Here is a 57,671-nt window from a genome sequence, read left to right as displayed (position 1 = left end):
ACTTCCTGCTCGAAGGGAATCAGGGTAATGATTACCGCAGACGCTAATCCAAGTAAATCTGCACCATCAATATTAGTTTGAATATCGCTAAAAGGTCGCCCCACATCAGTGGGAATCAGATTAAATACCTGCTCCGCCATAGGTGTAAAGCGTCTGATGTGCAAATCACCAGATAGCATCAAAATCGCGATATTTACGCTACTTAGCAGGTTTTGCATATCGTTATTGGACTGCTGTAGCTGGAGATTGCGACTGCGTAGTTCGTCATTGACAGTGCTTAGCTCTTCATTTGTTGCTTGGACTTCTTCTTTGGCGGTTTCTAGTTCTTCATTGGCACTCTGTAATTCTTCATTACTAGACAAAAACTCTTCACTGGCGACTCTTAGTTCTTGATTAGTGGATTCATGGGTTTCGACAATTGTTCGCAAATATTTTTTTGTGCTTTCTAATTCATTTGTGAGTCGTACCACAGCTAATTCTGCTTCGGTCTGCCGCACTTTGCGCGACTTGGCTTGAGGTATTAGTGCTAAAGCTGCTGCGGAAGGTTTGGGTCGGCTCTCAAATAGCACCAAAAAATAGCGATCGCTATTGATTTTTAATGGAATCACATCCAGCTTGACTAGCACTCCCTGAGACATCTCGATCCCATCTTTGGTAAACGGGAGATCGTGTTGCTTGGCATTGTGAATCGCCGATCGCAGTTCTAGCCTTAATTCTGTCCGCGCCATTTTTAGTAAATTGAGACTTGCCTTGCCTGATGGCTGTTCCAAGTAAGGACTAGTCTGCCCACGAAACTGTAAAATTTCTAGCTCTTCATTAATTGTCACGCCCACAGGTGTATAGCGACTCAACACCACCCGATCAGCGAGTTGTTCTAGATCGCTATCCGTCGCCGACTCACTAAGTTTAGAAATATTTACAGGTAAAGTTTCATAGGTGCTTTTAACAAAATTAAAATTCATCCGTGCAGGCGTAATTTTACGTTTATAAATGCGTTGTTTTTTATCGATGATCGCAAATAAATCCGTAGCATTACCGATGCCTTCAGAACTTCCTAACATCAGAAATCCATCGGGGTTAAGTGCATAGTGAAAAACTGGCATAATCTTTTTCTGAAGCACAGGTTCCAGATAGATCAGCATATTCCGACAACTGATCAGATCTAGCCGTGAGAATGGCGGATCGCTAGTCAAGTTTTGCCGCGCAAATACACAGCAATCCCTTACCAAACGCCCAATCTGATAACCGCCTTCTACGGGTATAAAAAAGCGACTCAGCCGTTCTGGAGAGACTTCTTTCAACAAATTCTCTTCGTAAAATCCGATCCTTGCCTTGCTAATGACTACTTCACTAATATCCGTTGCAAAAATTTTAATTTGATGTCGGATTGGGCGATCGTCAAAGAATTCCATTAGACAGATCGCGATTGAATAAACTTCCTCACCCGTGGAGCAACCTGCAACCCAGATCCGAATCGGTACATCGGATGGCTTGTTTTGGCAAATCACAGGAAATGCTAACTCCTTCAACGCGACAAAGGAGTCGGGTTCTCGAAAGAAACTGGTAACATTTATTAAGATATCGTGGTATAAACTCTCAACTTCGTTGGGATTCTCTTGTAAATATGTGCTGTAAACCTCCATATTTTTTAGACTGATCAGTCCCATCCGTCGCGCTATTCTGCGCTCTATAGTACCTTTTTTGTAATTGCTAAAATCTATACCCATTGCATTGTGTAGAAGCGCAAAAATCTTCGACAAAGCCTCTGAATTCTCAGTAAATGCTGGTGCAGAACTATCATCAAACTCTTCGTTCTCTTTTATATTGAGTTCAAAATCACTCTCGCGATTGCCTTGGCTGATGTTGACCAATTCTGCCGCAATCTCGGCAGGTGATAACACAAAATCAACATAGCCCGAAGCGATCGCAATCATCGGCATGGTTTGAAATTCAGCAGATTCTAAATCTTGAGCAAAGGTAATCCCACCCACCGACTTGATCGCACCTAGCCCCGCCGTTCCATCTTCATTACTTCCCGACAGGACGATCGCGATCGACTGACTACCGCGATCAGCAGCTAGGGAGCTAAAGAATCCATCGATCGCCATGTACTTCCCTCTGACCTGACGACGTGGCTCACACTTTAGTAAGCCCTGATCGAGGGTCATCAAAGTATTGGGGGGAATCACATAGACATTATTTGGGACAATCCTCATGCCTTCCTGCGCTTGATTGACAGGCATCCGCGTCGTTTTTTGCAGAATTTCGCTTAACCGACTGTCATGATCGGGCGCTAAATGTTGGATGAGAACAAAGCCCATACCAATATCGTCTGGTAAATTCCTTAATAATTGCGTAAATGCTTGTAATCCACCTGCGGACGCACCAATAGCGGCGATCGCGAAACATTCCTGAGAATTTTGTTGCGATTCTTGCGATAAATCCGAAGAGTTAGTGGTTCTCAGGTTTCGTTCGGAATCGGGCATTACAACAACCTTTATTTCATGTAATTGTTATATTACTTTACCATTGAGGTCTCAGCAATTACGCAAGAGGTTTTGTTCGCTTCACCTTTGATAGCAAAGCACAACAAATGGCTCCGCCATTTGTTGTCAACAATTCTCATTATGAAACCAATTTTGGAGTTTCTAGCGCCTTCGGCGCTGGAAACTCCAAAATTAGTTTTTTGAAAGCGTTGTAAAGCAGCGCTTTCAAAAATTTTCTTGGTTTGGGTTTGAGCGCAAAGTGCTGTAAGGGACTTACACAAAATAGCTGAACCCAAAAACAATGTGGCGGGCTAAGCCCGCCACATTGTTTTTGGGTTTTATAGGGATCATTTTTTCCTTGGAGTTCCCTAAATAGTCTCTAAGAAACCATTTAAGAATTGTCTAGATCCCCCCAGCCCCCCCTTAAAAAAGGGGGGAGAATTAAATTCTTCCCCCTTTTTAAGGGGGATTGAAGGGGATCTCTTAGAGCTTTTGACTGTAGAAAGTAATTCTTAAATGGTTTCTAAGACTCAGTAATTTGTTGACGCGATCGCACTAGCATTCCATGCTTAGGTGCAAAAATCATCGCCACTAGAAATAGCAAGGTTTGCAAAACTACAATACAACCACCCGTAGAACCATCAATGTGATAGCTAATATAGGTTCCCATCACACTAGAAAACATCCCCGAAGCCATGGCAATCAGCATCATATGGTCAAAGCGATCGCTTAATAGATAGGCCGTGGCTCCGGGGGTAATCAGCATCGCCACCACTAAAATAATCCCCACGGTCTGAAGTCCCGCAACCGCAGTTAGAGAAAGCAAAGACAATAAAATGTAGTACAGGAATGTTGTATTTAAACCAATCGATCGCGCATGGGTAGCATCAAAACAAAATAGAACTAAATCTTTGCGTAATAGCGCTAGGGTTACTAAGGTGATAACGCTAATAATCACAGTCTGGACAATATCACTGTCCGAAATTCCAAGGACATTGCCAAAGAGAATATGCCCTAAATCGACAGAACTTTTAATTTTGGAAATCATCACAATCCCAAAGGCAAATAGTCCTGTAAACACCAATCCAATCACCGTATCTTCCTTAATGCGCGTATTGGACTTAATAAATCCGATCGCCATGACCGAACCCACACCAAACACAAAGGCTCCGATCGCAAAGGGAATATTGACCACATAGGCAAGTACCACCCCCGGTAATACTGCATGGGAAACTGCATCCCCCATTAGCGCCCAGCCCTTGAGGATCATGAAGCAAGATAGCGCCGAGCAGACAATCCCGACCAAGGCACTAACCCAAATCGCTTTGACCATAAACCCGTACTGCAAGGGCGCTGTAAACCAATTCACTAATTCCATTACTTTTATTCCTAAAAATTCTCAAGACTAAAAATGGCTACGCCATTTTTAGTCTTGCTGCAACTGACTTTTTGAACGGGATAAATCGATCGCCGAACCGCCAAAAGTACGCGAAAGATTTTCTTCGGTAAATACTTCTGAAGTCTCACCATAGGCAAGAATTGTGCGATTGATTAGCACCACTTGATCGCAAAATGTCGTAATCGAATCTAAGTCATGGGTAGAGATGAGAATCGTATAACCTGCATTACGCAGTTCCATTAACAGATTAATCATCATCTTCTCAGTCTTGACATCAACCCCTGCAAATGGCTCATCTAGTAGTAAAACATTAGCCTGTTGAGATAAGGCTCTGGCAAAAAATGTCCGTTTCTTTTGACCACCTGATAGCTCTCCAATTTGGCGATCGCGCATTTCCCACATTTCCACACGCTCTAAGCTATCACGCACTGCATGTTTATCTAGCGATCGGGGAATCCGCAGGAAATTCATATAGCCATAGCGTCCCATCATCACCACATCATGCACACTCACAGGAAAGTTCCAATCTACTTCTTCCGTTTGTGGTACATAGGCAACGAGATTATTTTTCTGGACAAGGCGGATTGGTAATCCATTAATTAAAACTCTCCCGCTCACAGGCTTCACAAAGCCCATTACCGCCTTAAATAGTGTGGATTTGCCTGCGCCATTCATTCCGACTAAGCCACAGATTGTTCCTGCTTTGAGTTGGAGTGAGGCTTTATGTAAAGCGACCTTGCCATGGTAGGCAACAGTTATATTCTCAATGTCAATGCTAGGTGTATTCATAATTGTTCTCCATTTATCTTGATTTAGAGAGTGTTTGGTGCGAAGCCCCAAACACTCTACTGTAAGCCTTTGATTAAAGTATTGATGTTATATTCCAGTAGCTTGAGATAGGTCGGAGTCAGTCCATCGGGAGGCGAAAGAGAATCTACATAAAAGACACCGCCATACTTTGCGCCAGTTTCTTTCACCACCTGTTGCATCGCCTTATCACTGACGGTACTCTCACAAAATACGGTCGGGATTTTATTAGCTTTCACTACTTCAATCACTTTTTCGATTTGTTTAGGAGTAGCTTGCTGTTCCGCATTCACTGACCAAATGTAAACTTCCTTTAATCCATAATCGCGAGCAATATAAGAAAATGCACCTTCACAACTGACGATGTAGCGCTTGTCAGGGGGGATTACAGCGATCGCTTGTTTTAATTTTGCATCAAGGGCTTGAATTTGCTGACTATAGGCTTGAGCATTTGCGTCATAGGTGGCGGCATTTGCAGGATCGATTTTTACTAAAGCCTTGCGAATATTTTCAACATAGATCAATGCGTTTTGAGGCGACATCCAAGCATGGGGATTGGGTTTACCTTGATAGGCATCTTCGCTAATATCGATCGGTTGAATGCCTTCACTCAAGGTCAAGCGATCGACTTTAGGAAAGCTGTTATAAAAGCGCTCAGCCCAACGTTCTAGGTTCAAGCCATTATCTAAAATCAAATCGGCTGATTGTCCGCGTCGCAGGTCACTTGGAGTTGGCTCATAACCATGAATTTCAGCCCCCGCCTTGGTAATTGACTCGACGATCGCTTTATCTCCTGCCACATTTTGCGCCATGTCAGCCAGCACGGTAAACGTAGTCAGAATCACTTTTTGATCTTTTTTGTCTTTACTCTCTAATGCACTGGTGGAATTAGGGATGGGGCTAGCTGGATTGGATGTCGGCGGCAAGCTGCATCCACTTAGCCCTATGGCAAACATAAGACCAGTCAGAATAGCTTGCTGACTTTTTCGAGAGGTAAAAATTTTATGACTAATGAGTTGAGAAGTCTTCATGATTACTTTCATAATCGTTTCATTTTCTAGAATATAGCACATGCAAGCAAAAAATGAATCGATTATGAAAAAGCCGCAAATGGCTATAGCAATCCTAAATAGGTTGAGAGAGTGCGCCCCTTCGGGGCGCACTCTCTCAACCCTCAAAATCATACAACTCATTTAGGAGCGCTATATATCGAACTTACGTTAAAAAAATATCTGAATAGCTGGATAAAAGCGATAAAATTAGGAATGCATTTATTACAATTAATGAAGCTGCAATCTATGCCTTATGTTGCAATTGGTTATCTAATAGCTTTGTTCTTAGGATACTTAGTTGGAGGCTATCTACTTGCTGCTTACAATGTTAACCTGATCATCTTGATCGGAAATTATCTAATTACTTTGAGATTAGCTCAAACAGGAAGTGACTCAATTAGTCTGGCGATCGCATGGCTTTCTATGTGGATCTGGGGGGCGGTATTTGTATGGGCAAAACCATTTAGATTAGAAGAAACCAATCCTCAAACCATAGCCTTATTATTGTTGTCTTGCTGGATACTCGCTACTGGTATAATTTTTTTATTAGCATTTGCTAAAGAAAGGATGTATAAGTTAAGGCTCAACAAACGCCAATCTATTTATGGATTAACAATACTTACATGGGGGGCAATAACACTTGGCTGGCAAATATATCAATGGGCAAATAATTAGCACTTCCAGAACAACAAAATGAATCAATTTCATAAAAATTATGCTGAGAGAGATGCTGATTACTACATGCATCAAGTCCCTGTACAAATTTTAAAAAAATTAGATGCCGATGAAAGAGAGAATCTAAAATCAGTTATTCACACAGCCATCCCTCGCCCCTCTCCAAAGTTGATCGATCTTAGGTTTGCGATCGACCTTATTTTCACTCGTTACTTTGTGGTGCTAATGATTGGCAAGGACATGCGTAAACAGCAAAGACCACATCAAGTTAACGGCTTTGCCAAAGTTGCTAATGTAATTACAGCAGTTTTATTAATTATTGCGATGAGTCTACTTATTAGCTCTGTCACAATTTTAATTCTTTATCTCATTAAGTCAGCTTTAGGAATAGACTTTTTCCCAGGACATATTACTAATGTTTTATTCAAGAATTAACAGTTTTCCAGTTTAGTGCCACATATCTTACAAAATTGTGCGTCAGCATCATGTAAAGATAATCCACAACCTGAGCAGACAAAATCCTTAGTCCTATCATTGATGCGATCGCCTTGATTAGCAGTCTGGACTAAACGCTTAAATAATTCTCCCAACTGCACAGGAATTAGCGCAATGCCAGTGAGTACCATTAACACCGTAGTCAGTTTGCCTGCGTCAGACTTGGGCATGACATCGCTATAGCCAACGGTAGTCATGGTGAAAATAGAAAAATAAAAAGCATCAAGAAAATTATGAAACTTGGGATTGCTGGGATGTTCGATTTGATAAACCAAACCTGAGAAGACAAACACGATCGCAAATAATGTGAAAAGTATCCTAAATAAGATGGCTATATCTTCATTCTTGTTCTCAAATAAAGACCTTGACTCTACTAACCGAATCAAGCGCAAAATCCGAAACCAGCGCAATAAACGAATAAAGGCTACATCACTCGCCCCAAAAAAGAATGGCAAAATTGCAACTAGGTCGATAATTGCATAGAGACTAAATAGATGTTTGAACTTCTGTTCAGCTACGCAAAGCCGCAGAAAATACTCTATTACGAATACACCAAGGATAATGTCATCTAATAAATTGAGTCGGGAACGGGTAATCTCCGATATTTCGTAGGTTTGGGCGACAAAACTTATCGCAGAGGCAAACACAAGGAGTGCGATCGCGATGTTGATTAGTTTGCCAATTGGTGTAGCAAGGTCATCAAGATAAAAGTTAATCTTCTGGATAATTTTTTGTCTTAACATAACGAATTAAATAATACCAAATTGCAGCTTTTCAAAAACAAAGCCCGAAAATTAAAGGTCTTGCATAGCAGAACCTTTAATTTTCGGGCTTTGCGACAAGCTATAATCAAACATCTCCAGCCACAGATTTATTTAGGAAACCATGCTACTACAGGGACAAAAAATTACGCTCACCATCGACGATCTCGCTGATAGCGGCGATGGGGTGGGACGTTATGAAAATATCGCGATTTTTGTCCCCAATAGTGTTCCTGGCGATCGCATTACTGCAAAATTAGAATTTGTAAAAAAGAACTTTGCTCATGGGAGTATTGAGAAAATTCTTGCGCCCTCAAGCGATCGCGTCCGTCCGAGTTGCATCGTTGCCGATAAATGTGGTGGTTGTCAATGGCAAGCAGTTAGCTATCCTGCTCAATTAAGAACCAAACAAAATATTGTCCAGCAAGCTTTACAGAGAATCGGTGGATTTAATCCCGAAGTTCTCGAAGAACTGATCTCGCCTATTGTCGGCGCAGCCGATAGTTTGCATTATCGCAACAAAGTTACTTATCCCCTCGCTACTGGTCGAGATGGCAATCTAAAAGCAGGTTACTATCAAAAGGGAAGCCACAAAATTGTCAATCTCAATCAATGTCCTGCCCAAGATGAAAGGCTTGATCCGATGCTTGCCGAATTGAAAATGGATATTCACAATCAATGTTGGGAAATCTATGATGAGAAAACTCACACAGGACTGCTCCGCCATTTAGGACTTCGCATTGGCAGATCCACAGGTGAGATTCTGATTACTCTAGTAACAAGAGATTGGGATGTTCCGAACTTGGGAGTATTTGCTCAAACATGGCTAGAACGCTATGACAAAGTAGTTGGCGTAATTCTCAATTGCAATCCCGATAAAACCAATGCCATTTTTGGCAAAGAAAGCCGTTGCATTGCAGGCAAAGATTATCTATTGGAGAAGTTTGCAGGTTTAACCTTCCGTTTGCGTGGTGATACTTTCTTTCAAGTCTATACCGAGCAAGCCGAAAGGATGCTAAAAATTATTGAAGCAGAACTTAATCTCGAAGGAACCGAAATTCTCTTAGATGCCTATGCAGGTATTGGCACGATCGCTTTGCCATTAGCTGAACAAGTCAAACAGGCGATCGCGATCGAAATTCAGCCTCAGGCAACGGCTCAAGGCAAACTCAATGCTGAACTCAATGGTATTGACAATGTGGTTTTCCATACTGGCAAAGTCGAAGAATTAATCAGTACGCTCAATCTCCAACCCGATATCGTCATCCTCGATCCTCCCCGCAAAGGTTGTGAACCTGAAGTAATTACCTTTTTACGCGAAAATCCCCCCGATCGCCTTGTCTATGTCAGTTGCAATCCCGCTACTCAAGCTAGAGATTTAAAATTATTGTGTGAAGGCGATCGCTACCAACTCACCCGCATTCAACCCATCGATTTCTTCCCACAAACATCTCACGTTGAGGCGATCGCCTTTCTCAAAAAATCGTAAGCGCGATATCTGACAGACTATATAATCACATCTAAATGAGTAGAAATTTATCAACTTGAGGCTAAACAAAAGGGATAAAGAATGTTAATTAACTTGAACTTAAAAGGAATTGGTTCTGTAAGCGGCAATCTTGACATTGACTTTGGAGAGCGCCTCAACATTCTTACGGGTGACAATGGCTTAGGTAAAAGTTTTTTACTTGATGTAATCTGGTTTGCCTTGACAGATAATTGGGTTGGCTTGCCCGCACTACCAAATTTCGACCAAAAAGATCCTCCATATATTCACTTTCAAGCTAGTAATGGAGAAAAAGGTGAGAGTGTCTTTTTATTTGACAAACAAAAATGGCAAGATTTTCAGCGTCCACAAGAAGATGAGATCGTTATCTACAGCCGTATTAATGGAGGATTTTCGATATTCGATCCACTTAGAAAATTTAATTCTAAGGAAGTTTATAACTTTACATCACAACAAGTTTTAAACGGATTAATACTTAATGATGGCTCCATACCTTGTATGGGACTAATTCATGATCTTGACTATTGGCAGCTAAAGCGATCAGAAACACCTTATCAAATTATCCAAAGTGTAATTCAACATTTGTCACATCCTGATGAACCAATGCAAGTTGGAGCATCGATAAGACTTTCAGTAGATGATAGCCGTCAAATTCCCACCCTCTGCTTACCCTATGGTAATGTTCCAGTTACTCAAGTTTCTTCAGGTATTCAAAGAATTCTAAGTTTGGCATATATGCTTGTCTGGGCTTGGGATGGACATATTCAAGTTGCAAAACTCAAAAGAACTGAGCCACTCAATAAAATTGTTTTTCTAATTGATGAGCTGGAATCGCATTTACATCCCAAATGGCAAAGAACTATTCTTCCCGCTATTCTTCAAGTTTGCAAATTATTAAATCCAGAAATCGAAGTGCAAGTTGTTACAACGACACATTCACCGATGGTATTAGCATCTGCCGAACCCTATTTTGATGAGGAAACAGACAAATTATTTCTTTTTGACTTAAATGGAAGTGAGGTAACTCTAAATGAAGTTCCTTGGGTAAAGCAGGGTGATGTCGTGGGATGGCTGACTTCAGAAATTTTTGACCTGAAACAAGCGAGATCGCGTGAAGCAGAGGCAGCAATTGGTGCGGCTCAAGCATGGGCTACTGAAGATCATGATTATGTATATCCTGATAATTTACAAACACTTGCCCAAATTCAAGCAGAACTTGAACGAGTTATTCCTGGACACGATCCTTTCTGGATTGGCTGGACTGTCAAAAATGAGGCAAGGCAGCAATGATTCATTTTGATTGTGTACCAGAGCCTCCAGATTTTGATCGAGAAGTCAGACAAAAAGGCGAAGACTGGCTAGCAAAAAATCCTGACAAGAAAAGACCAAGAGATTTATGGTCACCTTTTAGAAAACATCTTGCCGATGGATTTCAAAATCTTTGTGGATATTCAGTAATGTTTGAGCCAATTGGCACAGTAGATCATTACATTAGTTGCCATCAAGAGCGAACAAAAGCATATGACTGGTCTAATTATCGTTTTGCCTCGGCTTGGATCAATAGCTCTAAGAGGGCAGACGATCAAATTTTAGATCCATTTGAGGTTGGAGACGAATGGTTTGAAGTAGAATTACTCACGTTTAGCTTAGTGCCTCAGATTGAGAAAATCCCTAGTTCTGAAATAGAAAAAGTCAAACAAACTCAGCGAAAATTAAATAATGAGGTAATTGTACGACAGCGCAGGGAATGGTATCGAACCTATGCTGATGGAGAGATCAGTCTTGATGGACTAGAGAAAAAAGCTCCGCTTGTTGCCCGTGCGATCCGAAAACGGCTTATCGAACTCACGTAATGTTATGTTAGAAAATCTGTCTTTATACTTGTTGTAATGTCTAAAAACTATAAGATTACCCTTCTCCCTGGTGATGGGATTGGTCCCGAAATTATGAAAGTAGCGGTGGCGGTGCTACAGGCGATCGCCCCAAAATTTGATATTACCTTTGCTTTTGAAACGGCTCTAGTTGGTGGTGCAGCGATCGATGCGACGGGGCATCCTCTGCCTGAAGAAACTTTGCAGCTTTGCAAGAATAGTGATGCCGTATTACTGGCGGCTGTTGGCGGTGAAAAGTGGGACACGATGCCCTCAAATTTACGTCCTGAGCAAGCATTGCTAGGCTTACGTGGTGGTATGGGCTTATTTGCAAATTTACGTCCTGCTCAGATTTTGCCGCAATTAATTGATGCATCGACCTTGAAGCGTGAAGTTGTAGAAGGAGTAGACATTTTAGTAGTACGAGAACTGACGGGCGGAATTTATTTTGGTAAGCCCAAGGGTATCGTCACCGATGAAAATGGTGTGCGGCGTGGCTTTAATACGATGGTGTACACCGAGCCAGAAATTGATCGCATTGCCAGAGTTGGTTTTGAAGCGGCTCAAAAACGTCGTGGCTCGGTTTGCTCCGTTGATAAGTCCAATGTCTTGGAAGTGTCACAACTATGGCGCGATCGCGTGACGAGTATTGCTAGCGAATATCCTGATGTGAAACTGTCCCATATGTACGTGGATAATGCCGCCATGCAAATTATTCGCAATCCTAAACAGTTTGATGTGATTCTCACCAGTAATCTCTTTGGCGACATTCTCTCCGATGCGGCGGCAATGTTAACAGGAAGTATTGGCATGTTGCCATCGGCTAGCCTCGGTGAAGCAGGCAACGCGGGGGTATTTGAACCCGTGCATGGTTCGGCTCCTGATATTGCTGGTAAGGATTTGGCTAATCCTCTCGCTCAAGTCTTGAGTGCCGCGATGATGTTGCGCTATGCCTTTAATGAAGGGGATGCGGCTGAGGCGATCGAAGTAGCAGTAAATAAAGTTCTCGATTCGGGCAAGCGGACTGGGGACATCATGGCGGATGGATGCGAAAAATTGGGATGCATAGCCATGGGAGAAGCCTTACTAGCTGCACTCTAAAAAGAGGCGGATAGTAAAGCCGTCTCTTTTTGGGCAATCTGATACAAATAACTCTTGGTTCTACTCCTCAGAAGCGGTTACACTCTAAATACAGCAGGCTATATAAATTGCTGCAAAGTAATCATTCACAGTGCATTTTGTTGTGGGCGCGAAGCGCCCACAACAAAATAATTACCTAAAATCTAAATATTTCAGCCAAGTTTTGCCCCTATGTCCAATCGTCTCGCACAATCGCAAAGTCTCTATCTTCGTAAACACGCTGATAACCCGATCGATTGGTATCCTTGGGGTGATGAAGCTTTAGAAAAAGCAAGAAACGAAAACAAGCCGATATTTCTGTCGATCGGTTACTCCAGTTGCCATTGGTGTACGGTGATGGAGCATGAAGCGTTCTCGGATACGTTAATTGCAGACTATATGAACGATCGCTTTGTGGCGATTAAAGTGGATCGCGAAGAACGACCAGACTTAGACAGCATCTATATGCAAGCCGTGCAGATCATGGGCGAAAGTGGCGGCTGGCCTTTAAATTTATTTCTTGCTCCTGATGATTTAGTTCCTTTTTATGGCGGGACATATTTTCCGATCGAGCCACGCTATGGAAGACCAGGATTCTTGCGAGTACTCCAATCAATTCTGGAAATCTATCACGATCGCAATCAAGATATTCAAGATTACAAAGATCAGATTATTCGGAATCTGCACCAAGTTAATAAACTCATCCCTGTACCAATTATTAGTGATGAAGTATTAGCTAATGGAATCGCTAAATGTGCTGAAGTCGTCACTAATCGTGATTATGGAACTTGTTTCCCGATGATTCCCTATGCCAATTTTTTGCTGAGGGCTAGTCGCTTTGAAGATAACAGTACAGAACTCAAAAATAAAGCTCAAGAGCGTGGTTTGGCTCTGGCTTTGGGCGGTATTTTTGATCACGTTGCAGGGGGATGGCATCGCTACACTGTGGATCATACTTGGACAGTCCCACACTTTGAGAAGATGCTCTATGACAATGGCTTGATCATGGAATATCTAGCTAATCTCTGGTTGTCGGGCTTGCATGAACCTGCGATCGCTCGTAGTTGTGAACTAACGGCTACATGGCTCCAGCGCGAAATGTTAGCAGAAGAAGGTTGCTTCTATGCTTCTCAGGATGCGGATAGTGAAGGAAGGGAAGGGAAGTTTTGGGTGTGGAGCTATGCCGAACTGAAAAAGATTTTTAGTCCAACGGAACTTGACTTATTAATCCAAGAGTTCACGATTTCCATAGCTGGCAACTTTGAAGAAACTAATGTCTTGCAACGTAAACAGGCGGGGGAACTATCCCCAGAGATAGAAGCTTGTTTAACAAAGCTATTTCGTCGTCGTTATGGCGAACATTCGCGTCCCACCGATGCTTTCCCTGTAGCCCGCAGTCAAGATGATATTCGGGAAATTGATTGGGAAGGGCGTGTTCCACCTGTAACTGACACTAAGGCGATTACGGCTTGGAATGCTCTGATGATTTCAGGTTTAGCCAATGCCTATCGAGCATTTCAGCAGCCAATTTATAAACAACTTGCAGTTAATGCTGCTAAGTTTATTCTGGAAAATCAATGGATTGAAGGCAGGTTGCAACGGATTAATTATGAAGGACAAGCGTCAGTAGCAGCGCAATCTGAAGACTATGCTTTATTAATTAAGGCGCTTCTCGATCTGCATCAAGCGATTCCTGAAGAGGCGAATTTTTATCTGCAACAGGCGATCGCTATCCAAGCTGAATTTGATCGCGATTTCTGGGATGCTCTATCAGGTGGCTATTTCAACACTACCAGCGAGTCTAGTCAACATTTACTATTGCGAGAGCGCAATTATCAAGATAATGCTACGCCTTCTGCCAATGGAGTGGCGATCGCTAATTTAGTGCGTTTGGCAAGTGTAACTGAGAAATTAGAATATCTAGATCGCGCCGAGTTAGCTCTCAAACGCTTTGGGCATGTGATTAGCAATAGTCCCGTCGCCTGCCCTAGTCTATTGGTTGCCTTTGACTTGTTCCGAAACCATACGCTGGTTCGCACGAATCCCGATCACTATGCCTATCTCAATCGTCAATATTTACCTGTAGTCATGCTACGAGTCGATAAACAGTTACCAAATCCTGAGGCGATCGCGATGGTTTGTCAGGGTTTTGCTTGTCTAGAGCCTGCAATGAGTATAGAAATATGCGATCGGCAGTTATTACGAAGTACAACTAGGGTCAAATAAAAAGAAAAGCGGCTCCTTGAACCGCTTTTCTTTTTAGAAACCATTTAAGAATTGTCTAGATCCCCCCCATCCCCCCTTAAAAAGGGGGGAGAATTTGAATTCTTCCCCCTTTTTAAGGCGGATTGAGGGGGATCTCTTAGAACTTTTGACCGCAGAAAGTAATTCTTAAATTGTTTCTTAAGCTAACTCTGCATTAGCTGGTGGTTCTTCAGTCTTGCCAAAGGCAATTCTTAAAAATGGAGGTGCAAGGAAGGTGGTCAAAATCACCATAATGATAATCGCCACTTCGAGAGGCTTGTCGATCGCACCGCTAGCAGTGCCAATGCCAGCAAATACGAGACCGACTTCACCACGGGGAACCATGCCAATCCCGATCGCTAAGCGATTGATATTGGGTATTCCGAAAACTACCCAACCTGTGATGACTTTGCCGATGATGGCGACGGCAAGCAGAAATACAGCAATTAATAATCCGCTCCGATTTTCGGGAATCATCGGATTGAGGACACTGAGATCGGCTCTCGCACCGACAGTTACAAAGAACACGGGTACGAGTAAATCGGCAACAGGTTTAATCAGTTCATCTAATTCATTGCGAGCATCAGTTTCATCAAGCACTAACCCTGCGGCAAAGGCTCCTAAGATCGCTTCTAAATGGATCGCATTGCCGATAAAGGCCATTGCATAGGCAAATATAAAAGCAGGAATGACGATATTGCCGCGAGTTTTGAGCTTGGAAACCAAAGCCACAAAACTTTTGTTAAAAAAGCCACCTAAGAGTATGGAACCAAATAAGAAGGCGATCGCGCTAACTAATAGAATTGCAACGTTAGTAATATCTACTTCACCTGTTTTTGCCAAACTGGCGACCACGGCAAGAACGATGATCCCTAATACGTCATCAATGACTGCTGCACCAACGATGATTTGTCCTTCCTTGGATTTTAGCTGACCAATTTCTGCCAAGACCTTAGAAGTAATCCCAATACTGGTTGCTGTGAGTGCTGCTCCTGCAAAAATGGCAGGAATCGCCGCCACATGAAAGAAATACATCAGTCCAATAGTTCCAGCCGCAAAGGGAGCCGTTACACCGATAAAGGCTACTACAAAAGCTTGGATACCAACTTCCTTAAGTTGGCGAATATCTGACTCTAAACCAATCTCAAATAGCAGGACAATTACGCCCAATTCAGCTATTACCGAGATTACTTCACTTTGCTGGGCAAATACGCTGTTAACTGCTTCGGGTGACAGTTGATTCAACATCTGCAACAAGGACATGACTACAGAGTCGGATGCTGTAAAACCACCCTCAGGAAAAATCACTAAGCGCAAGGCGGATACACCAACAATTACACCCGCAACTAATTCTCCTAAAACGGGAGGTAGGTCTAGCCGTCTAGCAATTTCACTGCCAACTTTGCTAGATAGGTAAATAATCACAAAGGTGAGCAATACCCCTGAAAGAATAATTGGCGCATTTTCTGACTCGGCGGTGGCCAGTAGAGGCTGAGGTATCTGTAATCCAGATAAATGATTGGCGATCGCATTGATCGAAAACATAGGCTATTTTCCTTTATGTTAGGGGTGATCCAAGAAACCCAAGTTTCACATTATTACGGTTTCGGTTATCTGTCTCTAGTGCTATCAGCTACAGTTTTTGAGAATGTAAGGCTGTAGATGTAGGATGCGTTAGTGCAACGTAACGCATCAATAAGGCATCAATTAGTTATCAATGATGGGTTACGCGATCGCTAACCCATCCTACTAATTTCTACGAATTTCCTATTAGACCGCCTTGCTATTTACTAAATCAACGGCTTTTTGTAAGGCTTCAGTGCGATCGCTCTGGACGTGATCGACCGAAATCAACTCAAAAATACCAAGTTTGTCTAAACGCTTCGACACCTTTGGGCTAGCTCCGACCACATAGACCTCCAAGCCCTTGTCATGGGCATCACGAATTGCATTTTCGATCGCTAGGGAAGCCGTCACACCCATTGAAGGCACATCGGTTAGATCCATTACCAAGACATCGGCTTCGCGCATAGCGTTATGTTCACGGGAGATCGCCTTCGATAGACCAAAAATCATCGAACCACTGAGATAAAACAGCAATACACGACCGTTGGCTTGGTCTAGTAAATCCTTTTGTTCTCTGGTCAAACGTGCGTCATCATCGGTATCGGAAATCAACTTCACTTCCTTGGATTGCAATTCGCTCAAGCGTTCAATCGTGAGGATATTCGCGATAAATACACCAATACCAACGGCGACAATCAAATCCACAAATACAGTTAGCAATAACACGCCATACATGATCAAAGAGCCTTTGACCGAAATTTTGTGCGATCGCTTCAAGAAGCTCCAATCAAGAATATCCAGACCAACCTTGAGCGCAATACCAGCGAGAACCGCCATCGGAATTGGTTCCGTATATTTTGCCGCGCCCAAGACTACTACTAACAACACCAATGCACGGGTCAAGCCAGACAGTGCCGAAGTGGCTCCAGTTTGAATATTTACCACTGTTCCCATGGTTGCACCAGCCCCCGGAAGCCCGCCGCAAATACCTGAAACGATATTAGCGATACCTTGACCGATTAATTCTTTATCAGATTTATGCTCAGTGCGAGTGATGCTATCAGCCACAACTGCTGTAAGCAGAGTATCAATACATCCGAGAATCCCTAGCATGAAGCCATCAACTAACATGATCGTAACTTCATCAGCACCAAATACTGGTAAACGGAACTGGGGTAAACCTACGGGAATTGGACCAACATCACTAATGCGACGAATACCTTCGACACCATTAAATACAGTTACCGAGATGACCGTACCGACAATTAGAGCAATTAATTGCGGTGGAACTACTTTCTTAATTTGTTTAGGAGTTAAGAAAATAATGGCGAGGGTAACAACACTCAGAATTACTTCAGGTAGATTATCGGGAGCGGTCGCTTTAGATAGCAAATCGGGAATCAATAAGAAAGTCCCTAAAACACCACCTTTGGGGGGAGTCTGACCTACAAATGGGGCGATTTGTAAAATCACCAAAATTACGCCAATCCCTGACATAAAGCCAGAAATAACGCTGTAGGGCATCAGGGTGATGTATTTACCAAGTTTGAAATAGCCAAATACGATTTGGCATAGTCCCGCGATCATCACTACGGTAAAAGCCATCGCCAATCCGTTTTCAGGACTCTTGGCAACCAAGCTCGCCACAATAGTAGTCATGACTACGGTCATCGGACCAGTTGGCTCAGAAATCAAGGTGGGTGTACCACCAAACAACGCCGCAAAGAATCCTACACAAACTGCACCATACAACCCTGCGATCGGTCCAGCACCAGAAGCGACACCGAAGGCAAGCGCTAGGGGTAAAGAGACGATCGCGGCAGTTAAACCGCCAAACATATCGCCACGAAGATTATCAAAACGAATCTTATTAGTTATCGCCATTATTGTTCAAATCAACCTGAATCATTAGTGAGTTTTAAAGAGTGATTAAAGTTTTTTTTAGCTCTATGATCAACATTACATGATGAAATACATTGACACAAATCAATTATTAATAGCTATATCATAGATATTCCTCTATGATATAGCTATTCTGTAAGTAGAAAATATGCTTGCTTGTGTCAATTAGTTACACTATTCACTCCAAATTAGGCGATCGCATTATTTTGATGTCAATCAAAAAGCGATCGAGAAATATTCACAGACATCAGATTCAGGATATAAACAGTTAAACTGCAATAACATGACGTGAGTTCGATATAGCCATTTGCGTCGTGCTTCGCACGCCGCAAATGGCTATATCGAACTCAAAGGAATCCGTAAATTAAGTTCCATTTAATCGTTGGAAGGTTTACTGCGCGGCATACCGCACAGTAAACCTTCATTCACGTTCATTAGGATTATGGGTTTTACGTTCCAATATTTCCTTGAGAACTAGAGTAACAACTGCTAACAGAGCGAGCAGAACTGCCGCCGAATAAGCAACTTCATTCTCATAGTTCTTGTAGGCTTCTTCAACAAAAAGAGGCAAGCTTTGGGTTTTTGACGCAATATTGCCAGACACGACTGAAACCGCACCAAACTCACCCATAGCCCTCGCATTAGTCAATACTAAGCCATAGAGTAAACCCCATCGGATATTGGGAACAACAACTTTCCAGAAAATCTGCCAGTCACCAGCCCCATTAGGCAAGAGGACGCTCTGCACCAGTTTCTATAGGCAAATCCGACTGACTGTATTCAGTCCAAGAACCTTCATATACTCTGACCTTGGGATAGCCCAGCAGATGCTTTAAGACTACATACTGCAAAGATGCTTCGCGACCTGTGGTGCAAGTGACAATAATATCCTTAGACTTATCAATCTTTTTATCATCAAGAATCTTTTGGATTTCGGCTAGAGGCTTGAGCTTGTGAGGATTTTGAGGATCGGTGAAGGTCGGCCAAGGGATATTTCTCGCTCCAGGGATGTGACCATTGCGAACAAAGAGATCAACTTTGCCAGCAAAGGCATTAGCGGGACGAGGATCGATAAATCTTACGTCTTTCTTATCAAGCAAGTCTTTTACTTGAGCAAGGGTGACGCGGATATTCCTTTGATCATTGACACTAAGTTTGCCTGTTTTATATTTAGGAAACTCTTTGGTGACAGGTTCTTTCGCATCTTTGTAGCCATTAAAGCCGCCATCTAATACTGCAACCTGTCCTTTAAAACCAATGCGCTCTAAGGCATAGGCAATTTGGCTAGAACCGAGGATATTATTACCTTCGGAGTAAACCAAGACTTTGCTTTTGTCATTAACTCCAGCCTTGGCAAGTAAATCACCAAGCTTGTCAGAGTCTAAAAGCTGCACTGGTAAGCCATCCTTGGGAACACGGACAAGGTTATCGGCAAAGTTAACGGCATTAGGAAGATGTTCTTTGAAATAGTCAAGGGGATTCCACCGCACATCTAAAATCCGTAGGTTGGGATCATTAGCATTGGCTTTTACCCAGCTTGGGGGAACGAAGGAAATCTTGGTTGCGGAACTTTGGGCGAGGAGGGGAGAGCTAGAGAAGAAGGCGATCGCCACGACTACAGACATGACTGCGGCAGCGATAAAGGCGAGAGGTTTAAACTTAAATCTGAGCGACTTTGCTCTAGAATTTCTGCGGGTAATAGTCATGGGATTTATATTTTATAGAGGGAAAAGCTTGTCTAACTTTAATCTACTACATTACCATGTAAATACCGTATTTTGCTCTCCTCGAAGCACTACTTCAGTGTAAATTTTTGCTTAAGACCTACCACCGAAGAGATGAGGAGCAGTGTGAAGCCCCTTTACTAACTTTTCACTACCTGATTATTAAAGTGAGTTTGCACATTACTGGTGCTTAGTAAAAACAAAGCTAATTCGCAACAGTTAATTAATCTACGGTAAATACGTGGACATAACGTATTTTTAATGCTAGAAATATTCTAAGTTACATAATTTTGATGCTGTGAGTCACAATGAGCATTCTGGTTCAAGATATTACCAAGCAGTTTGGCGATTTTTTAGCAGTTGATAGGGTTAGCTTGATAGTAGAAAGTGGTTCTTTAGTAGCTTTGCTAGGTCCATCAGGTTCAGGTAAGTCAACTCTCTTGCGAATCATGGCAGGTTTAGAAAAATCTGATCATGGTCAAATTTGGATTGAAAATGAAGACGCAACTTACCGCTCAGTGCAAGAACGCCTAATTGGATTCGTATTTCAGCACTATGCTTTGTTTAAGCATTTGACAGTGCGTAGCAATATCGCCTTTGGCTTAAATATTCGTAAGGCATCTAAAAGCCTAGTTAAACAAAAGGTTGATGAATTGCTGGACTTAATTCAACTCAGAGGATTGGGCGATCGCTATCCATCTCAACTATCGGGTGGTCAGCGTCAGCGCGTAGCCCTTGCGCGATCACTAGCGGCTCAGCCCAAGACTCTCCTACTCGATGAACCCTTTGGTGCATTGGATGCGAAGGTACGGAAGGAACTACGCACATGGCTTCGCCAACTCCATGAACAAGTTCATGTGACTACAATTTTTGTCACCCATGACCAAGAAGAAGCGATGGAAGTCGCTGATCGCGTGGTGATTATGAATAATGGCAGAGTTGAACAAATTGGTACACCAGCCGAAATTTATGATAATCCTACTTCGGAATTTGTGATGCGTTTTATCGGTGAAACCAATGTTATCTCAGGTGCGCGTCGCCATTTCCCCGATCTTGAAATTGCAGATCATCATCAAGTATTCTTACGTCCCCACGATCTGGCGATTAGAGCCGAACCAGAAGAAACCTTTGCCCCCGCAACTGTCAGCTATGCCTTTAATCTTGGTCGTGAAGGTCATGCGGAATTGCTACTACAAGACAATCAAAAACTCGTCGTCAAACTAGATCGCGATCGCTTTGACAGTCTCTCGCTCTATCCTCAAAAAGAAGTCTATGTCAAACCTTTAAAAACTAAAATCTTTGCTGAAGTTGCTTAGCCAAGAAACAAAAAAGCACCCTCAAAGGGTGCTTTTTTGTCTAAATTTCATAGTGCCATTGTTCGGTAGACTCTGCCAAAAATCTGAGTTTGCGACCTTTACGAGACAAGAACCCAATCTTTTCAAGATCATTAATAATGCGGGTGACCGTGACGCGAGTAGAGCCGATTAATTCTGCGAGTTCTTGATGGGTTAGTTGCAGACCAATCAACCTGCCATCACGATGATCCTCTTCACCAAAGCGATCGCTTAACCAAGCTAATAGCAACCTTACAGCCTCATCCTTAGCGCGACTATGGGCAATCTTTAGCAAAAACTCACTGGTTTGATTGCGGCGAATCATTGCTTCAACGTGATTTCCCCACTGCGATCTCGGTATTTCTGTTAACTGCACATCCGTTAAGCATTCCATTTCATAAGGGTATAACTGTGATAATTCACTGCCAATGAGATCACCCGCAGCCCATAAACCAGAGCAAATTACTTGACCATCCTCATTCCATGTGAGCGATCGCACCACGCCCGACTCAATTTTCCAGAGGTAATTAGTTTTGCGGGGCAGCATCTCACGACGCTTATAGGCAATGCCAGTAGTCTTTTCAAGGTGAATCATCAGATACTCTATCGGCAAACAGTAGATTTTATTTGTATTACGTTGAAAAGTATTGTATCTTACTAAGTACGGTATTTACACGATGTTACCGTACTTTTATGGATTTCTACTTCTTGCTCTCATCGGAGTCCTCATCCCCCAACAACTTTTATGAAAATTGCTCAAAATATCACACAACTCATTGGTAGTACGCCCCTCGTTGCCCTAAATAACATCCCTAAAAAAGATGGTTCTCTCGCCAAAATTGTCTTGAAATTAGAAAGTATTAATCCTTCTTCTTCTGTTAAGGATCGTATCGGCTTAGCGATGATTGAAGATGCTGAAGCTCAAGGTTTGATTAGTCCTGCCAAAACTATATTGGTGGAACCAACTTCGGGTAATACAGGGATTGCCTTGGCAATGGTGGCAGCCGCTAAGGGCTATCGCTTAATTTTGACGATGCCTGAGACTATGAGTCTAGAGCGCCGTGCCATGCTCAGAGCCTATGGTGCAGAGCTAGAGTTGACTAATGCTAGTGAAGGAATGCGTGGCGCGATTCGGCGTGCGGGAGAAATCGCTGACTCTACGCCTAATGCTTATATGCTGCAACAGTTTAATAATCCAGCCAATCCTGCCGTGCATCGGCGCACCACTGCGGAAGAAATTTGGAATGATACGGATGGGCAAGTGGATATTGTGATTGCGGGTGTGGGAACTGGCGGCACAATTACGGGTGTTGCCGAAGTGATTAAGCAGCGTAAACCGAGTTTTAAGGCGATCGCTGTAGAACCTCTCAACAGCCCCGTCTTGGCGGGTGGTACACCAGGGGCACACAGAATTCAGGGAATCGGTGCAGGATTTATCCCCCAAGTTTTACGCACGGACTTGATTGATGAAATTATTGGTATTTCTGATGAGGCAGCAATCGCTTACGGTCGGCGCTTAGCCCGTGAGGAAGGTTTACTTTCAGGGATTTCGTCAGGGGCGGCTCTGGCGGCAGCGATCGCTGTGGGTAAGCGGGAAGAAAATCGCGATCTTTTAATTGTGGTGGTTCAACCAAGTTTTGGCGAGCGCTATCTCAGTACAGCTCTATTCCAAGAGCCTGAATTTGCGAATTCATCTTTGGTTTCTTCAAGATAAAAGCATTCATCCCTAGGTCAATTAATCCTGTACTAAGTGGAGCATTAATTGACCTGAAAAAATATCTATAAACTGAGTCTAAAAAATCAATGGAACTATCTTGTAAGGTGGATTATGCTTGTATTGCCCTAATACAACTAGCGATACGACATGGACAAGGGCAGCCAATCTCTGTTAACGAAATTGCTCACAGCCAAAATATTCCCATTCGCTACCTCGATCAAGTCATGGGAATGTTAAGGAGAGCAGGCATTATTACTAGTCAGAGAGGATCTAAAGGAGGCTATCACCTTGCCCAAGAACCTTGGCAAATTAGAATTATTGACGTGGTGGTTGGTCTTAACGGTGAAGACTCTAGAGAGTTACAAAATGATAATCAAATCACACCTGAAAAACTAGTTATTGCAGATATAAGAGAACTTACCAGAAGGGGGGCGCTTGATGTATTAAGCAAACATACCCTAGAAGATTTAGTCAGAAAATGTGAAGAGAAAAAACGCTCAGGCATAATGTTTTATATTTGAAATTCCACATAAAAGAGTGCCGCATTGCGAATCTCTCTTATGTGGAATTTATATTTGTAGAGAAATTACAAAGCCGTGTTTGGTTCACGATTGTCTTCCCAAATCTCGATATCAAGATCGTTTAGATAGGCGATCGCGGTTTGAATTTGGGCTTGGTTACCGTTAAGACCGAGATGAAACCAACCACTACCAGCATTTACACCGAGGGTTGCGGAAATAATGTTTACAGTGACTCCATGCTGTGAAATTAAGTTGGAAATCACAGGCTCACTGTGTAAATCTTCGGGGATACGGATCTTGACATCTTTAGCCACAGGGCGAGTATCAATAGCCATAGAATTAATCTCCTTTTGATAATTTGGTGTGATGATATGCTGTTGCACAGCTCATCACATCATCTATTTTTGCTATTCACGTTCATTAGGATTGTGAGTTTTACGTTCCAATATTTCCTTGAGAACTAGAGTAACAACTGCTAACAGAGCGAGCAGAACTGCCGCCGAATAAGCAACTTCATTCTCATAGTTCTTGTAGGCTTCTTCAACAAAAAGAGGCAAGCTTTGGGTTTTTGACGCAATATTGCCAGACACGACTGAAACCGCACCAAACTCACCCATAGCCCTCGCATTAGTCAACACTAAGCCATAGAGTAAACCCCATCGGATATTGGGAACAACAACTTTCCAGAAAATCTGCCAGTCACTAGCCCCAAGCGTTCGTGCCGCCTCTTCTTGCTCTGTTCCCATTTCATCCAATACAGGAATCACTTCACGGGCAATAAAAGGCATACTTACAAAGATGGTCGCCAACAGCATTCCTGGGAAGGCAAATACAATTTTGATGTTGTTTGCTTCTAGAAATGATCCGAACCAACCAATGCGACCGTATAGCAAAACGATCATTAAACCTGCAACTACTGGAGAAATCGAGAAAGGCAGGTCAATAATGCTAAGTAATAGTGCTTTCCCAGGGAACTTATTGCGGGCGATCGCCCAAGCGGCACTCAAGCCAAAAATAGTATTTAACGGCAAAGCGATCGCCGCTAATAGAGCCGTTAACTTAATCGCTTCCAGCAAATCGTCACGCTTAAAAGCCTCGATAAGCGGGGTTAGCCCCTTAGAAAAGGCCTGCACAAATACATTGATGGCGGGAATGAACAGCACTAATCCTAGATAGAGAAAGGCGATCGTAATTAAAATCGCAGGAGCTAAGCTTTTTTTGCGTTTACTTTTTGATTCAGGCGCACTTTGAGGATAGTTACTGACTGAGGGATTGAGATTAGCCATACTTTTTGCTCCATGCTTGTAATAAATTGATTGCAAGTAGGCTCACAAAGGAAATCGCCAACATCACCACACCGATCACGGTTGCGCCTACATAGTCATATTGCTCTAATCTTTGAAAGATCAAAATCGGTGTAATCAAGTCCTTAAATGGAGTATTGGAAGCAATAATTACGGTGGAGCCATACTCACCGACAGCTCGGGAAAAGCCAAGGGCAACCCCTGTCAAGATCGAAGGCGCAAGCGGTGGCAAAATCACTTTCGTAAAAGTCTGGATTTGGGAAGCTCCCAATGACCAAGCGGCTTCTTCAATTTCCTTTTCTAAATCCGTGAGTACAGGTTGCACGGTGCGAACAATGAACGGCAAAGAGATAAAGGTCATCGCCACAAATACACCAATGCGACTAAAGGCAACTTTGATACCTAAAGGAGCAAGGAGAGAACCTAGCCAACCATTGTCACTGTAAACCGTAGCTAGGGTCAGTCCAGCTACGGCGGTGGGCAAGGCAAAGGGCAGATCAACGATCGCTTCGAGGAAGCGCTTGCCAAAGAAGTCGTAACGTACAATCACCCATGCAATTAATGTGCCGAAAATACCATTAATGGCGGCGGCGGCAAAGGCAGTCACAAAGGTGATTTCGTAACTAGAGAGGGCAAGGGGAGATGTGGCTGTTTTCCAGAAATTCTCGAAGGGTTCGCTCGCCGCCTTGGTGATCAATGCGATGATCGGCAATATTAGGAGAAATAGAAGATAGGTAAAGGTAATTACCCATGTCCAAGGAATTTTGGAGATCAGTTTGAGAATAGGGTTAGTTTTTTTCCTATGCTCACTCGATGAAGTTGCCACTACCATATTTTTTGATGTTTAAAATGCGAAAGCAAGATATGAGAACAAGGGGCTTAAGCCCCTTGTCTGAGGTGATTAACGTTTAATTTTGGCTTGAATTTGGTCAAAAGCTGCACCATCAGCAAAAAACTTCTTATTGATCGCATCCCAGCCGCCAAGATCCTTGACGGTTGACAGATTTTTGACCACAGGATAAAGATCCGCAAATTGCTTTTCCTTGGCTACAGTTTCATCGACAGGTCGAAAGCCAACCTTGGCAAATTCAGTTTGAGCTTCTGGGGAATATAGGAATTTCACAAAGGCTTCGGCAACTTCTTTCGTACCATGCTTAGCCACATTCTTATCAACAACTGCGATCGGGTTATCGATTGAGAAATTAACTTCGGGAATTACATAATTAGTCTTAATTCCTCTTTGTGAGGCAAGAATAATTTCATTCTCATAGTTAATCAGTGCGTCACCTTGCCCCTGCTTAAAGAATGCATCGGTAGCTTCTCTGGCATCTTTAGTCAAAATCGGTACATTGGTATAAACCCTAGTTAGAGCTTCTAGAGCCTTTTCATCGCTACCACCCTTTTTAAAAGCGGCATTCCAGAGCGCTAAGAAGTTCCAACGGGCTACACCTGATGTCTTAGGATCAGCCGTAATTAGGCTAACGCCATCTTTCTCTAGATCTGACCAATCTTTTATGTTTTTAGGATTGCCATCGCGAGTCACAATCACAGGCACAGACTTAGAAACTATGCTGTCATTGGGGTATTCCTGTTCCCAACCCTTATCAATTAGTCCTGCCTTTTCGATTTTACTAGTATCAGCCGCCAGCGCAAGATGGACGATATCCGCTTCTAGACCATCGATAATTGCACGAGTTTGGGAGCCTGAGCCACCATAGCTTTGTCTAAAGATAACTTTTTGGTTTTGTTCTTTTTGCCACTTCTCGACAAATTTAGGAATAATTGCTTCGTGCGCTTGTTTGGTGACGGCAAAGGATACCAGAGTTAGCTCAACATCCTTCTTGGGTGCGCCTGCGGATGTGTTTACCTGACTACCTGTGTTAGGAGTTTCTGTGGTGGCGGTGCAAGCTGTCATGGTGAAGCTGATAAGTGCACCTGCGAGAAAAAAGGCAATAAATTTACGTCCAAACTGACGGTTGAATATATTGCTGAATGTATTGCTGACTAGACTAGCGATCGCTTGCATTGCCGATTTGGACTTACCCAAAGGCTGCCGATACCTTGAACTCATATGCTTGTATCTCCAAATTTTAATCTACGATATCTCAGTGGGGTTACCGTATTTAAAATTACCATACAACATTTTTGAGCTAATGTCCAACCAAAATCTACGGTTTATTAATGGGGTATTTGGAGATTGCTTAGGGTTGATATAGCAATCCTAAATAGGTTGTGAGAGTGCGCCCCTTCGGGGCGCACTCTCACAACCCTCAAAATCTTACGACTCATTTAGTGTAGAAAGTGATTTTGACTAGCTTGGAAAGAAGCGTACATTAAGTAAAGATGGCGCTTATTGTAAACACTTTTTACATCAATTCAAAACCTTAGGCTATATCTAACTATAAGGTGGCTAAACACTATAATTCTGATTTAGTAAGGTGGTCTCTTTTATATTTATGTCATCGAAATAATGATTTTGTAATGATTTTTATTGATAGGGTCTAATGAAGCCAATTAAGCCTTTTGTCCAGAAATTATTCAACTCAGATTTAGAGGTTAATGTCAAAGTATCGCAACAATCCTAGTGGAGTTTTGTACCTTTTAACTAAATATTGAGAAGTTTATATAAGCTATGGGGACAGGTTTAAAAAACTTAAAAGCCTTATAAAAGAAGCTTTTATCGAGATTTTAATTGGTTGGTAAAAGCTATATATCATTGTATAAGGTTGAAATATTACGGAAATCTAAAGCCTAGTTAGATGCTCAATGTGAACAGAATGACTAACACTTATCTAAGTATAAAAGTTTAATACAAATCCTTTATAACCGAAAGATTTTTGTCTTATGTAAATTGCCCTACAGGTTGTTAGGTGGCTCAGAACTTATTGTCAGAAAATCTCAAAATATATTGGTGTTGTAACTATGGCCTATAAGATATCTAGCGATTGTGTAGCCTGTTTTTCTTGCATATCTATTTGTCCCGTAGGAGCAATCTCGATTCAGCAAGGTAATTACTGGATTGATCCTGCCATTTGCAATAACTGTGAAGGGTATGCACCTGAACCTTTATGTGTTAATACCTGTGATGTTGGCGCTTCACTTCCTTTACAGACCAAAAAAGGTCGAGTGAAATCCATCGACAATCCCTTATTAATTAGTCCTAGTTTATTTGCTAATGGCGTTAGCGCTCCCTTCGCCTCAGCGATCGCGATTTGGGAGACTTGCAATTTACTTGCTCAAAGGCGATCGCTCCCTTGGACGTTAGACGAAAATGGGACTTTAGTATATGAAAGATCGGTTAATCAGGGCAAAGGAAAGATTGCTTTACGGCTCAATAACATTATTAATTTTAGTTATCCGCGATCGCATTTAGAATCCCAAACGATCCTTGCTTCCGATACGTTAGATATTCGGGCAGCTTGTATGCATTTGCTCTATGCCGCCTATGCTACTACTCTTGAAAAACCTTGGGAGCAAGAATTTAGCATTACTGATAGTCAAATTGAGGAATATCTAGGCTTAGATAAACGCAAGGATTTGTCTAAGTCAACGAAGTTAAATCTGATTAAAACACTTGCCATGCAGCCTTGCTGGGTTACGGCTCAAATTGACTGGCCAAAGCAAGGAAAAGTAGAAGCATTCTCTATCTCAGAAAGTCCACTCTGGAATTTATTAGAAATCGTGCATCACTTCCATGAAGACGAAGAAGGGTGTAAACACCTGATTGGTATAACTTTTAGAATAAAAGCAGGAGATTGGGCGCAATATTTTCTGAACAAGAAAGAATGTCATGCAGGTAGAGCTTTTTATCAATATAGTCAATTACCCAAATCGCTACTTGGTGCGATTATGAGTATTTGGCAGCAGCATGAAGGAGCGGCGCGAATGTTGCTATGGTTGTTATTTAAAACTCGGATGGGAGAACAGCAGAGGATCATGGTCATGACCTTAATGCGCGTCGCCTATGGTGAAGATCGGGTTAATCATGCCATTAACCAAAGAGATGAACGAAAAAGACTGCTGAGAATGTTTGAGAGTGATCTAGAAGTGGTAAACCGCTATGGGCTTAAACCTGTCTTCGATCCTGTGACGTATCCATTAGAGATTCAGCCGCTCTGGTCAAAACTAGAGGATATTCCTGATGATGCGGAATCAGCGCTTGAATTTTGGATTAATGATGGCAGTTGCAACTTAAGGGTTACGGATATCGGTCCCCGTGGTAAGTGGCAAATGTTAATCAATGCCAGAATTTTATCCTTTGATTTAGTTGCTGATTGGGAACAACCTGCGGAACTATCACGCAAAAAACGCAAATTTGAGCGATCGCAAGGTCAGTGTACTAAGCAGAATAACTCTAGCAAAAAAATTCAAGTAGCTAGTCAGTCATCACTTTCAGGCGAACAGATTGCGACAATGCGTAAAAATCTACAAATTAGTCAGCGTACTTTAGCTGAGAAAATAGGCAAAAGTCAAAGTTGGATTCGTGATGTGGAGAATGGTCGTTTTCAAGCTAAGCAGAGTGAACAACAATTAATCCGTCAAGCATTAGGAATATAAAAGTTGGGTTCCAATTCCAATTCCAATTCTACTCTCTTTCCACTCAGCGATCGATTGTCATACGATCTTTTGCTGCTTTAAGGCGATCGCCTTACCAATTCGTGAGGATGAATATTGGCGATGCTAACGATGCTAAAGGCGCGATCAAATCGCAAATATGACTATCTTTAGTAATGGAGATAATCTCTATCTCTAGTTTTTAGATTGCTTATATTTCCAGATAATACCTGAAAGTGCATTGGTGAGAATATGAGCAACGATCGCTGACAACAGATTACCTGTATACATCGTGACTGCACCAAGCATCATGCCGACGGCGATCGCCCAAACCGTATATGACAAATGCTTAGTACTTGCCATATGCAAGGCTCCAAATACAACACTGGTAATAATCAATGCAATCCCATTCATGCCGAGTGCTGGCAGAGCCACGCCCCGAAATAGCATTTCTTCGCTTAATCCAGGTAACAATCCTAGCCAAATTAGATCGATTGGTTCTAAGGGTTTAAGTACCATTTCTAGATATTCTTGAGCCGCAATACGGTAACTTTCCCATATTTCATAAATTAAACTACTAAGTAGAGCTACACCTATCCCTATTCCTGCACCGATCGCGGCATGTTCGGGTTGCCAATTTAAAGGAACCATAGGAATACCCGTTAAGTAAACCCAACCCTTGGAGATTCCCAAAAAGATGATCGCGGTTACTGCCATCGCAATCAGTACCTGAGATCGCGATAGAGTTTGATCTTTTTTGTCGGGAGTTGGTTGAGGTGCTTGTGAAAATAGAGACATGGTAGAGACTTGGTGGATTTAGGGAAGAGAATTTTAATCAATAGTTGCAAAGACAGAAATCAGACGTTCTATATCAGCAATTGAAGTCAAATAATGAACTGAAGCCCTTAAACAATCAGGATCGGTAAGCGCACGAATCAAGATTTGATGTTCTGATTCTAAGTGTTTGGCAATTAAAGCATGGGATTTATTGGCGATCGCACTCGGAGATGATCTTGAGATTAGTTCCTGATTAACTTTAAAGGAGATGAGTCCTGACTCTGGAGGTAGTTGCCTTATGCAATCAATATGGGGTAAAGCATCTAGTTGTTCCCAGACAATTTTACTTAATTGACAAATGCGCTGATAGCGTTGCAGTTGCGTTCCCCAACTATTTGCATGGGCGATCGCAATTCGCATTGCTTCATAAAGAGCATAGGTTGAGCTAGCAACCTCAAACTTTGCCCCATCTTGTCGCCACTGCACAATTGGATTGTGGCTAGTGGGATATTTGCCTATGAGTCCACGCCAACCTACAAATACTGGCTCGATCGCCTCAAAAATCTCAGGGCGAATATACAAACCTCCCAATCCGAGGGGCGCACACCACCATTTATGACAGGTAAATGCATAAAAATCCGCCTCAGTCTCGGCAAGATTGAGCGACAGCACTCCCACGGACTGCGCGGCATCAACGGCAACTAATACATGACGATCATGGCAAGCCTTAGCGATCGCTTTCAGTGGCAAAACTTGTCCCGTATTCCAGCAAATATGGCTGAGCATCACCATCCGCGTTTGAGGTTGCAAATGCTGTACTAATAATTCCACAACGGTTTCACTATCTTTACCTTCAGCGCTAGCATTGCGATTATTAGTCAAGGGGAAATAGTCAATTTCAATGCCAAAGCGTTTCTGAATTTGGATAGCAGCCGCAATAATTCCGGGGTGTTCGCAGTCTGAGAGCAATAAGCGATCGCCTTGCTGCCAATCCACAGACCACAGAGCAATATTGCAACCAACAGTTGTATTTTCAGTGAGTGTAATCGTGGTGGGGCTAACTTGAAATTCTTGGGCGATCGCTGTTTTCGTTGCATTATATTCAGCGACCATCCAATCTCCAGCCGCATTAGAGAAGCTACCCAGTGACTCGATATGACGAAAGTTTTTATTGATCGCATCTAGGGCATCTCCACACATAACCCCCTGACCGCCATAGTTAAAGTAAGTACGATTTTCAACGCCTAAAGCAGGAAAATGCGATCTATGCACGAATGGGTCTTCTTTGCGATCGCGCTCCAAATTGTCAGAATCCAAACTATCAGAAAGTCCTGCTGAAGAAATCAAAACCAACTCCTACAAAATATTCAGCTATTACCTATTCTATAGCTATAGCCACCTGTATCAGGATAAATCAAAACCCAAATAGTGTGAGGCGGCGCTTTGCGCCGCCTCACACTATTTGGGTTTTGAACAGCAGTTACTGATCAAGCAAACCAAGAGTTTTTTTAAAAGTGTTGGTTTGGGTGTAAGCGCAAAGCGCTATAGCGATCATGCTCGGCTGTGGCGCTAGAATATCAATGTTGTCTTTCAGTTACAACTCCAATGATTGCCACCATTCAGCGCCATTACAGTCTTGATGAATATCGAGCGATCGCCGATACCTCTGAAGAAAAATGTGAATACCACGATGGAGAAATTATTGCAATGACTGGTGGAACTGTTAAACATAGCCGTATTAGTCGAAATATACTCAGTCTTCTAGATACTAAGCTGAAAATACGAACTTTGAAGCCATTAACAATGACTTACGGCTATGGATTCCTGATTATCGGCGTGGCGTATACCCAGATGCGATGGTTTTTGATGGGGCTTTACAATTTAACGGCGAGTCCCAAGGGGATGCGTCCCGCCGCGAGGATGAAGTTTTAAATCCTGTTCTAATTGTAGAAGTGCTTTCGCCATCGACGGAGGAATACGATCGCACAGATAAGTTTCGGATGTATCGGTCTATTCCTAGTTTCTGTGAATATCTCTTAATTCGCCAAAATAAAGTTTTTGTAGAACGCTACAGCAAGCAAGGAGACATTTGGACTTATAGCGATTTTGATAGTTTAGATCAGTCGATTTTACTGGAGTCTATAAGTATTGAAATAGCGATCGCGGAAATTTATCGTAACATTGAATTTTGAAATAACTTCTGACGACATACAATGCAAAATTATGAGAAAAGATGCACGTAATTAGCAGAAAAGTTTTACGTCAGTTCTGGGAAAAGTACCCTGATAGCCAGATCCCATTGATGAGATGGTTTAAGATTATGGATAGAGAGAGTTTTAGCAATTTTGCTAGTTTACGTTCTGTTTTTCCTAGCGTGGATCAAGTCGGTGATTTAACGGTTTTTAATATTGGTGGCAATAAGTACCGCTTAATCGCCTCAGTTCATTTTAATCGTGACAAAATTTATATTCGTCATGTATTAACACATCTAGAGTATGACAAAGGAGGATGGAAAAAATGAGCTTACTTACAAAAGATGTGCGGATGTCTTGGGGCGTTATTCGTCCGCTTTTTTCAATTCGTAATGAAAGTGAGTACGATCGCGCTATTGAGAGATTAAATGCGTTGATTGATGAAGTGGGTACAGATGAAGAAAATCCTCTTTACGAACTATTAGATACTTTGGGGATTGTAATTCATACATACGAAGAAAAAAATCATGCCATACCTGAAAGTAATGGCGTTCAGATGATGCAGTTTTTGATGGAAGAACATCAATTAGGTTTAGCAGATTTACCAGACCTTGGTACACCAGAAATGATTTTGGCAATACTTAATGGTCAGCAGGATCTGACTGTAAAGCATCTAAAGTCTCTATCGACAAGATTTCAGGTATCACCTGCAATTTTTATTTAGCTAGATTACTTTTACCAAACTCTATGAACGCAATCAAATGTAGAGCCATAGTCAAAAATGGCAGGTGCGTTTAGTGCTTAAACTAGTGCAAATTCTGTAAACTGTCGTAAGTTGGGGGCTTGGTAAGCTAACACAATACTTTGCTTTGGGATGCCTTTATCTACTAGTAAATTGGCAATACCTACTTCAGTTCCATCGCTTTGAATCCAGATTTTATCACCCTTAAGATCGATATGAATTAGGGAACCATAAATGCGGCGTTTTTTGTTCCAGCCAGTGCATACCAATTGATAGCGATCGCGCTGATGATCAAAAATCAACTCCATTTCAACCTCACCATAGGCAGGTTGATGGCTACTATATTCCGTAAGAATTTGCTGCACTATATCTCGATAGGTTTCTAGGGATACCATTGCACAATAACCTCTTCTGATACATCAAAAATAATCAGTTTTAGTTGATATTCAGCTATAGCTAGTTTAGCAAATTCACGCCGAAAGAATGTATTCCAAGCTGTATCTGGGATTGCTAAGTATAACAGGCGACTGGCATCATCTAATTTTAAGGCTAGACGATAATTGAGACATTGCCCCAAAACTGTATGAAATTCAGAAATGGCAGATGGATTCAAAAAAGTTTTAACTTCTACGGCGATTTTATTTTTGTCCTTCTCTGCTGCAAATAGTTGCTCTGCAACAATATCAATACAAATTTCAACTTCAGCAATATTCAAGTAAAGCGGATCATGGGTGATTGTCCATCCATCTTTGATCAGGGCAGTTTTTACAGATTAGTGGAATAGGTCTTTTGCCATAGCATCGCCGAAATTTAATACTGGGCTTAAATGCTTATTTAACTGATGTTACGTGGAACTCAGATGGTGAACCTCTTGCTGCTAGCATGATAGGGCAACCATGGGGGGATTGTCCTTACCTGTAAATTTTAGATATTGTAGGGGCTGCGCCCCTGTGTTAGCCCTAGACTCACGCCATCGCAAGAAGTCCTTCCACGTAACATCAGTTATTTAACTATAGCGCTCCTAAATGAGTTGTAAGATTTTGATGGTTGTGAGAGTGCGCCCCTTCGGGGCGCACTCTCACAACCTATTTAGGATTGCTATAGATTTCACAAGCATATACAGTTGAAGTTATATCAAATTTTATAGGAGCGATCGCAGAAATTTATCGAGGTGTTGAGTTTTAAATATAAATAGGGCATGATCTTGGAGATCGCTCTTGCAGAGAAAAAGCAATGATATCTGGTTTTAAAAATTTGAGCGTGAAACCCTTAGTCAAAAACTTGAAATTTTTACCATTGGCTCTCGTGGGGCTGGCTGCATTTGCCCTTAACGCCAATGCTGAGATGCATCCTTATCTACAAATTTCCATAGTTTTACTAGAAGCAAAATTGGGAATCCTCATAGTATATTTACTAGCTAAGAAGATTTCCAAGCCTGTAAGATAAGCCTGTAGTTACACATTAACAAAGTTTTAAGAGGGAGTGAGTAATGAGGTCTAGAACTAGTGCAATTCTTTGGTGTTTCTTTCTGGGAGCATTTGGAGCGCACAAATTTTATCTAGGACAATCTGGCTGGGGAATCATTTACCTGCTATTTTTCTGGACAGGCTTCCCATCTATTGCTGCTTTTTTTGAATTTATTATGCTGTTATTAATGGCTGATACCGAATTTAATCGTAGATTTAACGGTGGGGCAAATCAAGCGACAGCCTCGGTTAGAGACTCTACCGCAGCACTGGGCGATCTCAAAAGACTTTATGATGACGGTATAATCACAGCTGAAGAGTACGAAGAAAAACGAAAAAAGCTACTTAAAAATATTTAAAAAAAATATTTAGAATTATGTCTCAACCTTCATGGTTTGATCAAACACCATCATGGGTTTGGTGGTCTTTTGTACCAGCATTGGGTGGTGGCGCGATCGCCTATGCTGGTGTAAAGTCTGGCTCTAATATTTGGATTGGGATCGGTGCATGTTTCGTCACGGCTGGAATTGTTTTCTACTCATCCCCATATCTTTCTGGCTTTGCGATGATTGTTTGGTTGGCTCAAATTGCAACAGCCTTTGCCCTCAAGCGTGAATACTTAACCAAGACTTATCCAAAACATTTAGCATTGCCTGAAGACGAAAAATTATTTAAGGCGATCGCGGCTACCCGTCCCAAGATTGAGTTTAATGGATGCTCTAAGAATGACTTAGTTAACGTTTTAGGATTACCAATCGTTTATGCCAATGATATTGACTCATTAAAGGCTGAAGGGCATATTTTCACTAGTCTCGAAGAACTCCACGACATTCTCGAAATCCCTAATTCAACTCTGCAAAAAATCGCGCCAATGGTAACCTTTGCCTATGACTACCGCCAAGAGACAAGTTATTCATGGAAGCGAGTTAACTCCATGACTGCGGATGAATTGATGGCGATTGGGATAGAACCCAACGTAGCGATCGCGATCGCTGAGGAGCGACAACGACGAGGTGAATTCAAATCGATTATGGATGTCAAAAAGCGTACTGGCATTCCCTTTAGTGCATATCGACAACTTACATAAAACTTACTTAAATAGATTAGGAGCGGTGCTTTGCGCCGCTCCTAATTATTAGAGGCTTATCTATGTTAATTTTTAGAGCATCTTTGAAAGAGAATTTAGCCAAGCATCAACTATGGTTAGAGAGTCATGGCGAGAAAGGACAAAGATTTAGTGCGGCTGGAGCTAATTTAGAGAATGCTGATCTCAGTGGCGCAAATCTGCGTAAAGCTAATCTCAGTGGCTCTAACCTCAGTGAAGTTAATCTCAGCAATGCGAATCTCAGTGAAGCAACTTTATTTGGCACAAAGTTGAGTGGTGCAAATCTCAATGCAGCGAATCTAAGCAGTGCATCCCTGAGTGGTGCTGAACTTCAAAATGCATCGCTTCAGAATGCAGATTTGACCGAAGTACTTCTTTGCGAAGCTAATTTAAGTAATGCGAATCTGATCAATGCTAATTTACACAAAGCCAATCTCAGTCTCGGCATACCAGAATTTGTCAAAGCAAAAAATATTCAAGCGATCTTGCAGGGAAGCACCATTCCTTTTGTAAATGTCAACCAGACCAATCTCAAAGAAGCCAATCTCAGTGGTGCGAATCTCAGTGAAGCAAATCTGGATTTTGCAAATCTTTTTGAAGCTACTCTCAGTGGTGCGAATTTGCAGAAAGCAAAATTATTTGCCGTAAATCTCAGTAAGGCGAATCTCTCTAATGCAAATCTTGAGGGTGCTGATCTCTTCCGATCGCTGGCTTTAGGAACTGACTTTAGTTCTGCAAATCTCACGGGGGCATGTATTGAGGAATGGATTATTGATCGCGATACCAAGTTAGATGAGGTGATCTGTGATTCTATCTATTTAAAGCATCTTCTGAGAAGCTTGCCTGATTACATTCTCAGGAAATATAGCGATCGCCGCCCATTTAATCCTAAGGCAAAATTTGCTCAAGGTGATTTTGTCAAATTAGTGAGCAAAGTCAATCAAGGTTCAGAATTAGAGAAGCATGGATCTGAGGTTTTACAAGAACAGATTCTCTTTGAAGAACTGCATCAAATTTTTGAACAGCTTTCTGAGCAATATTCACAGCGCTATGTTGATGCATCGGAAAGCGATCGTCTAACCATCCTCAAATTAGAAATTCGCTATCAAACTAAAAATAATCTTGCTTTTAGTGAACGTTTATTAGAGGCAATTAATTTACCAAGTCAAGCATTAACCGATCTGTTACAAAATAATTCTTTTGTAACTGTGTCTCCTCAAGTCATTGCAACTTTCTTGTAGCATAACTAATCTTACGTGGATGGAATGCCTGCAATCATCTAAGTTTAGGGCTTGCCCTGTAGTGCAGCCCCTACAAAATCTAAATTATTAGGGTAGGGGCAATCCCCCCGTGGTTGCCCTGTCGTGCTAGCAGCAAGAGATTCATTCTCTGAGTTCCATGTAACATCAAGTATGACTAACTGTTGTTACGCAGAACAAAAATAGTCACCATGTTTCGATATCATCTTGAAAGAGAATTTGGCGACCAAATCCCTACTTGTTTGTAAAGGTCGGGGCTTGGTCTCTAAATCCCAATCTCTGCTTCTTTGTGGATTAAGAAACAAACCCAGTCAGGGTTTTAAACATATAAAATGGCTAGACCATTTTATATGTAGTTCTAGAAAGTAAAGGCGGCGTATATCGCCGCCTTTACTTTCTATACCTTATGACCTAACTTTACTGACAGCTATATTTTATACAGATTGAATAAATAGAATGGCAACTTGGCAAGCAATAGTGTCGCTGATTACCTTTATCAGTGTAATTTTTCTACTGATTACTGAGTGGCTTCATTTTACGATCGCCGCATTCTTAGGCGCTTTAATCTTGATCGTTGCTAATGTGATGACCATGCCCGAAGCCCTTGGATATATTGGCAAAAGTCATGGCACATTAGGGCTTTTCTTTGGCGTGATGGTGATGGTACGCGCCTTTGAACCAACTAAAGTCTTTGAGTATCTTGCCACTAAAATGGTGATTTGGGCAAAAGGAAGAGGCGATCGCTTGCTGTTAGGAATTGTCGCCTTAACCACACCAATCTGTGCGATCTTACCCAATGCTACGACCGTAATGTTGCTTGCCCCATTAATCCCGCCTATTGCTCAGGAAATCGGCGTAGATTTTGTGCCATTACTGATTTTGATGGTATTTGTGGCAAATAGCGCAGGCTTATTGACCATCGTTGGTGATCCCGTCACCTACATCGTTGGTGATGCCATCAATATGAGCTTTGTAGATTACTTATTGCAGCTAAGTCTTGGTGGGGTAATCGCTGTAGGCGTAATCGTTGCCACTCTTCCATTCCTATTTCGCAAAATCTGGCACAAGAAATTAGAAAATCTGGAGAGTCTTCCACATCCTAAGATCAACCACCATCGCACCCTCTTTATTGGAGCAATTATCACTACCTTTGTGCTGATATTTTTTGTGATTGGCGAATCCCTACCGATTCCTGTATCACCAGCAACCGTAGCTCTTCTGGGGGCTGCTCTTGCCTTGATGCTGTCACACCATAGCAAAATTGACTCAGTACAGAATATTCTGCGAGACGTAGATTGGAGTACTTTAATTTTCTTTATGTGCTTTTTTGTGCTGATTGGGGGACTCGAAAAAACAGGGGTAATCAGCAGTATGTCAGGATTTTTGGGAGTGCTTTTAGGCAAAAATATTGCCCTTGGTACGATTATTCTGATCTTCTTTGTAGGGTTAATTTCCAGTGTTGTACCGAATATTCCCCTCGTGGTGGCGATGGTTCCCTTACTCAAGCAATATGTAGTTAATGTTGGTTTAGCTGGTTCGGAGATTATCTCTCCCGATTTTGCAGGACAATTACCAGCGATCGTGTTACCTCTGTTTTACGCGATGATGTATGGCGCAACCCTTGGCGGAAATGGAACTTTAGTAGGAGCTTCGGCAAACATTGTCGCCGCAGGTGTTGCTGAGCAGCATGGGCGGCGAATATCATTTAAGACATTTTTGCGCTATGGCATTCCTGTAATGATTTTGCAACTTGTAGTAGCCGCAATCTATATCACCTTACGATTTTTGATCTTTTGATGCTTAAACCCAACTAAATGAAGGCGGCGCGATGCGCCGCCTTCATTTAGCTGGGTTTTGATTTTGCCTAGGGCAAAATCAAATTATTAATCTACTTGACACACCGTATAAATTTTTACACCCCAGCCCCCCCTTGGGAAGCTACCGTGTACACATAAGTCTGTCTATCTACGTTTGAGATTTTAGATCCCCCCCTTAAAAAGGGGGGAGAATTTTCTTCTTCCCCCTTTTTAAGGGGGATTGAGGGGGATCATTAGTAACTCATGCTATAGCTGATGACTTGTGTGTAAACGGTAGCCTTGGGAAGGAGGGAAGTCTAAGTTCTCCCCCTTCCCAAGGGGGAGTTAGAGGGGGTTTTAGAGATTTGGTGCGCCAAGTAGATTAATGCCAAAATCCAAATTGCTATAAAGGATAGATTTTAATTGGGAGTAATCGCATGAGAACTTGTCCTAAGCGATAAGCTTGCGTATCATACATTGGTAACTCGATCGCCGCAGGGAGACTTTGCATAAAGCGCCGCGCAATCTCCAGATCGCAGCCTGAAATATTTTTAAGCTTATTGCCAGCATCAAGCAAGACACTAGAATTAAGAGGTGGTTTGGCGCGTAGCTGCCAACGTTTTGGTAAATGGAGGTTACCCAGTTCAATGCGTCTCAGTCCTGAAATTGAAGCTAATAGTGTCAGGCGATCGCCTACTTTCATCACCTCATCATCGGATGGCATATAAAACTCACTATGTCCATCAGCTTTAGGAGCGCTAGTTTTGAGATAAACTGGCACAACGATATAACCATAGGCAATTTGCGAAAGATTTTTGCCAATTAATGTGTCATTCTCGGAAATGATATATTCTGCAACTAAAACTGTGCGTTGATTGAGGCGAAATAGACTTAGCATGTTTTCACCAAATGCTGCTCCTGCAAACGCTTCAGCAGAGAGCGCATAGGCACAAAAAGATTGAGAACTGGGCAGAAGTTCTGCTAGGTTTTCACTGAAGTAGCGATCATAAGTACGAATAGCAAGATTCATTTGCCGATTAATTTTTTTTGCTGCATCACGAGCCAGTAAGGCAGTTTCAAGATTAAGCATTTGATCATCAGTGACAGAGAGAATGCTCTTAGCTTTAGCCAGATTGGTTTTCGATAGCTCTTCAATAATATTGCCTGTAAACCAAGGTACTTTGTCGGCTAGATCGCAGTCGTGGGGATTTTCACTAACGATCACAAAGGGAAGTTGCAACTTGAATAGAAGATCCGCTATTCTCTGCCCCAACCGACCAAATCCAATCAGAATAATATGATCGCGACTAGGAAGAGGTAGCGATCGCTTAAAAAACTCAAATTTGGAACTGAGAATACTATCAGCAATCAATCCAACTACCCCCAAAACAAATAGCAGACTGATCAAGGTAATGGACAAGCAAAATATGACCACCCACAAGGGTACTTGGTCTTCATCTAGTCCTCCAAATACATCGCCAAATCCTCCTAACAACAAAATCATGCTTGTAGAAGTTGCCTTTTGCCATGAAATATTTGGCACATTAAAGAATAAAACTACTGAGCTAATTCCCCACAGTATAATTGCGGTTATCACCCCCCACAGAATGAGCCGACGCGATCGCACCGCTTGAAACCAAGAGCTAAGCTGATGCCATTTCGATTTCCAAAATGTTAAACCTGTGATTTTTAGTAATAGTTGTTCAATTCTTTTCAAAGTTGAAGAATTGGGATCAAGGGAAGACTCAATTAGTTGAAAATTTCGGCTAGTGGTGGAGAAATCGTTTTCGACAAATTCAATGAAGGCAACTCGATCGTCAACTTGGACAATTGTATCAGGCTCCCATTGAAAGAAGAGGCGATCAGAGTTGGCATCGGTGATACTCAAAAGTCGAGAATACTTTTTATGTAAGAGATATGCAGGTGTTCTCAAAAAACGATAGTCATTTGGCTCTACTACACGTTCTACTACCCGTAATTTGCGATCGCCAAGTTGAAATAATCCTAATGTGCCTCCGCCTAAGCCTGCTACGGCAAAGGAGGCAGCAGGCAGATCTACTGGATCAAGGGCGACAAAGTTTCCTAATTGATCTTTAAGTAACTGATTGAGATTTTGACGGGAGGAGCGAACGACAATATGCACATCAGGATTGAGGCGACGGGCGGCGATCGCGGTTTCAATGTTCACATTCTCATTACTTGTGACTAGCAAAATCGCCCGACAGTTATCGATTCCTGCTTTGATTAGGATTTCAGAACGCCGACAATCTCCCAAAATTATGGATTGATCTAGGAATTCTGAGAAGTTATCAAACTCCATAATTTCTGGCTGGACTTTATCGATCGCACAAATTTTTACTTCATATTCGCGATAGGCAAATTTCTTTAAGTTAAAGACTGAATGCTGCCCCAAACTTCCCAAGCCACAGACAATAAAGCGATCGCAGACAATCTCATTCTCTGCGCCTAAATTAGTTCCTGAATTTATAGTTGGCTTTGGAGTTTCTTTTTCTTTGTTGTTTATCGATAGATGATCTGGATCAAACTCTATGGTTTCAACCCACTGCGGTAATGGCTGCCCAAACCAAAATGCATAAATTCGTGCTGCCTTAAAATTACGCTGGTCAAGATCATGACAACATTTGGTGATCGCCTCTAATAACATTTGGCGATCACCAAAATAAGTAGACTCTAGTAGAATATGTAATTCTTGAGGCTTTTGTCTGACTGTGACATTTACTTTGATTTCTAGGTCAAGTAAGCAACTTTTAATTTGTACAGCAAGCGATCGCATTCTTTATTCACGTTTTCAAACTAATAAATCTGCAAAAAACTTAATCATAACCCACGAACATTAATAGAAGGTTATCTTGACACTTTAGCAAGAATGAAAATGGCGGCGCTTCGCGCCGCAATTTTCATTCTTGCTAAGCAATGCTGCTCCGCTTACGGGACTCCTTATAAGAAGTTGTCACATTCCGTAACCCCGACCTCACCATTTGCTGCTCAAGAATTGCAAAAAAGCGGCGGCGATCGCTACCAGAGACCACTGCTTGATTATGAGCCTCGGCAAGTGCTACAGGATAGCCATAGCCTTTCTGCACTTGCGCGAGAACGATTTGCAAAGCTTGTGATCGCAAGTTTTGATCCAGAGCCGTCCAAGCAGGCATCTCAATTCTGGCGATTTCTGTACCAACATGGAGATAGCAAAAATAAATCTGATGCTCACCATATTCCTGCAAAATCCGCGCATGACTTTTCCAAAGAGGACTACATTCACCCACTTTCAGTAACCGACTCCATAAAGTACCATCGCGCAATGGCTGGATTTGGCTACAAGGTGCAGAATCCAAAGGCATAGCTGAACAATGGGTATTGCAATCAGGTTGCTCAAAGGCGCAGATTTCTAAACGAAGAAAATTAGTGGTTTCGGCGGCACGGGGCGCACTGATATAGCCTGCTAAGGGAATCCTTTGAGCTTTGAGGTTATCCCATGCGGAGAGGATATCTGGCAAAAGCTGCGATCGCGCATCAGATGGAATCTCATCAAATTCCCAATGAACTAAAGCCCCATCGGTGAAGGCTAACATTGGCGATTTGGGCGAACTAGCGATCGTTTCGATAGCCAAATTTCCTAGAGCCACATTTTCGGCAACAGTACGCCGCAAAGTCATCCATTGTTCAGTCTGAATTCCCCATTGCCGAGCTTTGTAGAGATCTTCGGTTTTATAAAACACTTCAGGAACATTATCAAGTAATGGATAGATACCAGAGTTATAGTAAATTGCCACTCTCCCGATGTTAATCAAATAGCAGTAGGCGATTTCGTGACGGCTAGGAGCAATTTGCGAGCCATCGGTGGCCAAGACTATGTGTGGAGTAGTAATAGGAGTGATCGCTTGAATTCGCAATAAAGGTTCTACTGGTTCCGCACAATTAAAAATTAGGCGATCGTGAAATTGCTGGCTTTGTTGGCAGAGTAATGCTTGATGTGTATTAGCTTGATAAAATATAGTTTCAGCGCGATCAAGTTTAACTGTTAATTGCTGTGCTTCTTTCTGTAATTGCTCGGACATTCCTTGCATCTGTCCCATCAGTTTCTGTAAGTCAAGCATAATCGCCTTTCAATAAATTTTAACCGAGATCTCTCTGTTAACTTACCTTACGCAGAGCCAGCAGCCCCTTGTCCCCTCTTGGTATAATTCCAATCCACGAAAGTGTGGCCACACTTTTGTGGATTGGAAACCAAAACCAGTAAGGTTTCTAAAATTAAGAAATGGCTACGCCATTTCTTAATTTGGTAAGTAGCTAGGCATAAGCAAACTAACAACCTAGAAAGCTGTTCCGCCCGCGTAGCGGGCGGAACAGCTTCTGGTTTTAGGTTTTAATTATAGTGAGCTACTTATACATGAGCTATTAAATCTATCCTTGCACCAAAACACAAAAGTGTGGCCACACTTTTGTGTTTTGGTATTACAGCAATTTTCGATCAAATGAACCACAAGAAAAAGTTTGAAAGCAAGGCAAAGCAACATTTTCAAGCTTTTTCTTGATTTGGGTTTGAGCGCAAAGCGTTGTAGTTTGTCGAACTGACGTTAAATTAACGTGAGTTCGATATAGCCATTTGCGGCGTGCTTCGCACGCCGCAAATGGCGAAAAATGGTAAGAATCGCTTAGCGATTCTTACCATTTTTCGCTTTCGTCAAACTGACGTTAAATTAAGACAATTTCCTTAGTATCAAGTGCAATTGGATAGCTCAAATCTAAGTCGGGGGGATTTTGAGATAGCTCAGAGATGGCTAAACCTTGTACAGGATGAATCCAATCGGCAGCAATTTCGGCTAGGGGTAACAGCACAAAGGCGCGATCGCTCATTCTGGGATGCGGTAAAACTAATTCGGGTGTATCAATTTGGCGATCGCCATAAAGTAATAAATCAAGATCAAGCGTTCTTGCCCCCCAACGTTCGCGACGCTCGCGCCCAAAAAACTGCTCTGTATAAAATAGCGCTTGCAATAACTGAAACGGATTAAGCGTAGTTCTTAGAACTGCACAGCCATTGATGTAGTCTGGCTGCGGGGCAGAATTGGGTAAAGTGATCGCCTTAGTGCGATACCAACGGGAAACCTTAACCACTTCTATTTCAGGATGGGTAGCGAGTTGGGCGATCGCTGCTTGGACAATTTTTTGAGAGTCACCAATTTCACTGCTCAGGTTACTACCTAGGGCGATCGCGCAAAGCTCTGTCATGGATTTTTATTAATAACAACAAAGACGCTGCTAAGCAGCGCCTTTGTTGAATTATACGGGAACAGCTTCACTCGTGCGATAGAGCTTAGCGCCAACATTGCGTAACTTCTCTTCGATGCGATCGTAGCCGCGATCGAGGTGATGCAGTCCCATGACCGTGGTTTCACCATCGGCGGCTAGTCCTGCGATGACTAGTGCGGCTGAAGCGCGTAAATCCGTTGCCATCACAGGCGCACCTGACAATTGGGGAACGCCTGTGACTACTGCCACATTGTTTTTGAGACGAATATTTGCACCCATGCGATTGAGTTCGGCAACATGCTGCAAGCGGTTTTCAAATACGGTTTCGGTGACTACCCCATTGCCTTCGCAAATGCTTAGAAGTGCCATAAATTGTGCTTGCATATCTGTGGGGAAGCCGGGGTAAGGCAAGGTTTCAATATCGACAGCACGATAGCGATCGCCACCAATAACGGTGATCATATTGTCAGAATCTTGGCGAACTGTCACCCCAATATCCTGTAATTTGGAAATCGCGGCGGTGAGATGCGCGGGAATCACAGGGGACATCGATAGGGTTGAGCGGGTAATTGCGGCGGCAACCATAAAAGTTGCGGCTTCAACGCGATCGGGAATGGCGGTGAAATCAGCAAAATGTAGCTTCTCAACACCATCAATGATGATCGTACTAGTACCAGCACCCCTAATTTTTGCGCCCATAGCCATGCAGAGATCAGCAAGATCGGCGACTTCAGGCTCTAATGCGGCATTTTCAATAATCGTTTCACCTTCGGCAAGCGTTGCCGCCATCATTAGGGTTTCGGTTGCGCCTACACTGGGATAATCCAAATAAATTTTTGCACCTTGCAAACGTCCATTACGGCTCTTGGCATAGGCTTGAACGATGCCATGCTCAATCTGTACATCTGCACCTAAGGCTTGCAAACCACGCACATGCAATTCTACTGGACGCGCACCGATCGCACAGCCACCGGGTAAAGGCATTCTGGCTGAGCCTAGTCTTGCTAATAATGAACCGAGAGCGAAGAAACTCGCTCTCATTTTGCTGACTAGCTCGTAAGGAGCAGAGTTGGTGGTCAAGTTACTGGTATCAAGATCAAGAACTTCACCATTGCGCGAAATTTTCACACCGAGGGTTTCGAGAATGTCACCCATACGCTGCACATCAGCGAGGTTAGGGACATTACGAATACGGCAGCCTTCGGAGGATAAAAGTGTGCCTGCCATCAGGGCAAGGATCGAATTTTTTGCGCCGCTAATGGGGACATGCCCTGATAATGGTGCTTTGCCAATGATGCGGAGGACGGGGGCGTTGGGTTCGATTTGGGGCATTTGCGAAGATTCGAGCGTGGTTAGTTCGATTGGCTCAATAATTTGTGAAGCATCGTGCAAATTTTTGGCGAGATCCATCGTCGATTGCATAGGCTGTTGTAAATTGGTGGTTGTACCTGCATTGGTTGAACTGGTTGTAGAAACGATCGCCTTGTCCTCCTCACATCAGAATTAGCGTAGCCAAAAGTTTAACGGAGTATATCCGAAAAACTGTTAACTTTTGTACAGTAAGTGTATTTACTCATTATTAGCGATCAAGTCATATATGGCTATAAGTAACTAGACGCAGTTAAATCTAAAACCTTAAAATCTTTGGCGCACGCTGCGCGTGCGCCAAAGATTTTGGTTCTATTTTTTTTAATTATGCCCAGCTACTTAGCTATTAGCCGTTAGCTTAATTTTTTCCTTTTTCCTTTTTCCTTTTTCCTTGTCCATGAAGCCCTATCAAAGCATCCCGATCGCTGAATGTGGTGAGCCTCTGGTAGCGATCGCCTCAAACATCATCACCATCGATCCCCATCCCTATATGTCATTGGGCGCACCCTATGGCGATCGCTCTCCTTTTTGGGTACGTCAGGGCATTTTAGAAAGATTGCAAAAATCCCAAGCCTATTTACAAACTATTCGCCCCCATTATCAAATTGCAATTTTTGATGCCTATCGCCCTATTCCTGTGCAGCAGTTTATGGTGGACTATAGCTTCGCGCAGTTAGCCGAAAGTAAGGGCTTAGAAGTTAATTCTCTTTCTGAAGAACAAAAAAACTCACTCATGGGGGAAGTGATGAAGTTTTGGGCAATTCCTAGCCATGATCCGAAAATGCCGCCGCCTCACAGTACGGGTGCAGCGATCGATGTGACTTTATTTGATGCCCAAGGGTTGGAAGTGAATTTGGGATCACCGATTGATGAAATTAGCGATCGCTCTTTACCTAATTATTTTGCAACTTCTAGTGATAAGCAAGAAATGGAATTTCATTGCGATCGCCAATTATTAAATGAAGTGATGAACCGTAGCGGATTAGTAAGACATCCGAATGAGTGGTGGCATTTCTCCTATGGCGATCAACTTTGGGCATGGATTAGTAATGAGAAAAGGGCAATTTATGGAGGAGTTGTATAGTTCACCCAAAAAATTGAAGGCGTTGCCAAGCAACGCCTTCAATTTTTTGTTGGGATTCGAGCGCAAAGCGCTGTAAAACACTTTAATTTTTAGCAGGCGGTAGTGACAGCTTAACATGTAGCTCTTTTAACTGCGAATCATCCACAGTTGATGGAGCATCAGTCAACAGATCGCGTGCTTGCTGTGTTTTCGGGAAGGCAATTACATCACGAATCGAGTCTGCACCAGCGATTAGCATCACTAATCGATCCAGCCCAAAGGCTAAACCACCGTGGGGAGGAGTGCCATATTCAAAGGCTTCCATAAGGAATCCAAACTTCTCCTTTGCCTGCTCATCGCTTAGCCCGATCGCCGCAAATACTTTCTCTTGAACTTCGCGCTTGTGAATCCGAATACTACCACCACCAATTTCTGTCCCATTGAGTACAAGGTCATAGGCTTGGGCGATCGTATTCACATCAATGGGTTGACCATCGGCAATATCTTCAGCACGAGGCGAGGTAAAGGGATGGTGCAGAGCTTCTAATCTTTTCTCATCAGCATTCCACTCAAACATCGGGAAGTCAGTGATCCAGACAAAATTGAGCTTGTCATGATCGATCAGTCCTAACTCATGACCGAGGGCTAAACGCAAACGGTAGAGAGATTCATTAACGATCGCCTTTTCACCAGCACCAAATAATAGGATCGTGCCTGCGGTTGCGCCTGTACACTCTAGCAGTTCCTTTTTAACTTCTTCAGTGATGCTATCCTTGAGAGCGCCGATGGTATCGATTACGCCACCTTCTCTCACACGGATAAAGGCTAATCCCTTCGCACCGTACTGAGCAACAAGGTTAGATAAATCTCCACCTGGCTTGATGCGGGTGTTAGAAATAGCTTCATCGCCACCAATGACAGGTAAGACTTTGATAATGCCACCATTGGCGACGGTGTTGGCAAATACTTTAAAGCCAGAATTGGCAAACAAATCAGTGACATTGACTAATTCCATGCCAAAACGCGTGTCAGGGCGATCGCATCCATAGCGATCCATTGAATCGGCATAGGTAAGACGTGGAAAATCGCCAAGTTCTACACCTTTAACGGTTTTAAAAATGTAGCGAATCAGATTCTCATTTAACTCAATGATTTCTTCCTGAGACATGAAACTCATTTCCATGTCCAGTTGCGTAAATTCAGGTTGGCGATCGGCGCGAAGATCTTCATCACGGAAACATCGGGCAATTTGATAATAGCGATCGCATCCGCCCACCATCAGCAATTGCTTAAATAGTTGAGGCGATTGCGGCAAAGCATACCATTGTCCAGCATTGACTCGGCTCGGCACAAGATAATCCCGCGCTCCTTCAGGAGTGGAACGACAAAGAATGGGAGTTTCCACTTCCATAAAGCCATATTCATCTTCAAGGAAGCGCCTGATCGATTTGACAACTTCAAAGCGCAACTTGAGATTATTGGCTAAGCGATCGCCCCGCATATCGAGATAACGATATTTCAGGCGCAATTCTTCTTTAATCGTGTCAGCTTCCGAAATCAAGAACGGCAGGGGCTTGCTGACAGCGTTCAATAATTCAATGGATTCAGCATAGATTTCGACTTCACCTGTGGCTAGTTTTGGATTAAGCGATTCGTCAGGACGCTTAGAAACTTTACCGATAATCCTGACCACATATTCATTTCGCATCTCACCTGCGAGGTTATAGGAGGCGGGAGTACGCTGAGGGTCGCTGACGATTTGGAGGATTCCTGTGCGATCGCGCAAATCTAAAAAGATCACACCACCATGATCCCGTCTGCGATCGATCCAACCGCACAAGCTAACTGTTTGTCCGATATGTTCGGCATTGAGGTGACCGCAATAGTTGCTACGCATCATGATGTTATTGGCGAAACTTTAGATAAAAAAGTGAAAATTGTAATTTTGACCATTTACTATCATAACTTGTAAAGGATTCAAAACTTAAAAAACTAAAATTAGCTCCATCAATTCTCATTAAATAACTGATTTCGCTTTCATCGAACTGACGTTAAATCAAACAAGACCTCACTCAAGGCATCTAATTTTTCTTGATCTAGCTGAGTTAACAGAACTTTAATTTCATCGGGTATGGTTCCTAGTTTGCGAGAAAGCTGTTTTAGCAAAAGCGATCGCATACCTTCTTCTCTTGTGGTTTCTATCACACCTTTCATGTCTCGATAGTACTTCAAGCTGTTTTCATAAGTATCTCTTTCCTCTTGAGAAAAGTTCGTTATCTGTGCGACTTCAAACAATTGAATAAATATATTTTCTTGCAAAGGCAAAGGTGGTTCTTCTAAGTCAGGGAGATGTTTGAGCAAAAATAGCCACTTATCAAAATGGTCATTTAATTGATTGATCGTTTTCTTGAACTTTGGTAATTCCACATAAATAAATTTCAGCTTTTCATAAAAAACCCTACAATCTTGATCTTTTAATTCAACGATATGTACGAAAGTATCATCATTTTTATCCTCATCAAAAACAAAATCTAAAATGCCGATGGTATAAACAGGCATAAGCTTGTAGTTCCAATCTCCTTTTTCTGCTTGTTCTTGGATGGGAAAAGAGGCGTAATAAATGCTGCGATCTTTAAATTAGTTATGTTTGGCTTTCTGCATTTCGACAATAAATTTTTCGCCTCTTTCGCTTTGGCAGTAAAGATCGAAGATGGCTTTACGATCGCTTGGGCTATTGCCAAGATTTTCGGTGCTGCGGTAGGTGAGATCTTTGACTCGATGTTGGGGTGGCAATATTACATTAAGGAAGTCAATCAATAGTTTTTTATTTGGCTCTGTTCAAAATAGTCGCTTGAAGCCAAAGTCTGTAAGTGGATTGATATAGCGATCGCCACTAAGTCGAGGATAAAACATGGTGTTTTGACTTAACTGAGATCTTGCACCATTCTAAAAAGGGGTTGCGAAAAGACGAGAGATGTGAAAAAAAGGGCGTAGTACTAATTTAAATAACGATATGGAAACCATCGTTAAGCACGCCCAAAGGCTAGTTTATAGTCTTCTTTGCTTAGTCGTAACTCGCAATCAAAAGGATTTTGGTAAAGTGCCAAATCTACAAGTAGAAAATTGGGCAGTTTAACAAATAAAAAATAAAAACGCGATCGCCCCCTCATTCCACAAATCAACGATCGCACCTCATCTCAAATCAAACAGCGATCGCTGCAATCACTGAGACATTTCTCAAAAGCAACAGATTTCACGATTCTTGATAATCACTGAGGAGAATCGGTTCTTTGTTAGGTACTCTAACGATAATTTCGATGGTTCCACCTAAAGCGTTTACTACTGCTCGAAGTGTATTGAGTTCTAGATTTTGTCTGCGTTCGAGCTTAGATATGGCTGGTTGTTGTACTTCAAGACGTTCGGCTAGTTCTGATTGAGATAAACCAAGCTTTTCACGCAGATGTCTAAGCGTGATTTCTTCAAGATGAATTTGAGAGGCTCTTGCTTCAATAAGTTCTTGACGCTCTCTTGGAAGTTTGTTTAATTCTTCGGATAGGGTTGTATATTGGGTCATTTGTTTTCTTCCTTCAGTATTTCCAGATATTTTCTGTACCGTTTATCTGCGATCGGAATATTTTCCTTGTACCAGCGTTTGTTTCCTGTTTTGTTGCCACCAACCAGCAACACGGCTTGGCGTTTAGGATCGAAGGCAAATAAAATACGTCAAGGCTCTCCTTGATATTGAATACGAAGTTCTTTCATATTCTGAAATGAAGATCCTTCAAGGGTATCAACTCGCGGTCTACCAAGTTTTGGTCAAAATTCTCCCAATACACTTAGCACCGCAAATGTTTCGTCTTGAAGCCCTTGTTCTTGTTGGTAAAACCAGATTTTAAAGTCTGGGTCGAATATGATATTTCATTTCATAGCTTCATTATATTCTATACATGGAATATTTTTAATATTTGTTTTGTAATGATCGCCTATTTCTATCAGACACACTAAATGTTCAAAGTGATCGCTCCAAATTTCATCTCAAAAAAACGATCGCAACTCATCTCACATCAAACTGTGATCGCCTCGGCTATGAAAAAACATTTAAACTCAGATCATGCTGTAACTAATTGAGGTTTTGGATTAGGTAATGCTGGCTCGAAACGGAGGATCATAAATTCTTCTGGAGTTAATCCTAGAGATTCGTATGTGCGACCATTGCGATCGCTAAATTCGACTTCAAAGGCTTGACCATTGGCAAGTATCTCAACAACTGTACCTACCTGTCCGCGCCATAAATTATCTTGGGGAAGATCGATGGTTAGAGCTACGACATCTAGAAGTTTTACTGAACTTGTTAACATATTTATCATCTCCAATGACTATAAAGGGTAGCAAGTCGTTAGTTTTGGAACATTTGAACTATGTTCAATAATCTATCCACTCCACAGGGTTGCATTTCTATTTTGCCATGTAATCTCAAAATCCACAGTATATCGTTGCCCAAATCTATCAGATCTGCCTAATTTAGCTTCATGGGTTTTGATAATATCTAGCAGAATCAGCCTTAATTCTTCAGCATTTTCTGCTTTCATGCCAAGGATTGAGGAAAAAAGTCTGGCTTTATGTTAACCGTCATCATGTTCTAGATTAAGACAGTAATCCCGTAATTTACGAATATCAACAATGGCGTTGTTGGCATAGGGAATTAGCATATTTAGCTATGACTGTAACAATCGTTTTTATTTTGCCATGTTTGATTGTTTTATAAAAGCGATCGCCACTTCACGCCATCAACCAATGATCGCCCCCTAATTCCACAAACCAGCGATCAAAACTCATCTCAAATCAAAAAGCGATCGCCTATTTTCTCAGACACGCTAAATGTTCACAATATTTATTCGTAATGACTCCACATCCGATAGATTTTGATCAATTTTTCTGATTCAAAGATTTCGTAAACTATCCTATGCTGTTTGTTGATGCGGCGACTGATTAGCCCTTTCATGTCTCCTTTTAAAAATTCATAATCTGGTGGATATTGTAATGGGTCTTCTTCAATTATTTTGATGAGTTGCAGAACTTTGGGTTTCAATCCACTGGAAGCAAGCTTTTTGGCATCCTTTTGAGCTTGCGTCATGAAAATTATTTTGTACATTACCAATCCAGCTTATCTAGAGTTATGCCTTGTTCAATGGGTTCAGTACGGGCTGAATTGATACTTTGAACCATTCCTTCAATTCCTCTAAGATATTCATCATCACTGATGTAATCGGATTGGTCTAAAATTTTAATTTCGTCTCTAGAGAAGCGATCGAGTAACCATAGGAATTTGTCGCTAACGCTATCATCAATTTGTAGGGTGATTGTCCGCATAAGTTAACTCCTAATTTCTCTGTATAAGTCGCTTGTATCTTGAGGTTTATACTTTGATATCTTATCATTTTTGCTTTGAGTCGCAGTAACGGCGATCGCAACTCATCTCAAATCAAACAACGATCGCCTATTTCCATCAGACACGCTAAATGTTCAAAGAGATCGCCCACTAATTCCACAAACCAACGATCTCAACTCATCTCAAATCAAACAGCGACTCAACCACAGACCAATGCTTTAAAAATTCTATCCCTAAACACTTTTAGCTTTAGGAGCTATTTCAAAAGCTAATTGAGAGCCATAGAAACATACATCAAATTCTTGAAAAAAGTTAATTCTTCCTAAAAGTAAAGGTATATTCTCGGCTTTTGTCCAAGCAAAAACTAATGAAGAACATTGACACTCGCTCCTGTATCTAATAAGCCTGATGTTGAAATGGAAGTATTTTGGAATGATAAGGTCAAGGGAAGATAGGGGACAAGGCTAGTTTCTCCCGCAGAGTTGGACTTTTCGACAAAGTTAAAGCGTTTTTTCAATGTCATTTTATTTTGCTTCTTTTTGTAGCAAATGTTGTTGCAACATATCAGTTAAAACTTTTTCTGCGGAAAAAGCATCGTATGGCGACCAAATTTCATAGGTTTTTCCATCTTCGAGAAGATCTGAGGGGTGTTCGTCTTTAGTTAGTTCTGTGGCTAAAAACTGGATGGCTTTAACTTTTTCAAAATGGGATAGCTTTTGTAGTGATGGCAAGATCTCTGTTAATGTCATAGAAATACAGGAGAAATATTAGTTAGATTATAGTGCGATATTTTATCAAGTCAAAAAATCGCCCACTAACACACAAAACAGCGATTGCCCCTTCTACAAACAACGATCGCAACTCACCTCAAATTAAACAGCGATCGCCTATTTTGTCACAAACACTAAATGTGGAAGAAATACAGCATTCTTGCAGGAATTTATGAATTCTCAGATCCTCTCGATTTGGGAATGCGTTTCAGCGCGTGTTTGAGAAGTTTTGCTTTAGCCCCCCTAGCCCCCCAATTCTGGGGGGAACCAGATTAAAGTCCCCCAGAATTGGGGGATTTAGGGGGCAGAAAAATTGGCTTAAGCCGAAAAACTTATATGCATTAACTTCTCAAACACGCTCTCAAGGAAAAAGGAAAATTTAAAATGGAAAAAGATATACAAATAAAATTTTTCCTTTTTCCTTTTTCCTTTTTCCTTGACAGGCGAATGGGGGGATAAAGAAGGGCTAAGAAAGAGAAGAAGTGCAAAGGGCTGAGGCAAAAGAACAGAGAAGGGAGTCCTCACCGCAAAACGCACACAACCCGAAAACCGACGTTGCTGCGCTGAACACGCGCATAGAAGTAGTAGCGATACGCAGACCGACAACCCTGAGCAGAGGTGTTCCACGAACCACCGCGAAGCAGGCGAGAACGATTATCATTCTCTTTTACGATAGCTTTACCAGTTTTCCGAATCAGGTCGCTTTCACCGCCATATTTTTCGTAACTGTCCTGACACCATTCCCAGACATTGCCGTGCATATCATATAACCCCCAAGCGTTTGGCTTTTTCTGCCCAACTGGATGAGTTTGGCATTCATTCTTACTTAGTACTTCTAGATATTTTGTCGCGTCCTGTTGGACTTCCTGCCATATGCGATCTGTGTCTAAAGGCTGCTTCCCACTGTTGTTACCAAACCACCCATATCCTCCTAGTTCTTTTTCGTCCTCTCCAAAATAATATCGAGTAGTTGTTCCTGCGCGACAGGCATATTCCCATTCTGCCTCGCTAGGCAATCTAAACTCTCGTTCCGTCTTCTGTGATAGCTTCTTACAAAACTCTTGGGCATCATCCCAAGAAACTGATTCCACAGGATTTTGTAAGTTGTTTTTGAATTTAGCAGGATTATTCCCCATAATTGCTTGCCACTGGGCTTGTGTGACTTCGTACTTCCCCATATAAAAAGCCGCAACATTCACATCCTTAATCTGCGGACGCTCATCTTCATAGCCATTTTCTTCAGGCGGCGAACCCATCATAAACTTGCCGCTAGGGATATAGACCATCTCTAGATTGATGCCATTGCCAATTTCAAACTTAAGGATAGGATCTGGCTGTTTTGGGGTAACTATTACAGGTTCGTCTTTAACTACAAATGACTTAGCAACTGCTGGCGTTTGCGGAGATGGTTCTACAGCAACAGTGATAAATCGTTGGTGAATAGAAATAACGTCTTCATCTCTCAAGCCCAAGATATCTTGCAAATCTTTAAGCTGTCCAAGTATTTTGTTAGACAGTGGCAAGCCTTGCTTAACTACTCTTTCAAGACTTTTTTGATAGCGAGCAAGATTTTTTAGTCGCTTACGATCTGGCTCTAAGACCTCATTCTCGATCGCAATAGCCACCTCATCTGACAAACCCCACCTCTCGCGCTGCACCTCCAAAATATCCTGACCCACAAAAGAGATCTCGCCATTCTCAGCATATCTCTCCACCAAACGGCGATACTCCAACTTCGCATCAACCCTTGCCCTAGCAAGACGAATCTTAATTCCCTGCCTAATCCCATAAATCTCAGGCTTCATCGCAGGCTTAGCCGACTGCACATGCCGCTTAGCATACTCATGTAACTCATCCGCCGAGATCATCCCATCACCATCAGACTCCGCCGCCCCCGACTCAATCCCCTGCACGATGTAGTTCGTATAGAGCGACAGTTCCCCCTCCTTATCCTCATAGGATTTTTGCGTCGAAGTCGAAGAAGTCAACACCACACTCCCCTCCACCTCAAGTTGTGGCTTCAAATTAATATCCGCACTCTTCGCCAGCCAACCCTCCGCAAACGCCCCACTATAGCAACAGTCCAAAATCAAAACATGCTGACGTTGATAGCCGCGATCGCGCATGATCCCCTGAATAAAACTCGCCGATACCGCCGTAGAGCGAAACGTGTCCTTACCCGTGCGGCGTGTTGCCAAATATAGGCGATCGCTATCATCCGTAATCCCATGCCCCGAAAAATAGAGCAACCCCAAATCACCTTTTTGACAACTTTGAAATAAGCGATCAATCGCCGTTTGCATTGCCTCCAAATCAGGATCGATTAGCGTCTTGACCTCATCAAAAGCCCCAAGCTCAGGACTTTGCAGCACGCGCAACATCGCCGCTACATCCTTTGGTGCAGCCGCAAGGGGTGGCAAACCCGCCTCATACTGACTTACGCCTATCAGTAGAGCCTTCTTAGCCATTAGCAACATCCCCACGCAGAGCCGATTGTATATCAATAGCCGCCTGTTTTGCTTGAGCGATCGCCTTTTCGCCAGTGCCTTTAATCGTCACTTCGCGATCGCCAATTTTCACATGCACCTCAATCGGCTTTTCCGCAAATTTCTCACCAACAAAACCAAAAAAGCTGATTACTTTGTCGAACTTAACCTCAGCCGTCAATGCTCCAACCAGTTTATCAATACCGCCTTTACTACCAACTTCAGAGCCAAGATCATCAGTGCGTTCTAGGCTCTCTGCATCACCCTGTTCTCGGAGTTGTTTCAATAATTTCTTAGTAAACTCTTGGCGTTCGTGGTCATCTAAACTGGGATCATCTAGCGCAAAAGTAACTTCAACTAAGGACTCGCTCACCGCAAAAGCTCCAAGAATAAATACTAAAAATAACTATAAACCGAAATCTTATTCTAAAAGGTAGAAATCCTCAAAATTTGTGGTCAAAAGTAATGTCTGTGGCGATCAACTTGTCAATTAGATTAAGGCGATCGCACTCTTTACAAATCATAGCGATCGCAAATGTTTCCGCCTTCTAGAACGTAGGAACAACTTGCGAAGCTCTTCTAACCCAATCAAGATTGGTGGACAGGCTAACAAAATTAACCAATGCCAATTAGTTAATGAGGCAGTTCCGAATACTTGTCTAAAGGGAGGGAAGTCGATAAAAGCGAAGAGAGCCATACATTCAACAGTGAGTCCTAACCAGATCAAACTATTACTTGACAAGGACTGACGGAATACGGAACCCCAAGACGAACGACAGGCGAATAAATTGCCCACTTGACAAGCGACGATCGCCGCTAAGGTCATAGTTGTCGCTTGGCGATAGATACCTGTCACCGTGGGATCGGCAGTATGATTGAGAATCATCGGAGTCACTTGTTGCAAATCTGCTAGCGAGTAGCCATAGCTCCACCAGACAATAAAGAATCCCAACATTGAGAGAACTGCCTCAATTACTCCTAGAAATAGATAGGCGCGAATTAGTAAGGGAACATTGAGCAGAAATTCCTGTTTAGGACGGGGTGGACGATCCATAATTCCTGCTTCGGGCGTTTCTGCTCCCAACGCGAGGGCAGGAACCATGTCCGTACCTAAATCCACCGCCAGAATTTGTAAAATCGTCAGCGCAGGCGGAATCTTAAAGGCAACCATTCCTAGAAATGGCACGATTTGTGGCACATTTGAGGCAAGTATATAGGTCATGAACTTGCGAATATTCTGATAAATTGCCCGACCCTGCTCGATCGCCACCACAATCGTCGCAAAGTTATCATCGGTTAATACAATATCCGCCGCTTCCCGCGCCACATCCGTACCATTTTGTCCCATCGCAATGCCAATATTTGCGGCTCGTAAGGCGGGAGCATCATTCACCCCATCCCCTGTCACCGCCACGATTTCACCAATATCTTTGTACGCTTGTACCAATCGCAATTTATGCTCAGGCGACATCCGCGCAAATACCAAACCAAAGCGATATTTCACCACCTGTTTTAGTTGTGCGTCCGAGAGATGTCCCATACCTTCACCCGTTACCACCCGCACTTTTTCGCTGACTAGTCCGATCTGACGAGCGATCGCTTCGGCGGTCAGTCCATAATCACCCGTCACCATTGTGACTTTGATCCCCGCTTGATGACATTGGGCGATCGCCTTCGGTACTTCGTCACGCGGTGGATCGAACATGGCAACTAATCCGATGAAGACCAGATCTTGCTCTAAATCCTGAGCCTTGAGATCGAGCAGTTCCTGTCCTCCCTGACGTGCCGCTAAACCTAACACCCGAAATCCTTGTCTTGCTAAGTCATCATTGGCTCGGACAACTTCATCCCAATAGTCATGGGTCAACTCCTGAGATTTGCCATCGCGTAAAATCCAATGACAATGTTTGAGAACTTCTAAGGGTGCGCCTTTGGTGAAAGCAAGATTAGGAGATGGACTTGACCATAGTTCTGAATCTTGCCAATGCAAAACCACGGTCATCATTAAGCGACGCGAATCAAAGGGAAGTTCTCGCAAGCGGGGATATTGCTTTTGTAACTCTTCTAAATTTAGTTCTGCTTTTCCTGCCGCGACTAAGAGAGCCGCCTCGGTGGGATCACCAATTTCTTGCCAACGACTCGGCGCATTGAGATGAACCAGACGGGCATTAGAGCAAAGCGCCGAACCAATTAGTAAAACCTTGGCTTTCCAAGCAGTTTCTGAATCAGGAGGAATATTTACCTTGCCATTGCTAGGATCGTAACCAGCACCTGTAACTTCAATTAGCCTGTTAGTCAGTACATCATTAGCATCATCAGGCTTGGGATTTGGATTGTCAGCTTGCGTTGGTTCTGTAGGTAGCCAGAGGTAGCGCACGGTCATTTCATTTTTAGTTAATGTGCCAGTCTTATCAGTGCAAATTACCGTAGTCGCACTCAGAGTCTCAACAGCCGAAAGCCGCCGCACAAGCGCATTACGTCGCGCCATTCTCTTTACGCCAAGGGCTAAAGCAAGGGTTACCGTCGGCAATAAACCTTCAGGGACATTAGCGACGATAATCCCGATCGCAAAAATAAAGCTCTCAGTCACATTCATCCCAATCAACAAGTAGCTAAGCGCAAATACAGTTGCTCCCATACCGAGGGCGATCGCCGTAATCAGCCTTACAATCCTTGCCACTTGGATTTCTAGCGTACTGGGTTCGCGCTTTACGACCGTAGTTAAATGCGCCACCTGTCCAAACTCAGTTTCGGAACCCGTCGCATAGACTACTGCCACAGCCCGACCTGCGGCTATGGTCGAACCTGCTAAAACAAGATTGGCGATTTCCGATGGATTTACCTTTTCTTGCATGGGTTGTTCGCCTTGACGCAGCATGGTTTTACCGCCACGAATGGAAACGGCTTCACGCAGTCTCACAGGATAAGGACTTCGAGCCACAGGCAAGG

General features: G+C 42.5%; 52 protein-coding genes and 5 pseudogenes (2 of these 57 cut by a window edge). 22 read left to right on the top strand and 35 right to left on the bottom strand.

The window, feature by feature from the left end; translation table 11 throughout:
• From VB775_RS12115 to VB775_RS12100, 4 genes are all read right to left on the bottom strand, one after another.
• Positions 1 to 2,486, bottom strand: partial view of a chemotaxis protein CheB gene (locus tag VB775_RS12115; RefSeq protein ID WP_281008789.1) — the 5' portion only. Its footprint begins 1,279 nt before the window's first position; only the first 2,486 of its 3,765 coding nucleotides appear in the window; the start codon lies at positions 2,484 to 2,486; its stop codon lies off the left edge, out of view.
• Between the two features lie 523 nt (positions 2,487 to 3,009).
• Positions 3,010 to 3,864, bottom strand: a complete 855-nt coding sequence (locus tag VB775_RS12110) for a metal ABC transporter permease (protein WP_281008790.1) — start codon at positions 3,862 to 3,864, stop codon at positions 3,010 to 3,012.
• Positions 3,865 to 3,912: 48 nt separating this feature from the next.
• Entirely contained in the window at positions 3,913 to 4,674 is a 762-nt protein-coding gene (locus tag VB775_RS12105) for a metal ABC transporter ATP-binding protein (protein ID WP_281008791.1), read from the bottom strand.
• 56 nt (positions 4,675 to 4,730) lie between these two features.
• Complete coding sequence (locus VB775_RS12100; RefSeq protein WP_407072976.1) at positions 4,731 to 5,648, bottom strand: metal ABC transporter substrate-binding protein; 918 nt, start codon at positions 5,646 to 5,648, stop codon at positions 4,731 to 4,733.
• Positions 5,649 to 5,957: 309 nt separating this feature from the next.
• Here VB775_RS12100 and VB775_RS12095 point away from each other — a divergent pair, with 309 nt between their 5' ends.
• Positions 5,958 to 6,419, top strand: coding sequence for a hypothetical protein (locus VB775_RS12095; protein WP_281008793.1), 462 nt, complete (start codon positions 5,958 to 5,960; stop codon positions 6,417 to 6,419).
• Between the two features lie 18 nt (positions 6,420 to 6,437).
• Entirely contained in the window at positions 6,438 to 6,854 is a 417-nt protein-coding gene (locus tag VB775_RS12090; protein ID WP_281008794.1) for a hypothetical protein, read from the top strand.
• Here VB775_RS12090 and VB775_RS12085 read toward each other — a convergent pair.
• Positions 6,851 to 7,657: an ion transporter gene (locus tag VB775_RS12085; RefSeq protein WP_281008795.1), complete on the bottom strand. Its 807-nt coding sequence runs from the start codon at positions 7,655 to 7,657 to the stop codon at positions 6,851 to 6,853. The genes VB775_RS12090 and VB775_RS12085 overlap by 4 nt on opposite strands.
• Positions 7,658 to 7,799: 142 nt before the next feature.
• Between VB775_RS12085 and rlmD the strand changes: the two genes are divergently transcribed.
• The 5 genes from rlmD to VB775_RS12060 all read left to right on the top strand — a co-directional run bounded on the left by rlmD (position 7,800) and on the right by VB775_RS12060 (position 14,398).
• The gene (gene rlmD, locus VB775_RS12080; RefSeq protein ID WP_281008796.1) at positions 7,800 to 9,164 is read left to right on the top strand and encodes a 23S rRNA (uracil(1939)-C(5))-methyltransferase RlmD; all 1,365 of its coding nucleotides are present in this window, start codon (positions 7,800 to 7,802) and stop codon (positions 9,162 to 9,164) included.
• Between the two features lie 81 nt (positions 9,165 to 9,245).
• Positions 9,246 to 10,472: an AAA family ATPase gene (locus VB775_RS12075; protein ID WP_281008797.1), complete on the top strand. Its 1,227-nt coding sequence runs from the start codon at positions 9,246 to 9,248 to the stop codon at positions 10,470 to 10,472.
• Complete coding sequence (locus VB775_RS12070; protein WP_281008798.1) at positions 10,469 to 11,035, top strand: hypothetical protein; 567 nt, start codon at positions 10,469 to 10,471, stop codon at positions 11,033 to 11,035. Before VB775_RS12075 ends, VB775_RS12070 begins: the two co-directional genes overlap by 4 nt.
• A 36-nt stretch (positions 11,036 to 11,071) precedes the next feature.
• Positions 11,072 to 12,154 carry a 3-isopropylmalate dehydrogenase gene (gene leuB, locus VB775_RS12065; RefSeq protein WP_281008799.1) on the top strand — a complete coding sequence of 361 codons (1,083 nt, stop codon included), beginning with the start codon at positions 11,072 to 11,074 and terminating at the stop codon, positions 12,152 to 12,154.
• A 210-nt stretch (positions 12,155 to 12,364) separates the two neighbouring features.
• Positions 12,365 to 14,398 carry a thioredoxin domain-containing protein gene (locus VB775_RS12060; protein ID WP_281008800.1) on the top strand — a complete coding sequence of 678 codons (2,034 nt, stop codon included), beginning with the start codon at positions 12,365 to 12,367 and terminating at the stop codon, positions 14,396 to 14,398.
• A gap of 177 nt (positions 14,399 to 14,575) precedes the next feature.
• On the opposite strand, the gene VB775_RS12055 is transcribed toward VB775_RS12060, so the two are convergent.
• The 4 genes and pseudogenes from VB775_RS12055 to VB775_RS12040 form a co-directional block, all read right to left on the bottom strand.
• Positions 14,576 to 15,961 carry a cation:proton antiporter gene (locus VB775_RS12055; RefSeq protein WP_281008801.1) on the bottom strand — a complete coding sequence of 462 codons (1,386 nt, stop codon included), beginning with the start codon at positions 15,959 to 15,961 and terminating at the stop codon, positions 14,576 to 14,578.
• Positions 15,962 to 16,186: 225 nt separating this feature from the next.
• Positions 16,187 to 17,866: a SulP family inorganic anion transporter gene (locus tag VB775_RS12050; RefSeq protein ID WP_281008802.1), complete on the bottom strand. Its 1,680-nt coding sequence runs from the start codon at positions 17,864 to 17,866 to the stop codon at positions 16,187 to 16,189.
• Positions 17,867 to 18,305: 439 nt separating this feature from the next.
• Positions 18,306 to 18,608: pseudogene (locus VB775_RS12045) on the bottom strand (ABC transporter permease subunit); the annotation flags it as partial.
• Position 18,609: 1 nt separating this feature from the next.
• Entirely contained in the window at positions 18,610 to 19,590 is a 981-nt protein-coding gene (locus VB775_RS12040) for a sulfurtransferase (RefSeq protein WP_281008803.1), read from the bottom strand.
• 326 nt (positions 19,591 to 19,916) lie between these two features.
• On the opposite strand from VB775_RS12040, the gene VB775_RS12035 reads away from it, so the two are divergent.
• Entirely contained in the window at positions 19,917 to 20,924 is a 1,008-nt protein-coding gene (locus tag VB775_RS12035; protein WP_281008804.1) for a sulfate/molybdate ABC transporter ATP-binding protein, read from the top strand.
• Positions 20,925 to 20,964: 40 nt separating this feature from the next.
• Here the strand turns inward: VB775_RS12035 and VB775_RS12030 are convergent, their stop codons facing one another.
• On the bottom strand, positions 20,965 to 21,537 hold the full coding sequence (locus VB775_RS12030; RefSeq protein ID WP_281008805.1) for a Crp/Fnr family transcriptional regulator: 573 nt from the start codon (positions 21,535 to 21,537) through the stop codon (positions 20,965 to 20,967).
• A 150-nt stretch (positions 21,538 to 21,687) separates the two neighbouring features.
• Between VB775_RS12030 and cysK the strand changes: the two genes are divergently transcribed.
• Together cysK and VB775_RS12020 are read left to right on the top strand one after the other, a co-directional pair.
• A complete protein-coding gene (cysK, locus tag VB775_RS12025; protein WP_281008806.1) occupies positions 21,688 to 22,656 on the top strand; it encodes a cysteine synthase A in 969 nt (322 codons plus the stop codon).
• An 89-nt stretch (positions 22,657 to 22,745) separates the two neighbouring features.
• Positions 22,746 to 23,180 carry an RrF2 family transcriptional regulator gene (locus tag VB775_RS12020; protein ID WP_281008807.1) on the top strand — a complete coding sequence of 145 codons (435 nt, stop codon included), beginning with the start codon at positions 22,746 to 22,748 and terminating at the stop codon, positions 23,178 to 23,180.
• Between the two features lie 65 nt (positions 23,181 to 23,245).
• Here the strand turns inward: VB775_RS12020 and VB775_RS12015 are convergent, their stop codons facing one another.
• The 4 genes from VB775_RS12015 to VB775_RS12000 form a co-directional block, all read right to left on the bottom strand.
• Positions 23,246 to 23,515, bottom strand: coding sequence for an NIL domain-containing protein (locus tag VB775_RS12015; RefSeq protein WP_281008808.1), 270 nt, complete (start codon positions 23,513 to 23,515; stop codon positions 23,246 to 23,248).
• Positions 23,516 to 23,587: 72 nt separating this feature from the next.
• Positions 23,588 to 24,466, bottom strand: a complete 879-nt coding sequence (gene cysW / locus VB775_RS12010; RefSeq protein ID WP_281008809.1) for a sulfate ABC transporter permease subunit CysW — start codon at positions 24,464 to 24,466, stop codon at positions 23,588 to 23,590.
• Positions 24,459 to 25,316 (bottom strand): sulfate ABC transporter permease subunit CysT, encoded by an 858-nt coding sequence (gene cysT, locus VB775_RS12005; protein WP_281008810.1) that lies wholly within the window; start codon positions 25,314 to 25,316, stop codon positions 24,459 to 24,461. Before cysT ends, cysW begins: the two co-directional genes overlap by 8 nt.
• Positions 25,317 to 25,385: 69 nt before the next feature.
• Entirely contained in the window at positions 25,386 to 26,555 is a 1,170-nt protein-coding gene (locus VB775_RS12000; protein WP_281008811.1) for a sulfate ABC transporter substrate-binding protein, read from the bottom strand.
• 851 nt (positions 26,556 to 27,406) lie between these two features.
• Here VB775_RS12000 and VB775_RS11995 point away from each other — a divergent pair.
• Complete coding sequence (locus VB775_RS11995; protein WP_281008812.1) at positions 27,407 to 29,041, top strand: helix-turn-helix domain-containing protein; 1,635 nt, start codon at positions 27,407 to 27,409, stop codon at positions 29,039 to 29,041.
• A gap of 192 nt (positions 29,042 to 29,233) precedes the next feature.
• Here VB775_RS11995 and VB775_RS11990 read toward each other — a convergent pair whose 3' ends face one another.
• Together VB775_RS11990 and VB775_RS11985 are read right to left on the bottom strand one after the other, a co-directional pair.
• Complete coding sequence (locus VB775_RS11990) at positions 29,234 to 29,836, bottom strand: CPBP family intramembrane glutamic endopeptidase (RefSeq protein ID WP_281008813.1); 603 nt, start codon at positions 29,834 to 29,836, stop codon at positions 29,234 to 29,236.
• Between the two features lie 33 nt (positions 29,837 to 29,869).
• Positions 29,870 to 31,162, bottom strand: a complete 1,293-nt coding sequence (locus VB775_RS11985; RefSeq protein WP_281008814.1) for an aminotransferase class V-fold PLP-dependent enzyme — start codon at positions 31,160 to 31,162, stop codon at positions 29,870 to 29,872.
• A gap of 258 nt (positions 31,163 to 31,420) precedes the next feature.
• Here VB775_RS11985 and VB775_RS11980 point away from each other — a divergent pair, with 258 nt between their 5' ends.
• Genes VB775_RS11980 through VB775_RS11965 form a run of 4 tightly spaced genes read left to right on the top strand, consistent with a single transcriptional unit; the run spans position 31,421 to position 32,731 of the window.
• Positions 31,421 to 31,747 carry a Uma2 family endonuclease gene (locus VB775_RS11980; protein ID WP_281008815.1) on the top strand — a complete coding sequence of 109 codons (327 nt, stop codon included), beginning with the start codon at positions 31,421 to 31,423 and terminating at the stop codon, positions 31,745 to 31,747.
• Positions 31,636 to 32,007: a Uma2 family endonuclease gene (locus tag VB775_RS11975; protein ID WP_323216802.1), complete on the top strand. Its 372-nt coding sequence runs from the start codon at positions 31,636 to 31,638 to the stop codon at positions 32,005 to 32,007. Before VB775_RS11980 ends, VB775_RS11975 begins: the two co-directional genes overlap by 112 nt.
• A 41-nt stretch (positions 32,008 to 32,048) precedes the next feature.
• Complete coding sequence (locus VB775_RS11970) at positions 32,049 to 32,336, top strand: type II toxin-antitoxin system HigB family toxin (RefSeq protein ID WP_323216798.1); 288 nt, start codon at positions 32,049 to 32,051, stop codon at positions 32,334 to 32,336.
• Complete coding sequence (locus VB775_RS11965; protein WP_281008817.1) at positions 32,333 to 32,731, top strand: helix-turn-helix domain-containing protein; 399 nt, start codon at positions 32,333 to 32,335, stop codon at positions 32,729 to 32,731. Before VB775_RS11970 ends, VB775_RS11965 begins: the two co-directional genes overlap by 4 nt.
• Positions 32,732 to 32,808: 77 nt before the next feature.
• On the opposite strand, the gene VB775_RS11960 is transcribed toward VB775_RS11965, so the two are convergent.
• Both VB775_RS11960 and VB775_RS11955 read right to left on the bottom strand, forming a co-directional pair.
• Positions 32,809 to 33,144 (bottom strand): XisI protein, encoded by a 336-nt coding sequence (locus VB775_RS11960; protein WP_281008818.1) that lies wholly within the window; start codon positions 33,142 to 33,144, stop codon positions 32,809 to 32,811.
• Positions 33,132 to 33,506, bottom strand: a complete 375-nt coding sequence (locus tag VB775_RS11955) for an element excision factor XisH family protein (RefSeq protein WP_281009387.1) — start codon at positions 33,504 to 33,506, stop codon at positions 33,132 to 33,134. The genes VB775_RS11960 and VB775_RS11955 overlap by 13 nt, the downstream gene beginning before the upstream one ends.
• A 476-nt stretch (positions 33,507 to 33,982) precedes the next feature.
• Here VB775_RS11955 and VB775_RS11950 point away from each other — a divergent pair, with 476 nt between their 5' ends.
• The 5 genes from VB775_RS11950 to VB775_RS11930 all read left to right on the top strand — a co-directional run bounded on the left by VB775_RS11950 (position 33,983) and on the right by VB775_RS11930 (position 38,376).
• The gene (locus tag VB775_RS11950) at positions 33,983 to 34,195 is read left to right on the top strand and encodes a hypothetical protein (protein ID WP_281008819.1); all 213 of its coding nucleotides are present in this window, start codon (positions 33,983 to 33,985) and stop codon (positions 34,193 to 34,195) included.
• Positions 34,196 to 34,238: 43 nt separating this feature from the next.
• Positions 34,239 to 34,574, top strand: coding sequence for an NINE protein (locus VB775_RS11945; protein ID WP_281008820.1), 336 nt, complete (start codon positions 34,239 to 34,241; stop codon positions 34,572 to 34,574).
• A gap of 17 nt (positions 34,575 to 34,591) precedes the next feature.
• Positions 34,592 to 35,302 carry a helix-hairpin-helix domain-containing protein gene (locus tag VB775_RS11940; RefSeq protein WP_281008821.1) on the top strand — a complete coding sequence of 237 codons (711 nt, stop codon included), beginning with the start codon at positions 34,592 to 34,594 and terminating at the stop codon, positions 35,300 to 35,302.
• A gap of 62 nt (positions 35,303 to 35,364) precedes the next feature.
• Positions 35,365 to 36,561, top strand: coding sequence for a pentapeptide repeat-containing protein (locus VB775_RS11935; protein ID WP_281008822.1), 1,197 nt, complete (start codon positions 35,365 to 35,367; stop codon positions 36,559 to 36,561).
• Positions 36,562 to 37,035: 474 nt separating this feature from the next.
• On the top strand, positions 37,036 to 38,376 hold the full coding sequence (locus tag VB775_RS11930; RefSeq protein ID WP_281008823.1) for an SLC13 family permease: 1,341 nt from the start codon (positions 37,036 to 37,038) through the stop codon (positions 38,374 to 38,376).
• A gap of 402 nt (positions 38,377 to 38,778) precedes the next feature.
• Here the strand turns inward: VB775_RS11930 and VB775_RS11925 are convergent, their stop codons facing one another.
• From VB775_RS11925 to murA, 4 genes are all read right to left on the bottom strand, one after another.
• A complete protein-coding gene (locus VB775_RS11925; RefSeq protein WP_281008824.1) occupies positions 38,779 to 41,169 on the bottom strand; it encodes an NAD-binding protein in 2,391 nt (796 codons plus the stop codon).
• A 133-nt stretch (positions 41,170 to 41,302) separates the two neighbouring features.
• Positions 41,303 to 42,490 carry a DNA double-strand break repair nuclease NurA gene (locus VB775_RS11920; protein WP_281008825.1) on the bottom strand — a complete coding sequence of 396 codons (1,188 nt, stop codon included), beginning with the start codon at positions 42,488 to 42,490 and terminating at the stop codon, positions 41,303 to 41,305.
• A 598-nt stretch (positions 42,491 to 43,088) separates the two neighbouring features.
• Positions 43,089 to 43,625, bottom strand: coding sequence for a 2-amino-4-hydroxy-6-hydroxymethyldihydropteridine diphosphokinase (folK, locus tag VB775_RS11915; protein ID WP_281008826.1), 537 nt, complete (start codon positions 43,623 to 43,625; stop codon positions 43,089 to 43,091).
• Between the two features lie 51 nt (positions 43,626 to 43,676).
• On the bottom strand, positions 43,677 to 45,068 hold the full coding sequence (gene murA / locus VB775_RS11910; protein WP_281008827.1) for a UDP-N-acetylglucosamine 1-carboxyvinyltransferase: 1,392 nt from the start codon (positions 45,066 to 45,068) through the stop codon (positions 43,677 to 43,679).
• Positions 45,069 to 45,411: 343 nt separating this feature from the next.
• On the opposite strand from murA, the gene VB775_RS11905 reads away from it, so the two are divergent.
• Complete coding sequence (locus VB775_RS11905; RefSeq protein ID WP_281008828.1) at positions 45,412 to 46,098, top strand: M15 family metallopeptidase; 687 nt, start codon at positions 45,412 to 45,414, stop codon at positions 46,096 to 46,098.
• An 82-nt stretch (positions 46,099 to 46,180) separates the two neighbouring features.
• On the opposite strand, the gene aspS is transcribed toward VB775_RS11905, so the two are convergent.
• Both aspS and VB775_RS26470 read right to left on the bottom strand, forming a co-directional pair.
• Complete coding sequence (gene aspS / locus VB775_RS11900; protein WP_281009389.1) at positions 46,181 to 47,974, bottom strand: aspartate--tRNA ligase; 1,794 nt, start codon at positions 47,972 to 47,974, stop codon at positions 46,181 to 46,183.
• Between the two features lie 140 nt (positions 47,975 to 48,114).
• A pseudogene (locus VB775_RS26470) lies at positions 48,115 to 48,990 on the bottom strand (Rpn family recombination-promoting nuclease/putative transposase).
• Between the two features lie 100 nt (positions 48,991 to 49,090).
• On the opposite strand from VB775_RS26470, the gene VB775_RS11885 reads away from it, so the two are divergent.
• Positions 49,091 to 49,213: a hypothetical protein gene (locus tag VB775_RS11885; protein WP_281008829.1), complete on the top strand. Its 123-nt coding sequence runs from the start codon at positions 49,091 to 49,093 to the stop codon at positions 49,211 to 49,213.
• A 117-nt stretch (positions 49,214 to 49,330) separates the two neighbouring features.
• On the opposite strand, the gene VB775_RS11880 is transcribed toward VB775_RS11885, so the two are convergent.
• The 11 genes and pseudogenes from VB775_RS11880 to VB775_RS11835 form a co-directional block, all read right to left on the bottom strand.
• Positions 49,331 to 49,651 (bottom strand): helix-turn-helix domain-containing protein, encoded by a 321-nt coding sequence (locus tag VB775_RS11880; protein WP_190575809.1) that lies wholly within the window; start codon positions 49,649 to 49,651, stop codon positions 49,331 to 49,333.
• Positions 49,648 to 49,992: pseudogene (locus VB775_RS26465) on the bottom strand (type II toxin-antitoxin system RelE/ParE family toxin). Before VB775_RS26465 ends, VB775_RS11880 begins: the two are co-directional and overlap by 4 nt.
• Positions 49,993 to 50,186: 194 nt before the next feature.
• Positions 50,187 to 50,435: a DUF4926 domain-containing protein gene (locus VB775_RS11875; protein ID WP_142656499.1), complete on the bottom strand. Its 249-nt coding sequence runs from the start codon at positions 50,433 to 50,435 to the stop codon at positions 50,187 to 50,189.
• A 72-nt stretch (positions 50,436 to 50,507) separates the two neighbouring features.
• Positions 50,508 to 50,786 (bottom strand): annotated as a pseudogene (locus tag VB775_RS26460) (DUF6883 domain-containing protein).
• Positions 50,787 to 50,968: 182 nt separating this feature from the next.
• The gene (locus VB775_RS11865) at positions 50,969 to 51,229 is read right to left on the bottom strand and encodes a Txe/YoeB family addiction module toxin (RefSeq protein ID WP_142656287.1); all 261 of its coding nucleotides are present in this window, start codon (positions 51,227 to 51,229) and stop codon (positions 50,969 to 50,971) included.
• Positions 51,229 to 51,447: a hypothetical protein gene (locus VB775_RS11860; RefSeq protein WP_281008831.1), complete on the bottom strand. Its 219-nt coding sequence runs from the start codon at positions 51,445 to 51,447 to the stop codon at positions 51,229 to 51,231. The genes VB775_RS11865 and VB775_RS11860 overlap by 1 nt, the downstream gene beginning before the upstream one ends.
• A gap of 252 nt (positions 51,448 to 51,699) precedes the next feature.
• Positions 51,700 to 51,989, bottom strand: a pseudogene (locus VB775_RS26455) (hypothetical protein).
• Between the two features lies 1 nt (position 51,990).
• Positions 51,991 to 52,215, bottom strand: coding sequence for a hypothetical protein (locus tag VB775_RS11850; RefSeq protein WP_281008833.1), 225 nt, complete (start codon positions 52,213 to 52,215; stop codon positions 51,991 to 51,993).
• Positions 52,216 to 52,757: 542 nt separating this feature from the next.
• Positions 52,758 to 54,704 (bottom strand): caspase, EACC1-associated type, encoded by a 1,947-nt coding sequence (locus VB775_RS11845; RefSeq protein ID WP_281008834.1) that lies wholly within the window; start codon positions 54,702 to 54,704, stop codon positions 52,758 to 52,760.
• The gene (locus VB775_RS11840; RefSeq protein ID WP_281008835.1) at positions 54,697 to 55,095 is read right to left on the bottom strand and encodes a hypothetical protein; all 399 of its coding nucleotides are present in this window, start codon (positions 55,093 to 55,095) and stop codon (positions 54,697 to 54,699) included. The genes VB775_RS11845 and VB775_RS11840 overlap by 8 nt, the downstream gene beginning before the upstream one ends.
• A gap of 147 nt (positions 55,096 to 55,242) precedes the next feature.
• Positions 55,243 to 57,671: the 3' portion of a cation-translocating P-type ATPase gene (locus VB775_RS11835; RefSeq protein WP_281008836.1), read on the bottom strand. Its footprint extends 517 nt past the window's final position; only the last 2,429 of its 2,946 coding nucleotides appear in the window; its start codon lies beyond the right edge, outside the window — the gene reads right to left on this strand; its stop codon occupies positions 55,243 to 55,245.

Source organism: Pseudanabaena sp. CCNP1317, from assembly GCF_034931345.1.
GTDB lineage: Bacteria > Cyanobacteriota > Cyanobacteriia > Pseudanabaenales > Pseudanabaenaceae > Pseudanabaena > Pseudanabaena galeata.
The sequence above is the reverse complement of the archived record's forward strand: the minus strand, read 5'-3'. Positions and strand labels throughout refer to the sequence as shown.

What these genes read in the sequence shown, in the direction of transcription:
- VB775_RS12110 (WP_281008790.1), bottom strand. Translation starts at nt 3,864, where the DNA reads ATGGAATTAGTGAATTGGTTTACAGCGCCCTTGCAGTACGGGTTTATG.
- VB775_RS12105 (WP_281008791.1), bottom strand. Translation starts at nt 4,674, where the DNA reads ATGAATACACCTAGCATTGACATTGAGAATATAACTGTTGCCTACCAT.
- VB775_RS12100 (WP_407072976.1), bottom strand. Translation starts at nt 5,648, where the DNA reads ATGTTTGCCATAGGGCTAAGTGGATGCAGCTTGCCGCCGACATCCAAT.
- VB775_RS12095 (WP_281008793.1), top strand. Translation starts at nt 5,958, where the DNA reads ATGCATTTATTACAATTAATGAAGCTGCAATCTATGCCTTATGTTGCA.
- VB775_RS12090 (WP_281008794.1), top strand. Translation starts at nt 6,438, where the DNA reads ATGAATCAATTTCATAAAAATTATGCTGAGAGAGATGCTGATTACTAC.
- VB775_RS12085 (WP_281008795.1), bottom strand. Translation starts at nt 7,657, where the DNA reads ATGTTAAGACAAAAAATTATCCAGAAGATTAACTTTTATCTTGATGAC.
- rlmD (WP_281008796.1), top strand. Translation starts at nt 7,800, where the DNA reads ATGCTACTACAGGGACAAAAAATTACGCTCACCATCGACGATCTCGCT.
- VB775_RS12075 (WP_281008797.1), top strand. Translation starts at nt 9,246, where the DNA reads ATGTTAATTAACTTGAACTTAAAAGGAATTGGTTCTGTAAGCGGCAAT.
- VB775_RS12070 (WP_281008798.1), top strand. Translation starts at nt 10,469, where the DNA reads ATGATTCATTTTGATTGTGTACCAGAGCCTCCAGATTTTGATCGAGAA.
- leuB (WP_281008799.1), top strand. Translation starts at nt 11,072, where the DNA reads ATGTCTAAAAACTATAAGATTACCCTTCTCCCTGGTGATGGGATTGGT.
- VB775_RS12060 (WP_281008800.1), top strand. Translation starts at nt 12,365, where the DNA reads ATGTCCAATCGTCTCGCACAATCGCAAAGTCTCTATCTTCGTAAACAC.
- VB775_RS12055 (WP_281008801.1), bottom strand. Translation starts at nt 15,961, where the DNA reads ATGTTTTCGATCAATGCGATCGCCAATCATTTATCTGGATTACAGATA.
- VB775_RS12050 (WP_281008802.1), bottom strand. Translation starts at nt 17,866, where the DNA reads ATGGCGATAACTAATAAGATTCGTTTTGATAATCTTCGTGGCGATATG.
- VB775_RS12040 (WP_281008803.1), bottom strand. Translation starts at nt 19,590, where the DNA reads ATGACTATTACCCGCAGAAATTCTAGAGCAAAGTCGCTCAGATTTAAG.
- VB775_RS12035 (WP_281008804.1), top strand. Translation starts at nt 19,917, where the DNA reads ATGAGCATTCTGGTTCAAGATATTACCAAGCAGTTTGGCGATTTTTTA.
- VB775_RS12030 (WP_281008805.1), bottom strand. Translation starts at nt 21,537, where the DNA reads ATGATTCACCTTGAAAAGACTACTGGCATTGCCTATAAGCGTCGTGAG.
- cysK (WP_281008806.1), top strand. Translation starts at nt 21,688, where the DNA reads ATGAAAATTGCTCAAAATATCACACAACTCATTGGTAGTACGCCCCTC.
- VB775_RS12020 (WP_281008807.1), top strand. Translation starts at nt 22,746, where the DNA reads ATGGAACTATCTTGTAAGGTGGATTATGCTTGTATTGCCCTAATACAA.
- VB775_RS12015 (WP_281008808.1), bottom strand. Translation starts at nt 23,515, where the DNA reads ATGGCTATTGATACTCGCCCTGTGGCTAAAGATGTCAAGATCCGTATC.
- cysW (WP_281008809.1), bottom strand. Translation starts at nt 24,466, where the DNA reads ATGGCTAATCTCAATCCCTCAGTCAGTAACTATCCTCAAAGTGCGCCT.
- cysT (WP_281008810.1), bottom strand. Translation starts at nt 25,316, where the DNA reads ATGGTAGTGGCAACTTCATCGAGTGAGCATAGGAAAAAAACTAACCCT.
- VB775_RS12000 (WP_281008811.1), bottom strand. Translation starts at nt 26,555, where the DNA reads ATGAGTTCAAGGTATCGGCAGCCTTTGGGTAAGTCCAAATCGGCAATG.
- VB775_RS11995 (WP_281008812.1), top strand. Translation starts at nt 27,407, where the DNA reads ATGGCCTATAAGATATCTAGCGATTGTGTAGCCTGTTTTTCTTGCATA.
- VB775_RS11990 (WP_281008813.1), bottom strand. Translation starts at nt 29,836, where the DNA reads ATGTCTCTATTTTCACAAGCACCTCAACCAACTCCCGACAAAAAAGAT.
- VB775_RS11980 (WP_281008815.1), top strand. Translation starts at nt 31,421, where the DNA reads ATGATTGCCACCATTCAGCGCCATTACAGTCTTGATGAATATCGAGCG.
- VB775_RS11970 (WP_323216798.1), top strand. Translation starts at nt 32,049, where the DNA reads ATGCACGTAATTAGCAGAAAAGTTTTACGTCAGTTCTGGGAAAAGTAC.
- VB775_RS11965 (WP_281008817.1), top strand. Translation starts at nt 32,333, where the DNA reads ATGAGCTTACTTACAAAAGATGTGCGGATGTCTTGGGGCGTTATTCGT.
- VB775_RS11960 (WP_281008818.1), bottom strand. Translation starts at nt 33,144, where the DNA reads ATGGTATCCCTAGAAACCTATCGAGATATAGTGCAGCAAATTCTTACG.
- VB775_RS11950 (WP_281008819.1), top strand. Translation starts at nt 33,983, where the DNA reads ATGATATCTGGTTTTAAAAATTTGAGCGTGAAACCCTTAGTCAAAAAC.
- VB775_RS11945 (WP_281008820.1), top strand. Translation starts at nt 34,239, where the DNA reads ATGAGGTCTAGAACTAGTGCAATTCTTTGGTGTTTCTTTCTGGGAGCA.
- VB775_RS11940 (WP_281008821.1), top strand. Translation starts at nt 34,592, where the DNA reads ATGTCTCAACCTTCATGGTTTGATCAAACACCATCATGGGTTTGGTGG.
- VB775_RS11935 (WP_281008822.1), top strand. Translation starts at nt 35,365, where the DNA reads ATGTTAATTTTTAGAGCATCTTTGAAAGAGAATTTAGCCAAGCATCAA.
- VB775_RS11930 (WP_281008823.1), top strand. Translation starts at nt 37,036, where the DNA reads ATGGCAACTTGGCAAGCAATAGTGTCGCTGATTACCTTTATCAGTGTA.
- VB775_RS11925 (WP_281008824.1), bottom strand. Translation starts at nt 41,169, where the DNA reads ATGCGATCGCTTGCTGTACAAATTAAAAGTTGCTTACTTGACCTAGAA.
- VB775_RS11920 (WP_281008825.1), bottom strand. Translation starts at nt 42,490, where the DNA reads ATGCTTGACTTACAGAAACTGATGGGACAGATGCAAGGAATGTCCGAG.
- folK (WP_281008826.1), bottom strand. Translation starts at nt 43,625, where the DNA reads ATGACAGAGCTTTGCGCGATCGCCCTAGGTAGTAACCTGAGCAGTGAA.
- murA (WP_281008827.1), bottom strand. Translation starts at nt 45,068, where the DNA reads ATGCAATCGACGATGGATCTCGCCAAAAATTTGCACGATGCTTCACAA.
- VB775_RS11905 (WP_281008828.1), top strand. Translation starts at nt 45,412, where the DNA reads ATGAAGCCCTATCAAAGCATCCCGATCGCTGAATGTGGTGAGCCTCTG.
- aspS (WP_281009389.1), bottom strand. Translation starts at nt 47,974, where the DNA reads ATGCGTAGCAACTATTGCGGTCACCTCAATGCCGAACATATCGGACAA.
- VB775_RS11885 (WP_281008829.1), top strand. Translation starts at nt 49,091, where the DNA reads ATGGAAACCATCGTTAAGCACGCCCAAAGGCTAGTTTATAGTCTTCTT.
- VB775_RS11880 (WP_190575809.1), bottom strand. Translation starts at nt 49,651, where the DNA reads ATGACCCAATATACAACCCTATCCGAAGAATTAAACAAACTTCCAAGA.
- VB775_RS11875 (WP_142656499.1), bottom strand. Translation starts at nt 50,435, where the DNA reads ATGTTAACAAGTTCAGTAAAACTTCTAGATGTCGTAGCTCTAACCATC.
- VB775_RS11865 (WP_142656287.1), bottom strand. Translation starts at nt 51,229, where the DNA reads ATGTACAAAATAATTTTCATGACGCAAGCTCAAAAGGATGCCAAAAAG.
- VB775_RS11860 (WP_281008831.1), bottom strand. Translation starts at nt 51,447, where the DNA reads ATGCGGACAATCACCCTACAAATTGATGATAGCGTTAGCGACAAATTC.
- VB775_RS11850 (WP_281008833.1), bottom strand. Translation starts at nt 52,215, where the DNA reads ATGACATTAACAGAGATCTTGCCATCACTACAAAAGCTATCCCATTTT.
- VB775_RS11845 (WP_281008834.1), bottom strand. Translation starts at nt 54,704, where the DNA reads ATGGCTAAGAAGGCTCTACTGATAGGCGTAAGTCAGTATGAGGCGGGT.